54 protein-coding genes (1 of these 54 running past the window's edge) are annotated in these 57,671 nt (G+C 49.7%); 20 read left to right on the top strand and 34 right to left on the bottom strand.

Annotated elements, in window-relative coordinates; translation table 11 throughout:
* The 4 genes from C7R73_RS11535 to C7R73_RS11520 form a co-directional block, all read right to left on the bottom strand.
* Positions 1 to 183, bottom strand: partial view of an ECF transporter S component gene (locus tag C7R73_RS11535; RefSeq protein ID WP_106450647.1) — the 5' portion only. Its footprint begins 426 nt before the window's first position; 183 of the gene's 609 nt are visible here — the first part of the coding sequence; the start codon lies at positions 181 to 183; its stop codon lies off the left edge, out of view.
* A gap of 1 nt (position 184) precedes the next feature.
* Entirely contained in the window at positions 185 to 940 is a 756-nt protein-coding gene (locus tag C7R73_RS11530; protein ID WP_106450646.1) for a nucleoside phosphorylase, read from the bottom strand.
* A gap of 206 nt (positions 941 to 1,146) precedes the next feature.
* Positions 1,147 to 1,845, bottom strand: a complete 699-nt coding sequence (locus tag C7R73_RS11525; protein WP_106450645.1) for an LrgB family protein — start codon at positions 1,843 to 1,845, stop codon at positions 1,147 to 1,149.
* Positions 1,838 to 2,209 (bottom strand): CidA/LrgA family protein, encoded by a 372-nt coding sequence (locus C7R73_RS11520; RefSeq protein ID WP_106450644.1) that lies wholly within the window; start codon positions 2,207 to 2,209, stop codon positions 1,838 to 1,840. The genes C7R73_RS11525 and C7R73_RS11520 overlap by 8 nt, the downstream gene beginning before the upstream one ends.
* Before the next feature lie 206 nt (positions 2,210 to 2,415).
* Between C7R73_RS11520 and C7R73_RS11515 the strand changes: the two genes are divergently transcribed.
* On the top strand, positions 2,416 to 2,673 hold the full coding sequence (locus C7R73_RS11515) for a hypothetical protein (protein ID WP_106450643.1): 258 nt from the start codon (positions 2,416 to 2,418) through the stop codon (positions 2,671 to 2,673).
* Positions 2,674 to 2,739: 66 nt separating this feature from the next.
* Here the strand turns inward: C7R73_RS11515 and C7R73_RS11510 are convergent, their stop codons facing one another.
* From C7R73_RS11510 to C7R73_RS11495, 4 genes are all read right to left on the bottom strand, one after another.
* Positions 2,740 to 4,242 carry a carbon starvation CstA family protein gene (locus tag C7R73_RS11510; RefSeq protein WP_106450642.1) on the bottom strand — a complete coding sequence of 501 codons (1,503 nt, stop codon included), beginning with the start codon at positions 4,240 to 4,242 and terminating at the stop codon, positions 2,740 to 2,742.
* A 157-nt stretch (positions 4,243 to 4,399) separates the two neighbouring features.
* The gene (locus tag C7R73_RS11505; RefSeq protein ID WP_106450663.1) at positions 4,400 to 5,134 is read right to left on the bottom strand and encodes a LytTR family transcriptional regulator DNA-binding domain-containing protein; all 735 of its coding nucleotides are present in this window, start codon (positions 5,132 to 5,134) and stop codon (positions 4,400 to 4,402) included.
* Positions 5,135 to 5,136: 2 nt separating this feature from the next.
* Complete coding sequence (locus tag C7R73_RS11500; RefSeq protein WP_106450641.1) at positions 5,137 to 6,885, bottom strand: sensor histidine kinase; 1,749 nt, start codon at positions 6,883 to 6,885, stop codon at positions 5,137 to 5,139.
* A gap of 116 nt (positions 6,886 to 7,001) precedes the next feature.
* Complete coding sequence (locus tag C7R73_RS11495; protein ID WP_106450662.1) at positions 7,002 to 7,340, bottom strand: thioredoxin family protein; 339 nt, start codon at positions 7,338 to 7,340, stop codon at positions 7,002 to 7,004.
* Between the two features lie 177 nt (positions 7,341 to 7,517).
* Between C7R73_RS11495 and C7R73_RS11490 the strand changes: the two genes are divergently transcribed.
* Positions 7,518 to 8,072: a plasmid pRiA4b ORF-3 family protein gene (locus C7R73_RS11490; protein ID WP_106450640.1), complete on the top strand. Its 555-nt coding sequence runs from the start codon at positions 7,518 to 7,520 to the stop codon at positions 8,070 to 8,072.
* A gap of 77 nt (positions 8,073 to 8,149) precedes the next feature.
* Here C7R73_RS11490 and C7R73_RS11485 read toward each other — a convergent pair whose 3' ends face one another.
* From C7R73_RS11485 to C7R73_RS11475, 3 genes are all read right to left on the bottom strand, one after another.
* Complete coding sequence (locus C7R73_RS11485) at positions 8,150 to 9,382, bottom strand: L-lactate MFS transporter (protein ID WP_106450661.1); 1,233 nt, start codon at positions 9,380 to 9,382, stop codon at positions 8,150 to 8,152.
* 13 nt (positions 9,383 to 9,395) lie between these two features.
* Positions 9,396 to 10,964: an acyl CoA:acetate/3-ketoacid CoA transferase gene (locus tag C7R73_RS11480; RefSeq protein WP_106450639.1), complete on the bottom strand. Its 1,569-nt coding sequence runs from the start codon at positions 10,962 to 10,964 to the stop codon at positions 9,396 to 9,398.
* A gap of 83 nt (positions 10,965 to 11,047) precedes the next feature.
* Positions 11,048 to 12,007: a nitronate monooxygenase gene (locus tag C7R73_RS11475; protein WP_275658099.1), complete on the bottom strand. Its 960-nt coding sequence runs from the start codon at positions 12,005 to 12,007 to the stop codon at positions 11,048 to 11,050.
* Between the two features lie 396 nt (positions 12,008 to 12,403).
* Between C7R73_RS11475 and C7R73_RS11470 the strand changes: the two genes are divergently transcribed.
* Both C7R73_RS11470 and C7R73_RS11465 read left to right on the top strand, forming a co-directional pair.
* Positions 12,404 to 13,333 carry a LysR family transcriptional regulator gene (locus tag C7R73_RS11470; protein ID WP_106450637.1) on the top strand — a complete coding sequence of 310 codons (930 nt, stop codon included), beginning with the start codon at positions 12,404 to 12,406 and terminating at the stop codon, positions 13,331 to 13,333.
* A 156-nt stretch (positions 13,334 to 13,489) separates the two neighbouring features.
* Positions 13,490 to 13,723 carry a hypothetical protein gene (locus tag C7R73_RS11465; RefSeq protein WP_086630189.1) on the top strand — a complete coding sequence of 78 codons (234 nt, stop codon included), beginning with the start codon at positions 13,490 to 13,492 and terminating at the stop codon, positions 13,721 to 13,723.
* 91 nt (positions 13,724 to 13,814) lie between these two features.
* On the opposite strand, the gene C7R73_RS11460 is transcribed toward C7R73_RS11465, so the two are convergent.
* A complete protein-coding gene (locus C7R73_RS11460) occupies positions 13,815 to 14,162 on the bottom strand; it encodes a hypothetical protein (protein WP_106450636.1) in 348 nt (115 codons plus the stop codon).
* Between the two features lie 290 nt (positions 14,163 to 14,452).
* Here C7R73_RS11460 and C7R73_RS11455 point away from each other — a divergent pair, with 290 nt between their 5' ends.
* Positions 14,453 to 14,908, top strand: coding sequence for an OsmC family protein (locus C7R73_RS11455; RefSeq protein WP_106450635.1), 456 nt, complete (start codon positions 14,453 to 14,455; stop codon positions 14,906 to 14,908).
* 56 nt (positions 14,909 to 14,964) lie between these two features.
* Here C7R73_RS11455 and C7R73_RS11450 read toward each other — a convergent pair whose 3' ends face one another.
* Both C7R73_RS11450 and C7R73_RS11445 read right to left on the bottom strand, forming a co-directional pair.
* Positions 14,965 to 15,348 carry a MerR family transcriptional regulator gene (locus tag C7R73_RS11450; RefSeq protein WP_192875266.1) on the bottom strand — a complete coding sequence of 128 codons (384 nt, stop codon included), beginning with the start codon at positions 15,346 to 15,348 and terminating at the stop codon, positions 14,965 to 14,967.
* 130 nt (positions 15,349 to 15,478) lie between these two features.
* Positions 15,479 to 16,282 (bottom strand): Cof-type HAD-IIB family hydrolase, encoded by an 804-nt coding sequence (locus C7R73_RS11445; RefSeq protein WP_106450633.1) that lies wholly within the window; start codon positions 16,280 to 16,282, stop codon positions 15,479 to 15,481.
* A 157-nt stretch (positions 16,283 to 16,439) separates the two neighbouring features.
* Between C7R73_RS11445 and corA the strand changes: the two genes are divergently transcribed.
* The gene (gene corA / locus C7R73_RS11440; protein WP_106450632.1) at positions 16,440 to 17,393 is read left to right on the top strand and encodes a magnesium/cobalt transporter CorA; all 954 of its coding nucleotides are present in this window, start codon (positions 16,440 to 16,442) and stop codon (positions 17,391 to 17,393) included.
* Between the two features lie 3 nt (positions 17,394 to 17,396).
* Here corA and C7R73_RS11435 read toward each other — a convergent pair whose 3' ends face one another.
* Together C7R73_RS11435 and C7R73_RS11430 are read right to left on the bottom strand one after the other, a co-directional pair.
* Positions 17,397 to 17,708: a hypothetical protein gene (locus C7R73_RS11435; RefSeq protein ID WP_161525935.1), complete on the bottom strand. Its 312-nt coding sequence runs from the start codon at positions 17,706 to 17,708 to the stop codon at positions 17,397 to 17,399.
* Positions 17,709 to 17,732: 24 nt separating this feature from the next.
* Positions 17,733 to 17,975 (bottom strand): hypothetical protein, encoded by a 243-nt coding sequence (locus C7R73_RS11430; protein WP_106450630.1) that lies wholly within the window; start codon positions 17,973 to 17,975, stop codon positions 17,733 to 17,735.
* A gap of 201 nt (positions 17,976 to 18,176) precedes the next feature.
* Between C7R73_RS11430 and C7R73_RS11425 the strand changes: the two genes are divergently transcribed.
* Both C7R73_RS11425 and C7R73_RS11420 read left to right on the top strand, forming a co-directional pair.
* Complete coding sequence (locus tag C7R73_RS11425) at positions 18,177 to 18,980, top strand: Cof-type HAD-IIB family hydrolase (RefSeq protein WP_106450629.1); 804 nt, start codon at positions 18,177 to 18,179, stop codon at positions 18,978 to 18,980.
* Positions 18,981 to 19,206: 226 nt separating this feature from the next.
* Complete coding sequence (locus C7R73_RS11420; RefSeq protein ID WP_106450628.1) at positions 19,207 to 20,646, top strand: SulP family inorganic anion transporter; 1,440 nt, start codon at positions 19,207 to 19,209, stop codon at positions 20,644 to 20,646.
* Between the two features lie 66 nt (positions 20,647 to 20,712).
* Here C7R73_RS11420 and C7R73_RS11415 read toward each other — a convergent pair whose 3' ends face one another.
* Positions 20,713 to 21,399, bottom strand: coding sequence for a CBS domain-containing protein (locus C7R73_RS11415; RefSeq protein ID WP_106450627.1), 687 nt, complete (start codon positions 21,397 to 21,399; stop codon positions 20,713 to 20,715).
* A 179-nt stretch (positions 21,400 to 21,578) separates the two neighbouring features.
* On the opposite strand from C7R73_RS11415, the gene C7R73_RS11410 reads away from it, so the two are divergent.
* Positions 21,579 to 21,947 carry a VOC family protein gene (locus C7R73_RS11410; RefSeq protein ID WP_106450626.1) on the top strand — a complete coding sequence of 123 codons (369 nt, stop codon included), beginning with the start codon at positions 21,579 to 21,581 and terminating at the stop codon, positions 21,945 to 21,947.
* Positions 21,948 to 22,051: 104 nt separating this feature from the next.
* Here C7R73_RS11410 and C7R73_RS11405 read toward each other — a convergent pair whose 3' ends face one another.
* Positions 22,052 to 22,774: a dihydrofolate reductase family protein gene (locus C7R73_RS11405; RefSeq protein WP_106450625.1), complete on the bottom strand. Its 723-nt coding sequence runs from the start codon at positions 22,772 to 22,774 to the stop codon at positions 22,052 to 22,054.
* 310 nt (positions 22,775 to 23,084) lie between these two features.
* On the opposite strand from C7R73_RS11405, the gene C7R73_RS11400 reads away from it, so the two are divergent.
* The 3 genes from C7R73_RS11400 to C7R73_RS11390 are packed head-to-tail and all read left to right on the top strand — an operon-like array spanning position 23,085 to position 26,086.
* The gene (locus C7R73_RS11400) at positions 23,085 to 23,912 is read left to right on the top strand and encodes a PRD domain-containing protein (RefSeq protein WP_106450660.1); all 828 of its coding nucleotides are present in this window, start codon (positions 23,085 to 23,087) and stop codon (positions 23,910 to 23,912) included.
* A gap of 13 nt (positions 23,913 to 23,925) precedes the next feature.
* Positions 23,926 to 25,365, top strand: coding sequence for a PTS transporter subunit EIIC (locus C7R73_RS11395; RefSeq protein ID WP_106450624.1), 1,440 nt, complete (start codon positions 23,926 to 23,928; stop codon positions 25,363 to 25,365).
* The gene (locus C7R73_RS11390) at positions 25,340 to 26,086 is read left to right on the top strand and encodes a ChbG/HpnK family deacetylase (protein WP_106450623.1); all 747 of its coding nucleotides are present in this window, start codon (positions 25,340 to 25,342) and stop codon (positions 26,084 to 26,086) included. Before C7R73_RS11395 ends, C7R73_RS11390 begins: the two co-directional genes overlap by 26 nt.
* 60 nt (positions 26,087 to 26,146) lie before the next feature.
* Here the strand turns inward: C7R73_RS11390 and C7R73_RS11385 are convergent, their stop codons facing one another.
* The 4 genes from C7R73_RS11385 to chvE form a co-directional block, all read right to left on the bottom strand.
* A complete protein-coding gene (locus C7R73_RS11385; protein WP_068561529.1) occupies positions 26,147 to 26,470 on the bottom strand; it encodes a PTS sugar transporter subunit IIB in 324 nt (107 codons plus the stop codon).
* Positions 26,471 to 26,483: 13 nt separating this feature from the next.
* On the bottom strand, positions 26,484 to 27,683 hold the full coding sequence (mmsB, locus tag C7R73_RS11380) for a multiple monosaccharide ABC transporter permease (RefSeq protein WP_106450622.1): 1,200 nt from the start codon (positions 27,681 to 27,683) through the stop codon (positions 26,484 to 26,486).
* A complete protein-coding gene (gene mmsA, locus C7R73_RS11375) occupies positions 27,684 to 29,216 on the bottom strand; it encodes a multiple monosaccharide ABC transporter ATP-binding protein (protein WP_106450621.1) in 1,533 nt (510 codons plus the stop codon).
* A gap of 65 nt (positions 29,217 to 29,281) precedes the next feature.
* Positions 29,282 to 30,370 (bottom strand): multiple monosaccharide ABC transporter substrate-binding protein, encoded by a 1,089-nt coding sequence (chvE, locus tag C7R73_RS11370; protein WP_106450620.1) that lies wholly within the window; start codon positions 30,368 to 30,370, stop codon positions 29,282 to 29,284.
* Between the two features lie 230 nt (positions 30,371 to 30,600).
* Here chvE and C7R73_RS11365 point away from each other — a divergent pair, with 230 nt between their 5' ends.
* From C7R73_RS11365 to C7R73_RS11355, 3 genes are read left to right on the top strand one after another with little or no spacing between them, the layout of a single operon-like run.
* Entirely contained in the window at positions 30,601 to 31,569 is a 969-nt protein-coding gene (locus tag C7R73_RS11365) for an ABC transporter substrate-binding protein (protein WP_106450619.1), read from the top strand.
* Positions 31,570 to 31,581: 12 nt separating this feature from the next.
* On the top strand, positions 31,582 to 33,006 hold the full coding sequence (locus tag C7R73_RS11360) for a sensor histidine kinase (RefSeq protein WP_106450618.1): 1,425 nt from the start codon (positions 31,582 to 31,584) through the stop codon (positions 33,004 to 33,006).
* A gap of 15 nt (positions 33,007 to 33,021) precedes the next feature.
* Positions 33,022 to 34,596 (top strand): response regulator transcription factor, encoded by a 1,575-nt coding sequence (locus tag C7R73_RS11355; RefSeq protein ID WP_106450617.1) that lies wholly within the window; start codon positions 33,022 to 33,024, stop codon positions 34,594 to 34,596.
* Between the two features lie 77 nt (positions 34,597 to 34,673).
* Here C7R73_RS11355 and C7R73_RS11350 read toward each other — a convergent pair whose 3' ends face one another.
* Positions 34,674 to 35,513 carry an AraC family transcriptional regulator gene (locus C7R73_RS11350; RefSeq protein WP_106450616.1) on the bottom strand — a complete coding sequence of 280 codons (840 nt, stop codon included), beginning with the start codon at positions 35,511 to 35,513 and terminating at the stop codon, positions 34,674 to 34,676.
* 123 nt (positions 35,514 to 35,636) lie between these two features.
* On the opposite strand from C7R73_RS11350, the gene C7R73_RS11345 reads away from it, so the two are divergent.
* Both C7R73_RS11345 and C7R73_RS11340 read left to right on the top strand, forming a co-directional pair.
* On the top strand, positions 35,637 to 37,394 hold the full coding sequence (locus C7R73_RS11345; protein ID WP_106450615.1) for an ABC transporter ATP-binding protein: 1,758 nt from the start codon (positions 35,637 to 35,639) through the stop codon (positions 37,392 to 37,394).
* Positions 37,375 to 39,156 carry an ABC transporter ATP-binding protein gene (locus C7R73_RS11340; RefSeq protein WP_106450614.1) on the top strand — a complete coding sequence of 594 codons (1,782 nt, stop codon included), beginning with the start codon at positions 37,375 to 37,377 and terminating at the stop codon, positions 39,154 to 39,156. The genes C7R73_RS11345 and C7R73_RS11340 overlap by 20 nt, the downstream gene beginning before the upstream one ends.
* Positions 39,157 to 39,299: 143 nt before the next feature.
* On the opposite strand, the gene C7R73_RS11335 is transcribed toward C7R73_RS11340, so the two are convergent.
* The 8 genes from C7R73_RS11335 to C7R73_RS11300 form a co-directional block, all read right to left on the bottom strand.
* A complete protein-coding gene (locus tag C7R73_RS11335; RefSeq protein ID WP_106450613.1) occupies positions 39,300 to 41,705 on the bottom strand; it encodes a phosphoketolase family protein in 2,406 nt (801 codons plus the stop codon).
* Between the two features lie 108 nt (positions 41,706 to 41,813).
* The gene (gene araA / locus C7R73_RS11330) at positions 41,814 to 43,238 is read right to left on the bottom strand and encodes an L-arabinose isomerase (RefSeq protein ID WP_106450612.1); all 1,425 of its coding nucleotides are present in this window, start codon (positions 43,236 to 43,238) and stop codon (positions 41,814 to 41,816) included.
* Positions 43,239 to 43,251: 13 nt separating this feature from the next.
* The gene (locus tag C7R73_RS11325; protein ID WP_106450611.1) at positions 43,252 to 43,950 is read right to left on the bottom strand and encodes an L-ribulose-5-phosphate 4-epimerase; all 699 of its coding nucleotides are present in this window, start codon (positions 43,948 to 43,950) and stop codon (positions 43,252 to 43,254) included.
* Between the two features lie 16 nt (positions 43,951 to 43,966).
* A complete protein-coding gene (locus C7R73_RS11320; protein ID WP_106450610.1) occupies positions 43,967 to 45,577 on the bottom strand; it encodes a xylulokinase in 1,611 nt (536 codons plus the stop codon).
* A gap of 249 nt (positions 45,578 to 45,826) precedes the next feature.
* The gene (locus C7R73_RS11315; RefSeq protein ID WP_106450609.1) at positions 45,827 to 46,903 is read right to left on the bottom strand and encodes a GntR family transcriptional regulator; all 1,077 of its coding nucleotides are present in this window, start codon (positions 46,901 to 46,903) and stop codon (positions 45,827 to 45,829) included.
* Between the two features lie 131 nt (positions 46,904 to 47,034).
* Positions 47,035 to 48,147: an alanine dehydrogenase gene (gene ald / locus C7R73_RS11310; RefSeq protein ID WP_106450608.1), complete on the bottom strand. Its 1,113-nt coding sequence runs from the start codon at positions 48,145 to 48,147 to the stop codon at positions 47,035 to 47,037.
* A gap of 5 nt (positions 48,148 to 48,152) precedes the next feature.
* Positions 48,153 to 49,241, bottom strand: coding sequence for a glycerol dehydrogenase (locus C7R73_RS11305; protein ID WP_106450607.1), 1,089 nt, complete (start codon positions 49,239 to 49,241; stop codon positions 48,153 to 48,155).
* Between the two features lie 303 nt (positions 49,242 to 49,544).
* Positions 49,545 to 52,205, bottom strand: coding sequence for a lipocalin-like domain-containing protein (locus C7R73_RS11300; protein WP_205076518.1), 2,661 nt, complete (start codon positions 52,203 to 52,205; stop codon positions 49,545 to 49,547).
* 395 nt (positions 52,206 to 52,600) lie between these two features.
* Here C7R73_RS11300 and C7R73_RS11295 point away from each other — a divergent pair, with 395 nt between their 5' ends.
* Positions 52,601 to 53,035, top strand: a complete 435-nt coding sequence (locus C7R73_RS11295) for a VOC family protein (protein WP_106450606.1) — start codon at positions 52,601 to 52,603, stop codon at positions 53,033 to 53,035.
* A 114-nt stretch (positions 53,036 to 53,149) separates the two neighbouring features.
* Here C7R73_RS11295 and C7R73_RS11290 read toward each other — a convergent pair whose 3' ends face one another.
* A complete protein-coding gene (locus C7R73_RS11290) occupies positions 53,150 to 53,488 on the bottom strand; it encodes a winged helix-turn-helix transcriptional regulator (protein ID WP_106450605.1) in 339 nt (112 codons plus the stop codon).
* Positions 53,489 to 53,611: 123 nt separating this feature from the next.
* Between C7R73_RS11290 and C7R73_RS11285 the strand changes: the two genes are divergently transcribed.
* Both C7R73_RS11285 and fghA read left to right on the top strand, forming a co-directional pair.
* Complete coding sequence (locus C7R73_RS11285) at positions 53,612 to 54,727, top strand: S-(hydroxymethyl)glutathione dehydrogenase/class III alcohol dehydrogenase (RefSeq protein WP_106450604.1); 1,116 nt, start codon at positions 53,612 to 53,614, stop codon at positions 54,725 to 54,727.
* A gap of 4 nt (positions 54,728 to 54,731) precedes the next feature.
* Positions 54,732 to 55,562, top strand: coding sequence for an S-formylglutathione hydrolase (gene fghA / locus C7R73_RS11280; protein WP_106450603.1), 831 nt, complete (start codon positions 54,732 to 54,734; stop codon positions 55,560 to 55,562).
* Positions 55,563 to 55,668: 106 nt separating this feature from the next.
* Here fghA and pepT read toward each other — a convergent pair whose 3' ends face one another.
* Together pepT and C7R73_RS11270 are read right to left on the bottom strand one after the other, a co-directional pair.
* Positions 55,669 to 56,952, bottom strand: a complete 1,284-nt coding sequence (gene pepT / locus C7R73_RS11275; protein ID WP_106450602.1) for a peptidase T — start codon at positions 56,950 to 56,952, stop codon at positions 55,669 to 55,671.
* Positions 56,953 to 57,103: 151 nt separating this feature from the next.
* On the bottom strand, positions 57,104 to 57,671 hold a 568-nt coding region (locus C7R73_RS11270), incomplete at its 5' end, for a transposase (protein ID WP_161525934.1).

Below are 57,671 nucleotides of genomic sequence, written 5' to 3'. Positions count from 1 at the left end.
ACCGATTACAGGCCCCGCCAACATACCGGACAATACCGTTCCGATCGAGTCCAACCAAAGCGGCAGACGCAATACGCCCGCGATGTATTTACCGAGATAATTGATCCCGATCGCGATCGGGATCAATACGATGGAAGCCGTAGATAACTTGTAGCTCAGTTTATTTTTTGTTTCTGCATTCATTTTATTCTCCTCCTTTTGCCTGATGCCATGCATGGAAAGCGGATAATGCCAGTTTGATTTGATTCTGTTCCCCTTGCTTGGTGGCCGATTCTCCGGAAACGAATTGACGGACGCCTTCCGCCATCCCTTCTTCCGGACCGACGACGACATTCAGCAGCGAAGCGGTCTTCAACCCCCTCAGCGCCCCAACAACGAACAAAGTGGCTGTTTCCATATCCGATCCGATGATGCCGTTTCCGCTCCAATAAGCAGTAAGTTGCGCTTCACGGGCGGTGTAGAAGCTGTCGTGGCTGCGGACAATCCCCAAACGATGAGGGATCCGCTCCGTTTCCGCAATTGTCCGCAGATGAATCAACAAATCCAAATCAGCCACGGCGGGATATGTGGAATCGACATAGGCCTTGCTGGCGCCATCATCCCGGACCGCTGCCGTCGCGATGATCACATCTCCCAAATGCACTGCTGGATGCAAGGACCCGCAGCTGCCGATGCGGATGATGCCTTCTATTCCGATCTTTGCCAACTCTTCGATGGCTATCGCTGTGGATGGCCCGCCGATTCCGGAGGAAATGACGAGCACCTTCATTCCTTGATAAGTCCCCAGAACACTCTTGTACTCACGGTTGAACGCCAAATCGACAGCGTCCTCCAACAGCAGTTTCGCTCTTTCAACGCGGGCTGGATCACCCGGCAACAGCGCATATTTCACATCCAGATCGGCTGATAACTGAATATGCGCTTGCAGTGTTTGTTCCATTTCTCCACCGTCCTTTTAGCAACGTTCGACTCCGGAATAGCCAGACAAAACTTCAAGATACTGATACCCTATTCTGAACTTAGTATAGCACAGAGCCCATCGTCTGGCATCGGATAACCCTTGATGGAAAAGGACCTTCCCGGTGCAAAAAGAAGCAGTCTCTTATAAAACGAGAGTTGCTTCTGATGCTTTCTTACTTATTAGCCTCACTGGACGAACAGCGCCGCAAGCGGGATCAATCCCACCATCATGACGCCGGAAACGACCATCGCCAGACTGCTCATGGCACCCTGCAGTTCGCTTGTTTTCAACGATTCGGCCGTCCCCATAGCGTGGGAAGCCGCGCCCAAAGCCAAGCCTTTCGCGATCGGTTCTTCGATCTTGAAGATTCTGAAAATCAGGCCGGAAACCACCGTCCCGAAAATACCGGCGAAGATGACCCCGGCCACGATGATCCCTGCGACCCCGCCGATCAATTCGGTCGTATCCAAGGCAATCGCCATCGTGATCGAACGCGCCAAAGTGGAAAGGGTCGTTATTTCGCTCATTTGAAGAATCAGGGCCAAGCCGATGATCGTGACCAGGCCGCTGATCATCCCCACCAGACAACTGATCAATACGACCCAGCTGTTCTCGCGTAAAATTTTGAACTGCCGATAGACCGGAACAGCTAGGCATATCGTGGCCGGCGTCAGGAGATCGGTCAAGACTTGCGCGCTTTTTTGAAAAACGGCAACTTCGACGTCCAGGACAAGGATCAAGACCATCACCAGGATCGTCCCGATCAGCAAAGGATTCATGAATGCATAGGGATATTTTTTGTTAAGCTTCAATCCGATCATGAAGGCGCCCAAGCTGATGAACAGCCCGAGATATTTTGTCGTCTGCAACAGATGATCAACCATTCCCGTCAGCCTCCTTCGCTTTCTTCCTTCTTATCAATCCCTGAGCCAACAGGCCGCTCGTCGCCAAAATCACGATGGTGGATCCGATGTTGACGGCAATCCAGCTGGCGAAATTTTCGGCGATTTGCCCGTAGGAAGTGATGAGTCCAGCCCCGCTCACAACGAACAGAGCAGGCATGATGCCCAACAGCAGATTGGCGGCACTTTCCACTTGCTTGAGCTTCAACACTCCCGTCATCAGCAACAAGAACAGCAGCGACATGCCGTAGATGCTGGCCGGAATAGGCAGCGGAATGAAGATGGCCAGCAATTCGCTTACGGCCGAAATAGCGATGATGACGGTAAATTGTTTTAAATACTGCATAATGGAGCGGCTCCTTCCTTGTCCAAAGCAATCCGGAATTTCTCAGTATCCAGTATACCGACTTCCAAGCCGAAACGATATATCCCGCAAACCAAAATCTTGCTTTCCGGGTCGGTTTAATCCTGTTACACGATACATACGACGGGTTAATGATGTATAATAAGCCGTGGAGTAAATGAACAAGAACAGAAAGAAGGCGAAAATAAATGAACTTAGAAAAATTGATTGAAAAGATTGCAGCTTTCAAAGCAAGCCATCCCGAAGGTACATTTGAATTCTTCGTGCAACCGCAAAGGGATTTGGATGATCTTTATGCCGAACTGCTGATACTTGATGTAACAACAGATGCAGAGGGAAACGCTACAGCCCGCGCTGAAGAAGCCTTGATCACGTTGGAAAACCCGTCAAATGATGAATTGGCAATGCTTGAAGACATCGCTGAGTCCTTAAAACAATATCTATAAAAAAACTCCCCGAAGGACCTGCAAAAATGCAGGGCTCCTTCGGGGAGTTTCTTTATCTTCAATTAATTATTCGGCTACTGCTGCCGGCACTGCGTCAGCGGAAGCAAACGTTCCGATCGGCAGATGATCGTTCAACAGTTCCGATTCCGGATCCAATGCAGCTTTCTGTTTCACTCCGGTTGTCCAGTAAAGTGCCATAATCGCAACGGTCGCAACCAGACCTACTAAGTAAGTGGCTGGCTGCAGCCCCATCCGGAATCCGATCGGCTCGCTCAGGATATAGACGACACAGGCATATAGCATGAATGTTGCAGGCAATAAGGTAACCAAGTAATTTTTATTTTTTAGATACAAGTAACGCGTCGACATCAGCAAGGCGATAACCGCTGTGACTTGGTTCGCCCAGTTGAAGTATCTCCAGATCAGATTGAAATCCACTTTAGTAAGGAAGAACGAGATGACAAACAACGGAAGCGTCATCATCAATATTTTTTTCATCGAATCCTGTTTGATGTTCATGTAGTCAGCCAAGATTGTGCGCAGGCTTCTGAATGCTGAAAGTCCTGATGAGATCGGCAATACGATGACACCGATGATGGCGACCGTACCGAAGACATTCCCCAATAACATAGTGGAAACTTGGTTGACGACGACTGATGGTGTCCCTGCATCGATCATTTGGCTCAACGTTTGGCCGTCGAACAAGGCCATGGAAGCGCCAGCCCAGATCATGGCGATGACGCCTTCGGCAATCATCATGCCGTAGAAAAGGAAGCGGCCTTCCCGCTCGTTAGTGGACGTCCGGGAAACCATCGGCGCTTGGGTCGCATGGAAACCGGAAATGGCGCCACAGGAAATCGTAAAGAAGATTGCCGGGAAAATCGGTGTGCCTTTCGGATGGAAATTTTGCATAGTGCCCATCGTCAATTCAGGCAGGTTATGGCCGCCAGTCAACAAGCTGATTCCGATAGCGATCGTGCTGATGATCAGAATCGCGCCGAACCAAGGATAGACTTTCCCCATCGCCTTGTCGATCGGCAGGATGGTGGAGATGAGATAGTAAGCGAAAATCAGCATGGTAATGATGCCGATCGTCATCCAATCGGGTGTGATGCTGGCGATCAGATTGGCGGGTGACGTGACGAAGACAGTGGCCACCAGCATCAACAGCAGCATGGCGAAGATGTTGACAACGTGCTTGACCGGTTTGCCCAGATATTTGCTGGTCAATTCCGGCAAGTGCGCGCCGTCGTTCCGCAAAGAGATCATTCCGACCATGTAATCATGGACGGCTCCTCCGAAGATGCAGCCGACAATGATCCAGATGTAGGCGACTGGCCCGTAAAGCGCTCCCATAATCGGCCCGAAAATAGGACCTGTTCCGGCAATATTCAATAGTTCAATGATGGCATTTTTTGATTTTGACATCGGGACAAAGTCATATCCGTCCTTCAGCGCTTCAGCAGGGGTCGTTCTTTCCGTATCGATGGAAAAGTTCTTTTCGATGTAGCGCCCATAAGTAAAGTAACCTAGAATCAGTAAGGCGATTCCTCCAAGTAAAGTAAGCATCTTGTTTCCTCCTTCAAAATAAATGTGCGGCCAACACGTTCTTTCTATGCCCTTACTTTACTGGAGAAAAAGAAAATTTTGAGTCATTTGCGCCCGAAACGACAAAACTGCAGGCTGAGTTGCACGCCCGCAGTCCTGAAATTCATTTATTTGTTGATCAGATGCCTACTTTTCCCTTAAATTCCTTCATATAAGAACGGCTGACGGGTATCTTCAAGCCGTTGCTCATCGTAAGTTGGAAAGTATGGTTAAACCATGGTTGGATTTCCTTTATTTCCTTCAGATTGATGAGAAAGGCGCGATGGACCCTCAGGAAAGGATGTCCGCCAATTTTTTTCTCGAGCGCACTGAGCGGCTCGTGGATGATGTACTCCATATTTTTCGTATAGATGGTCGTTTCGCCGTTCTCGATTCCGATGGCGATGATTTCCGGGACCTGCAGCATATAAATCCGCTCGTCCATCTGGATGGGCAGCACCTGCAATCCCGCATCCTGTCGCTTCGCTGGTTCCGGCTCTCCGATCTGTTGCTTGCGATATTGTCCGTAGGCTTTTTTGACCGCTTGCTGGATCCGTTCCAGTTCAAAAGGCTTCAGGACGTAATCGGTCGCATTCAGCTCAAACGCTTTGATGGCATAGTCATCATAGGCCGTCGCAAAAATGATCAGCGGCGGGTTCTTCAGTTTATTGATTTTGCCGGCCAGCGAGAGGCCACTTTCATTCGTCAGGTGGATGTCCAAAAAAATCAGATCCACCGGGTCCGCGAGCATCGCTCCCAGCGCTTCTTCGATCGAATCCGCTTGGGCAATGGCGCTCACGCCTTCGCATTTCCCCAGCAGGTAGGCCAGTTCATCCCTTGCCAATGGTTCATCATCCACAATCAATACCCGCATTCTCATCCCTGCCTTTCTTGATAAGGTACCGTGCAATAGACGGTTGTTCCTGTTGGTGAAGATACGAAATGCAATTTGGCCGATTCGCCGAACAGGCTGATCAGCCGTTTATTCAGATTTTCCAATGCCGAGCCGGTCCCTTCAACCGAAGGCACAGCTTCTTTGCCCAATTTCTCCAAGCGACTGGAGTCGATGCCTTCTCCGTTGTCCCGGACGGAAATGAATACCCCGTCAGGACTGTTCTTCACATCGATCCATACCCGATTATCTGTTTTCCGGCTGCCGAAAGCATGCTTGAACGCGTTCTCCAACAGAATCTGGATCAGGAAAGGCGGCAATAGCACCTCTTCCATGCCTTCCTCTATGGAAATGTCGACTTGGTAGCGGTCCGGGAAACGGGCTTGCTCCAACGAACGGTAAGCTTCCACCTGCGTGAGTTCCTTCATCAACGGAATCAAGTTGGTGCGGGCGCCCTGCAGATTGGCCCGGAAAAAATTGCTGAGTTGGAGCAGCAGCCTGCGCGCCTGTTCGCTGTCGACCCGGATCAGTGCCGAGACGGTGTTGATGGCGTTGAAGAAGAAATGCGGATTCACTTGCGCCTGCAAGGATTTGATTTCCGCATCCTGGAGCAGTTTGCTCTGCAATTCGATTTCGCCCAATTCGATCTGGCTGGAAAAGATATTGCCGAGGCCTTCCGCCAACTGCCTTTCGACAAAGGTCAATTTCGCCGCATCCGTGAAATACAGCTTCAAAGTGCCGATCGTTTTCCCTTGCGCCTTGAGCGGGATGACGAGCGCCGCTTGCAAAGGACAGCCCGGATGGTTGCAGCCGATTTCGTCATGGGAATGGACTTCCCTGATTTCCCCTGTCCGCAGCACTTCTTTTGACAGTTCGGTCAATATTTCGTTCGAGGCGATGTGGTGGTCGCTGGCTGCGCCGACATAGGCCAAAATCCGTTCGGTGTTCGTGATGCTGACGGCGGATACCTTCATCAATTGTTGAATGATTTTGGCCGCCTCCGTGCACGAAGCCTCGTTCATGCCGGAACGGAAAAAAGGCATCGTCTCGTTCGCCAATTGGAGCACATCATGCGTCTGCACCGCTTTCGTCTGTTCGACTTGGCGCAACGTGGAGCCGATGATGGAAAGGAAAATGCCGGTCCCCATGCTGTTGACGAGGATCATCGGAAAGGCAATGAACCTCACCAGATCCCAAGCTGCCTGAAGATTGCGGCTCAACACCAGGATACTGAGCATCTGGACCGCCTCCGTCGCGGCTCCAATCATAAAGCCTTCCTTTATCGTCGGATAGGTATTTTTCCGCATCGTTTTGGTGCCGTACAGACCGGAAATGAGCCCGATCAAGATGGAAGAAATCACATAAATATAGGCCTCTTCCCCGCCTTGGAAGAAACGGATGACGCCCGAGATGATGCCGACGGATGTGCCGACCAACGGCCCGCCGATCAGACCGGCGACGCCGATCGTGAGCACCCGCGTGTTCGCCAAGGACGCTCCCTCCGAAAGTTTCATCAGTACCTGGTCGGATACGATGCGGTCCTGACTGATCTCAACGCCTGTATAGTTCGAGATGACCGCGAATATTCCGAATACGACAATCAGCGCCACTTTGGTGCTCAAGCGTTGACGTTCGCCCAATTTGTCCCTGAAATAGTGGGTATTCATCAAAAGGTAGGCCAATATGATGATCAGCCCGACCCGCTCCAATATCAAAATGAATAGATTAAACATGGCCGCTCCTTTCCGGAAAATGATTATCTTTAGTTTACACCAGAAGTAACTAATTTGTGCACAAAAAACGATAGCCCAAGCTTCGCGCTTCAGGCTATCGTTCCTTTATCAAGCTATCAGAAATTATCCGCAATCCTCTGGAATTGGTGATGCAGCTCGTCCATCACGACGAAGCGGGCTTCCCTCAGCATTTCCTTGCCTTCGACGAACAACAGCAACGCCGGAACGGTGAAGACGGTGAATTCGCCCGCGACTTCCGGGATGTCATCGGCGTTTGCTTGGATCGCTTTGATTGCCGGGAATTCTTCCAGCATCTCTTGCACTTGCGGTTGGACCGCGTGGCAGACGCCGCAGTTCGTCCTGGAAATATAAACAAACGTCAATTTGTTATCAGCGATGAAGTGACGGATTTCTTCTATTGAAGTTGCTTGTTGAAAATTATTTGGATAAAACACAATTTGACCTTCTTCCTCTTTATTTTTGTGGCAATTATAGCACGCGAATCGGAATAAGTCCGTTTTGCGGATTTTGCAGCACTGATGGATGAAGGTCCTTTGTGATTCAGTCACCCTTCCTATTTGAATTCAGGCTATGAAAACGTTATACTGAAAACAAAAAAGGTGGTTTTTCAGATGATGTTCGAACTCAGGGTTACGCTTTTGGATGTCGGCATACCGGTTTGGCGGGATATACAATTGGATGACGACACGACTTTCTCCGATCTGCATTTCATTCTCCAAAGTGCATTCAATTGGTCCGATCTCCACCCGCATACTTTCAAGTTTGCCTCGCCGCATAAAGATGCATTGGCAGAAACCGATCGTCTACGGGACCATATCCAAGGAAAAGACGACAAAATCATTTACACGTACAACATGGAAGAAATCTGGGAGCATGAAATCATCCTGCAAAAAGCCTTTGAGGCGAAGGCGGACGTGCTCTATCCCCGTTGCGTGCGCGCCGAGAATCTGGCGCCTGAGGAAGACCATACCCGCCTGGACATCACGGACGGCACACTGGACCTTGCGTACAAAGATTCCGGGGAAATTGCGAAAGCAATCAATGAGGAATTGGCTTATCTGAACGTCAGCGGCCTAGGCGAAGGCCTGCCGGGGCTCGATGAGGATGAATGGGTAGCTTTGGATGATGACGAAGATGAATGGGAAGATGACGGCGGTCATCTGTGAAAAGCCTGACTGCACTAAAAAACACCTCCTACGCCTGAATTCAGGCGCAGGAGGTGTTTTATATTAATCAGGATTGCTTATTGAGCAGTTTCTGTGATCGATTTAGTTGCTGTTTTTTTCTTGTAAACAAGATCCAGGATCAGACCTGCAGCCGCAACCACGATAGCGACATAGAAAGCTTTGGTGAAGTCACCGTTGTTTGCAGCAGCGATGCCCGCTGTTACTTTAGGTGCAACGAAAGCGGATGTCGAGTAACCGATGAACACGATACCGTAGTTGACGCCTTGGAATTTCGGTCCGAAGTTATCCATGACTAACGACGGGAACACGCCCATCACACCGCCGAAGCATAAGCCCAAACCAACGATTCCTAGTGTAAAACCGAACATGGATTTGACGAAAATAAGGATCAAGAAAGTAAGAATGATGACACTATACATGATGCTGATAGTCGTTGGTTGACCCAATTTATCTGAGACAGCGCCCCAGATAACGCGACCCATTGTATTGCTAAGAGAATACACGCTGACATAAACCGCTGCCGCTGCTGCTGACAGGCCGAACATGGATTGTCCGATCGGTGAAGCGTTTGAAGCGATCATCAAACCTGAGAAAGCACCCATCGCGAACATCAGGATGATCATATAGAATTTTGGATCCTGCAGCATTTCTTTCCAGTTCTTGTTTACGACTGGTTTGTTAGCTGCTGCAGTAGCTGCTGCGTTCATATTTTTCGGCATATAATCTTTCGGAGCAACCTTGATGAAGAGGCTGCAAGTGAAGCTGATGATTGCATAGGCGATACCCATCCGCACGAAAGTGTCGCCAACGCCAATACTTTGGATCAATTGGTTCGCGATTGGAGCTGCGATGATGGCCGCTCCGCCCATACCTGCTGTAATCAATCCGGAAGCCAAACCTTTTTTATCCGGGAAGAAGCGGATCGTGTTGCTTAGGCAGCCTGAGTAAGCGAAGCCTTGTCCGAAACCAGCCATCAAACCATAATACACATACAATTCAGTCAAAGTTGTTGCTGTACCCGCCAAAGCAAAACCGACACCGAACAATACCGCTCCGGCCATCGTGCTCCATTTCGACCACCCTTTGTCGGTCAAAAAGCCGCCCAAGATCATCGGAATCGGTCCTAAAGCCGCGTTGATCGCGAAGGCTACCATGACCTCAGCCATTGTCCAACCTCTTGCAGCAGATAATGGTCCTGCCAATACGCTAAAAGCATAAACCGCACCCGTACACATCAAGATACCCATAGAGCTGACCAAGACAGCCCAACGATTAATTTCCTTTTTCATCAACAACACTCCCTTATTTTCCATTCGCCAAGACGATGTTTTTTAGTTCTCCCCAATTTTCGCGGAACATGCCTTCGTTCATTACTTTCAGATCATCGGCAATCACCGGTTTGAAGCCCATTTGTCCCAAAATATCTTTTTCAAGATCGACGCCAGGCGCGATTTCGATCAGGCGCAATTTGCCTTTTTCAAGATCGAACACCGCACGTTCGGTCACATACAATACTTCCTGTTCCACTTCAGACGCATATTCCCCGCTGAAAGTAACTTGTTCGACTTCAGCTACGAATTTCTTCGCTTTGCCTTCCTGGATGATCGTCAGACGGCCATCTTTGACTTCCTGCTGTAATCCGCCAGCAGTAAAGGTCCCTGCGAACACCAATTTTTTTGCAGCTTGGGAAATATTGATGAATCCGCCGCAACCAGCAACACGGTTGCCGAACTTGGATACATTAACGTTTCCGTATGCATCGGTCTGAGCCAGTCCCAACACAGATAAGTCCAATCCGCCGCCATCGTAGAAGTCGAATTGGGCATGGTGATCCATGATTGCTTCGCTGTTGAAGGCATGACCGAAGTCCTTCATGCCTGCAGGGACGCCGCCGATCGATCCTGCTTCGGTAGTCAACACCAATTGATCGCTGATGCCTTCTTCCGCACCGACTGTCGCGACATTGACAGGGATCCCTACGCCAAGGTTCAGGACAGCGGAAGGAACCAACTCCATCGCTGCACGGCGCGCGATTACTTTACGGGCATCCAACGGAAGTGCCGTTACAGCATCCAATGGTACTTTTGTATCGCCGGAGAAAGCCGGATTGTACTCAGTGTTTTCTGTCTGGAATTGATTGCCTGGTTGTGCCACGACAATGTAGTCGACCATGATACCCGGTACTTTTACGTCTTTAGGATGCAGCGTGCCTGCAGCCGCCAATGTTTCCACCTGAGCGATCACGATACCGCCTGAGTTTTTGACAGCCTGTGCGACCGGCAGCACTTCCATGTGCAAACCTTCTTTTTCAAGCGTCAAGTTGCCTTTTTCATCGGCTACCGTTCCGCGGATCAGGCCGACATTGATCGGGAAAGTCGGGTAGAATAACCATTCTTCATTTTCGATTTCAACCACTTTGACGATATCTTCGGTTGTGCGCGGGGAAATCTTGCCGCCTTCCAGACGCGGATCTACGAAGGTGCGCATGCCGACTTTAGTGAACAAGCCCGGACGTTTTGCGGCGATTTCACGGTACAGTTGGGTGATGACCCCTTGCGGAAGGTTGTAGGCTTCGCATTTGTTTTCGACAATCAGGTCACTGAGTTGCGGAGAAGCACTGACGATGCCGCCGATCCAACGTTTGATCAAGCCTTCGTGGGCAAGATGGCTCATCCCTTTTGTACGGCGATCCCCTACAGCGCTCGCGTGGATGACTGTCAGGTTGTTCGGATGTCCTTCCGATTTAAAGCGATCTTCGATGGAAATGGCCATTTCTTCGTTCACACAGGCCAGACCGAATCCGGTCAATGCCACTGTGCTGTTGTCTTTGATCAATTTTGCCGCTTCCGCAGCTGTGATTACTTTTGTCATAAGTGTACCCTCCTGTTTGCTCGTTCATTCACATAAGTAAGTAAGAAAAAAGCCCAGCCTTGATCTGAGCTTTTCAGTTTTGATTAATAAGCGATCTTCAATGAACCTGCGATTGCTTCAGCATCCTTGAACAATGTTTCGATGATTTCTTTTGCAGGACGGATATCACGGACCATACCGGTGATTTGGCCAGCCATGACCGATCCGTTCTCGACATCGCCTTCGAATACGGCTTTGCTCAATGAACCCAACGCCAACTCTTCCAATTCATCACGGGATGCATTGTTGTTTTCCAGTTCCTGGAATTTCGTAAGCATCTTGTTTTTGATGGAACGGACAGGTGCTCCGTTGCGGCGGCCTGTAACGATTGTAGCTGTATCGTCAGCATCCAATACCGCTTGTTTGAACGTAGCCGGAACCGGGCATTCTTCAGCGGACAAGAACAGTGTTCCTACTTGGATCCCTTGAGCCCCCATCGCGTACATTGCAACGACGCCGCGGCCGTCACCGACTCCGCCGGCTCCCAATACAGGGATGTTGACTGCGCTGACCACTTGCGGCACTAAGCACATGGTCGTTGTTTCGCCAACGTGTCCGCCCGCTTCGGTTCCTTCAGCTACGATTGCATCCGCGCCCAAAGCTTCCATTTTTTGTGCATGTTTCACGGAAGCGACTACCGGAATCACTTTGATGCCCGCTTCTTTGAATTTCGGCATGAATGGTTTCGGTGTGCCCGCGCCAGTCGTCACGACTTTGACGCCTTCTTCGATCACGACATCAACCAATTCCGGGCAATTACGCATCATCAGCATCAAGTTGACGGCGAAAGGCTTGTCCGTCATCGTTTTGCATTTTTGGATCTCTGCACGCAATTGATCTGCTGTCATTCCACCTGAAGCGATGATGCCGAGTCCGCCTGCATTTGAAACGGCAGAAGCGATATCAGCTGTTGCGATCCGTGCCATCGCTCCTTGAAAAATAGGATATTCTATTCCTAGCATTTCGCATAATGTTGTCATTTTGTTTTTCCTTCTTCCTTGAATTGTGAGTGATGAGTCTGCAAGCTCGGCTGAAATTGCCGTTCCGTTTGCTCATCTTTTCTCTTGATAGTTGCATTATAGAATTGATCCGGTTAATTGTGAAATAGTAATCTTCGCCTGTTTATCATAACTGTTTGGTTATACGAAATAATTGGATTCGGAATAGAAAGCTCGTTATTAGTGAGTTTACGAACAAATATAATACACCTCTTTTTCGGGATAGTGTGTTTTGTTCATATCTTTTTTGTTCTGGATAGATATCATTTCCATAACTCTTCTGTTATAATTGTGATTATTTTATCTTTCACAATCGAAAATGCGTTAAAATAACTGCTGTGATACCCTAACGATCACTATTTCAAACAGAAATGAAGCCACCCATCGAAAGGATGACTTAAAATGCTGCAACAAACCACTATCATTGCCTACCTGGATGCCATCGTCAGTGAAGGAACCTTCACGCAGGCGGCAAAGTCTCTATATATTTCCCAACCTTACCTCAGCAAAACCATCACGAAACTGGAAGAGGAACTCCAAACCCAATTGGTCGAGCGCAATCGGACTCCGATGGAATTGACCTATGCCGGCGAAAGATTCCTGACGCATATGAAAAAGATGCAGAACCAGTACGAAGATATGGTCAACGAATTGACCATGATCACAAAACTGAAATACGGCCGGATCCGCATCGGTGTCCATCCGATTATGGGTTCCTTTCTGCTTCCGCTGATCCTGCCGAAGTTTCATGAAAAATATCCCGGCATCGTCCTGAAGATTATGGAACAGGACGCCAAAACGACGGAAATGGACTTGTTGGAAAACAAAGTCGATCTCTACTTGGGCATGATGCCGATCCATAACGAACAACTTTCCTACACCGTGCTTGCGGAAGATAAATGGTGCGTCATCATTCCGGACACAAGCCCGCTTTACCAGCCCGAATTGAAGGAAATCACAAAATTCCCTTATCCTTTGAACCTGTTGAAGAACGAAAAGTATGTGTTGACCACTTCCCAATCCGGTATCCGCAAGCAAGCCAATGAATTCCTGAAGCATCTGGACATCAAAGCGGATGTCGTCATGGAATCGCAGAACATCTCGACAGCGGCAGCCCTTGCCAGAAAAGGGATGGGGCTGACTTTTCTGCCGAAGAGTGCGCTCAACAACAGCGAATTGATGGACAGCTACAATATTTTCTATATCGAAACCAGCATCGTCCGCACCCGTTATTTCATCGCCTACAGCAAAGAAAAGACCCTTTCCTCCGTCGACTTGGCCATGATCGATATGGCGAAAGACCTGATGAAAGCCTACAGCGATTCCATTTAAAAATTAGCGTCTGCATAAAAATAGGGGCTCCGCTTATTCCGTTCGGAACCATATCATTTGGCCTTCGGCAGCAGAAGTTGTATCATCAAAGTGAGCAAAGATGCTCCTTAAACTTTGCGTACAAGAACGGACAATGTACCCATAGGAGGGGTTATGATGGATAAACTACCAAAAGATGAACACGATTCTATCGATGCCACTTGGTTAACGGAAGAACCCTATCTGGATATCATTCCCGAAGATCCCCCTCAAGAAACCGAAATCCTGTACTGCCAATGCAAAAAGCCCTCGAGTGTTTATCAGGAAAGCAACGATCTTGGCCATTGGCTGAAGTGTGGAGACTGCAATCGTGTCATCGAAGGTTCGTTTGAAGCGGCAAAGCCTTATTAATCCCATCGAAAAAAACAAAAAGAGCAAGGGAATGCGGAATGACGCACTCACTTGCTCTGTTTTGATTCCTTCTATAAAAAAACACCAGAGATTAGTCTGGTGTTCCAACGTTTGTTGCTTTCAAGTTCTTGATATCCAAAAACTTTTGGCAGAGTTTATCCAACTCTTGCTCCATCACAGCACTCGTCTCAGGTGAATAACTGAGCATTTTTGCCGGATTGGATACCAGATCCAGAACGGAATCGGGAACCACTTTATCCCCTTCGACATGGACAGCAATCTGTGGGAAGTAGTTCGTTGTCCCGCAGCATGCTGAGACAAGATATGCGATTTCATAATGCTCATTGCCTTTGTCGCGGATACGGAAATAGCCATCGCCGATGAATTCCTTTTCCGGTCCAAAATTAGCCAGTATCAGTTCCAAATCCTTCTTTTCCATTGAGAAAACCCCTTTTCTTCGTGAATCAATCAGACGATCATTTGCCTAAAAAAACGTGAACACAGGCTTGTCCATCAACACTTGCCCGCACTTTTCCTTCAAGGATAGTATACCACTCCCGGACGGTTTTGGACATCCACCGATCAAGAGATGACAGCTACATTTCTGGTTTTTTCCCGAGCCCATTCCTCATTTGGAGGGAGTGCTTCTGTTAAGTCTATCCTGATAAGCTATGATAAAATGAAATTGTAAGCGCTGACTGAAAAAATCATAGAAACGGGGTTATCCAGATGACAGAAATAAAATTATCGAAACTGAGAATCACTGGCCAATCACACCAAGGCATCACCACTACAGTAAAAGTCCGTAATCTGCCTGAATTTTTTGTGGATGAATCGGAGCGGATGGGCGGCGACAACAAAGGGCCGAATCCGCTGGAATACCTTTTGAGTTCGCTGGCAGGCTGCACCTCAATCATTGCCTATTATGTAGCCGAACAACAAGGGCTCGCCTACAGAGGCCTGTCGTTCACCGTCGAAGGCACCTTTGATCCGCGCGGTTTTGCCGGGGAGGATGATATCCGGACCTACTTCCAGGAAGTCACGCTCATCAACCATATCGAGACTGATGAGACCGACGAAGCCATCGAGAAGCTGGCGGCTGAAGTTGAAAGAAGATGTCCCGTCTATAACCTCATGCTGGATGCGGGAGTCGACATGTCGACCCAATGGATCCGGACTAATTAAAAAAAATCCCATCAGCCGACTAAATTAGGCGGCCTGATGGGATTTTTTGCGTTGCATCACTTGAATTCCCTCAGCTTGTTTTCGCTTGGAACCATGTGGCTCGTATAATTTTCGATTTTGAATTTCAACCGATCCATTGCCTGCTGCATGACATCGATCCGCTCCTGAAGTTCACGCTGTTGTTCGACCAACAGATCCATTCTTGCCGGAACGGTCTCTTCTCCGCTGCGGAAAAGCGCGAGATATTCGATCAAGGACTCGATCGATAAACCTGCATTGCGCATCTGGCGGCTGAAGACGATCCACTTCAGATCTTCTTCATCGAACTCACGGACCCCGTTCTCATTTCTTTTTATCGGCGGAATCAGACCGATCCTCTCATAGTAACGGATCGTATCAGCGGATACACCCGTTTGCTCGCTGGCTTTCTTTATGTTTATCATCTCGTCCATCCTTTCGGCATCTAAACCTATCCTGACAGTTAGCTTCAGTTACATCCTACACCTTGGAGTGGACTCTAAGTCAAACGGGAATTTTAGGCAGCAAGGACTAACCATCTTCAATAAACCGCTACCCCTGCAACGCAAGCACCTGGAGGATTGTGTGCGATACCGCGTCTTCATCATTCGTCCTGCCTGTGATGAAGGCCGCCGTGTCCTTGATGATCGGATAAGCATTCCGCACAGCAAAACTGTATCTCCCGCTCTTCATCATTTCGACATCATTCATCCCATCCCCGAACACCATCGTTTCTTCCGGGGTGACCTGCAGCAACTCCTGCAGATGGGCGACCGTACTCCCTTTATGAACATTCAGGTCCGTGATGTCCAGCCATGCCTTCTCCGAAGCGACGATATGCGCCCGGTCGCTATAGTTGGCTAATTTTTCAGCAGTTTGGATGCACCGCTCTTGCATATCGCGCACCGTGATTTTGATGAAATCGTCCTCGATGGCCCCGAAATCAGCCACCGTGATCACTTTTTTGTAGGATTTCCTGACAGCTGCGGATTCTTCGGGTGACAAATCATTTTTGATCATGGCGGCTTCTTTCGTGCAGGCGATCAACGTATGCCCAAGCTGCATCTCTTCCAGTTCGCGCAGGATGGCACGGCCTGTTCGATTCTCCAACAACGATTCGTAGACGACTGCGCCGTTGCGTTTGATCCGCGAAGCACTGTCCCCCAAAATCCAAAAATCAGCCGCATCCTCACCGAATATTTCTTCGACGCGCTCACTCTGCTTGCCGGTGCAGGGCGCGAAAACGACCCCTTTTTCCGTCATCATCTGCTTGACTTGCTTGAAAAGCTCCCTATTGAAATCCCCTTGGCTATTCAAAAAGGTACCGTCCATATCGGTCAAAATCAATTTGATCATCCGAGTTCCTCCATTCCGTGTAATTTCTCCCTCCATTATCGCATACTTTCCGGTTCCTGACAGTCGGTACCTGGAGCAGAAAAATCTTCCGGATGGCGCCGCTTGTGCGATTCCCGTATAATGAACCTTGAAATCAAAATAGAGAAGGTGCAAGCACATGATAACGGCCATCGGCATCACAACTGAAAATCAAATCAAAACGGACCTCGATCTGAATACAGCAGCTCTCTCCGTCTACAAATGGGCGTGGATCGACTTCGAAAATCCAACAACCGAGGAGGTCCAGCATCTCAAGGATACTTTCCACTTCCATCCGCTGGCCATCGAAGACTGCCTCCAGCTGTTGCAGCGTCCAAAATTGGATTATTACGACGGCTATACCTTCTACGTCACCCATCATGTCCATACGGAACAGAAGAAAATCGTCAAGGAAGAACTGGATTTTTTTGTCGCGGAAAATTTCATCGTGACTTTCCACTACGCCTCTTCAAAAGAAGTGCACTACATCCGCGAGCGCTTGATTGCGCAGCAGAATCCTGAAAAATGGGATCCCCACTTTGTGTTTTATCAGATCCTCGACAAAATCGTGGACAACTATTTTCCGTTGCTGCATGACATTGAAGACGAGCTGATCAGCATCGAGGACAGTACCCAAAATAGGCGCCTGACCGATCAGATGCCGCAGCTGATCGATATCCGCCACCTGTTGTTGAGTCTGATGCAGACAGTCAATCCGATGCGGGATCTGCTTTACCGCATGCTGAATTCCCAGCATCTGGAAGGCGTACGCAAAAGAAGGAGTTATTTTTCGGATATCCACGATGACCTGCTGAAAGTATCCGAGATGATCACCTCCAACCGCGAGGTGACAACGGATATGCGCGACAGCTACCTATCGCTGAATTCCCATCAGACCAATAATGTGATGAAGGTCCTCACAATAATCACTTCAATTTTCTCGCCTTTGACGTTGATTGCCGGCATCTATGGGATGAACTTCGAAAACATGCCGGAATTGACTTGGAAATACGGCTATTTTTTGGCTATCGGTCTTATGTTTGGAATTGGTTTGGCAATGTATCGCTGGTTCAAAAAAAGCGGCTGGTTCTGATGATCACCGGCCGTTTTTCTTATAATAAGTGGCGACAGGGTATTTTAATTCCCCTGTTTCCAGATAGATGCGGAAATCATTCACCGCAAAAAGATCACCGGGCTCCAACAAAATAAAATAGAGATGATGCGGATAACGTTTGCTTTTGGCCAAAATATGGTTGTTTCCATCATAAACGTACCACCAGATTTCGAACAGCTCACTCCTGACGGAAAGCTTATCCTCCAATAGCGTAAACTCATAGCAGCCTTTTCGTTCCAACAGATCGGCGACATCCAACTTTTTTCTCCAGATTCCTTTTTGCATCAGCCTCATTTTCCTCATCCCATCCATCAGCCATCATTTTTGATTTACATGATATTTCTGCACCACGACTTGATTGCGCTTGTTCTTCCTGCCATAGATCACGATCGCGTTCCCTTCGGTGACCTGATACAGAAAATCCAATGAATGCGCGCGGATCAGGCAATTCTGATTCTCTTCCTTGTCCACCGTCAGCGTAAAGCGGATCAGCGGCTTTTCCTCCAGTTTGAGGATTTTGATCTTTTCCACTGAACCTTTCAGGCAAATCCCATTTTCCATATCAGTCACATCCTTTAATACCATAATACGAACACACGTTCTTTTTGTCAACCATTTCCTTCTCGGGAAAACCGCTAAAGACATTCTTTTCCTCTTGGGAATAGTAAGGAAACGTGTTAAGATGTTTTAAACATAAGCGGATGCTCAAAACTGGCGGCTCCAGCCGGAAGACTCTTGCATCCGACGAAAGGAAGATTCGCCATGCCCATCAAACTGATCGCCGTCGATATGGACGGGACATTCCTGGACAGCCGCAAAAAATTCAACAAGGAGCGCTTCGCTGCTCTCTACAAACGCATGCTCGAAAAGGATATCCGTTTTGTCGTGGCCAGTGGAAACCAATACTACCAACTGCGTTCTTTTTTTCCTGAAATACGGGATAATATTGCTTTTGTAGCGGAAAATGGCGCTTTCGTCGTGGATTGCAACAAAGAGCTGTCCGTCGGCGAGATGACGCAGGAGACCATCGATAAAGTGCTCCGGATCTTCAAGGAGTTGGATGCCTATTCAAAATTGGTCGTTTGCGGCAAAAACAGTGCCTATGTCGACAGTTCCGTTTCCGATTATTTTTTCCAAAATACGAAACGCTTCTATCATCGCTTGAAACGTGTGGATTCTTTTTCCGAAATAGATGACATCATCTTCAAATTTGCATCAGGTTTCGCTGAAGAGGAAGTCCCGGCCCTCTTGGAGCACTTCACGCGTGAAGTGGGCGATGTCGTCTCTCCCGTACCGACAGGCCACGGCTCAATCGACCTCATCATTCCAGGGATGCATAAGGCTTCCGGCATCCAGCTACTGCAGAAGCTTTGGGGCATCTCCGATGAGGAGACCGCCGCATTCGGCGACAGCGGGAATGATATCGAGATGCTGGAGCATGTGGCTTACAGTTTCGCGATGGCGAACGCAGCTGAAGACGTCAAAAAAGCCGCCAAATACTGTGCCCTTTCGAATAACGAAGAAGGCGTCTTGGCTGCAATCGAACAACTGCTCGAAATGGAATGAACAAAAAAAGGATGATGGATCCTCACTTCGATATGAAGCGGGATCCATCATCCTTTTCTGTTGTCGCTAAGAAATAAAGCCTGCCAAGAAGGCTTAAAGTTGATTATGCTCAAAGACAAATTATTGTTCCTCTGTTTTCAGTTATATGTTACTATGTACTTTTGCGTGCTAATCAAATAATTTTGAACGTCAAATAAACGCTATTTTTTCAAGAAGGAAGGCATCTATGCAACAATACAAAAAAGAATGGTTCAGTAATATCAGAGGGGATATTCTGGCCGGCATCGTCGTCTGTTTAGCTCTATTCCCCGAAGTCATCGGCTTCATGATCGTCGCAGGAGTGCCCCCGATCGTGGGAGTCTACGCCACTTTCTTCATTACAGCCATCGCAGCCTTTTTCGGTTCCAGCAAGGGCATGATTTCAGCCGCGGCAGGTTCCGTGGCCTTGGTGTTGGCCCATCTGGTCGCTGAATACGGAATCCAGTACCTATTTGCCGCCACGATTCTGGCCGGTGTGCTGCAGGTCGTCCTGGGACTCCTTAAAATCGGCACCTTGATGCGTTACATTCCGAAGCCTGTCATGACCGGTTTCGTGAACGGCTTGGGAATCATGATGTTCACTTCGCAATTGGATCATTTCCAAGGCAGCCTGCTTTTGCCGCTTCTGGGGCTTTTGGGGATCGCGATCATCTTCCTGTTCCCTAGAGTCACGAAGAAAATCCCTGCGCCTATCGTTGCGATTCTCGTCATCACCGCGATTGTGCTGGGCTTTGGCTTGGATGTGAGAACGTTGGGAGATATGGGTTCCATCTCTACGGATTTGCCGCGCTTCGGCATCCCAACTGTTCCGATGACATTGGAAACTTTGCGGATCATTTTCCCAACTGCACTTTCGGTTGCTATCGTCGGATTGGTTGAGTCCTTATTGACTGCACAATTGGTCGATGAAATCACTGAAGAGAAGAGCGACAAAAATCAGGAAACGTTGAGCCAAGGTCTTGGGAATGTCGTTTCTGGCTTTTTCGGCGGTATCGCCGGTTGTGGCATGATCGGTCAGACGATCATCAACCTGAATTACGGCGGCCTTGGCCGTCTTGCGACTTTCCTGTCCGGATTCTTCATGTTGTTGTCCGTCGTTCTTTTGAACGATTCTGTCGTGCAGATTCCGGTTGTCGCTTTGGCGGCAGTCATGGTCGTTGTCTCCATCGAAACCATCAATTGGGATTCGATTAAACGCCTGCGTACGAACCCTAAAAACGAAAGCTTCGCAATGATCCTGACCGTCGCCATCGTTATCGGAACGCATAACTTGGCTTATGGTGTCGTAGCCGGCACTTTGGTCAGCGCCGTCTTCGCCGCTTTCAAAATGTCCCATCTCCATGTTGCAGCCGGGACTTCCGATGATGATCACCACTACAAAGTGGATGGCCACCTTTACTTTGCTTCCGCCGAAAAATTCCTGGATTTCTTTGCTGAAGAAATCGAACACGAGGAAGAAGTCGTCATCGACATCAGCGCCATGACTTTATGGGATTCCACAGCTGTCGAAGCTATCGATAAGCTCATCACCCGCAACAAAAAACGGGGTGTTAAAACGACGCTTACCGGTGCTAATCCGCAGAGTTCCGCCCTTTTCAAACGGATATCCATCCATACGAAAAAATAGACAAATACATCCCGCATTCTGCAGTTTCAGAGTGCGGGATGTATTTTTTTGAATCAACGCCGGGTTCTACACTTCCACCAAGTCGAAACGCGTGATGATGCCGAGCAGGTTTTCCGTGTTTTTGCCGCTGTCCGTCACCAACAGCGCATCCATTTTTTGGTTATCGAACTGGGCTTCGGCTTCATAGATGGTCGCATCCTTCTTGATGAAGGCAAAATTATTTTTGTTCTCGTCCAACACAAGGATGTCCCGCGCTAGCGTTCCGCCGATCAACACAGTTGCATCATTCGCATGTTGGGACAGCCAGCGCGTGATGCCGTTCTCCGTCAACAAGCCAATCACTTTGCCGTTTCCGTCCTTGATCGGGAATTGGGTCAGATCGGTGTTCCGGATCGTCTCGAGAACTGCGGACAATGGGGTCGTTTCCTTGAAGAACTTCACATCATCCGATTTGATATCGAAAGCCGTCTTCGGTTTCAACAGCTGTTCGTGGATCGCTTTGATCATATTCAGGGCCGCCTCGTTGACGAGCACCAAATCACTCTGATTCCCGTGGCTCAGGAAGTTGCGCAGATCCCCCAATATCTGGAAGTCATCCCGTATCCTTTTCACGTAGCTGTCGTAACGCGCGGCATTATCCACAAGTTCATAAAAGCTGTAATAGGATTTCCCACGGTCGGGCTTGTATTCCTTGTTGAAGAAACTCTCGATATCATTGAAATAGCTCATAAATGCTTCATTATTGCTCTTCAATTGCCTTCACCTCTCTCAAACTGCTCTCGTTATGCTTATATTCTAACAATTCGCAGCGGGAAATACGAATCCAAAGCCTTTCATCCAAAAAAGCCTGCTGCAAAAGTTCCTCATGTTGGCCTCCGAATAATTCCCGGCGTATAATAAGCCTATGACCGAAAAGAAACGGAGGAAATGAAATGACTACAGCGAATATCATGCTTTATGTAGAGGATGTGGAAGCGAATGCCGATTTTTGGAAACAATATCTTGATTTCAAAGAAGTCGAGCGCTATGACTTTGGGGATTCCATCAGCATTGTGCTTGCAGTGAACCCTGCGTGCAACCTGCAGCTGTTCAATATCGATTTCATCAAAAAGAATTCCCCGGAAGTGGCATCCAACAAGCCTTCTTTATTGTTCGATATCTCTGATTTCGAAGGGCTGTACGCGCGCTTCAAGGAAAACAATGAGACGGTCGGCGAAATCATCGAAATGGGCGGCGCCAGAACCTTCAACTTCCCCGACAGGGACGGCAACTACTATGCAGTCCGGGAACCGGCTGAATAAGCGGACCACGCACTCCGTACCGCATCATCAACATAAAGAACCACCGGATCCGAGGGCAAAACGCCTTGGATCCGGTGGTTCTTTCGTTATTTAGGACTATCGTTTCATTCCGAAAGATAAGTCAGCCGGATGCCGTCCGGATCGATCCGTTCAAATTTATCCAACTTGAACTTCCGGATACGCTGATCCGGACTGCTTCCGAACTCGAACAGCGAAACGGAATCGGAGACGCCTTCGACAAGCGGCGCGATGATAAGGCTGATTTCATCGACCAACCCTTCACTCGCGAACGAGCCGTTCACAAAGCCGCCGCCGACCAGCATAAAAGTCTGGATGCCAAAATGTTTATGCAGTTTATCCAAGGAAACCGTCATGGACAACGGTTTGCTCTTTCCCGCAAAGATGTAGGAAACGCCGATTTTCCTGAGGTGAGCCAGATATCGGTCCGATACCGCCTCGCTCAAGATTGTGACGATGTGGTCGCCTCTTCTTTCCGGATACTCGTCACCGATTGTATTCGTTTGCCAGCCCAGTCTCCCTTGAGGATCGACCGCAATCGCATAGGAACTGAATGTAGTCGGATGAATATAGTCTTCCCTCGGGATAGCTTCATCCGGGTATGCGGACAGGTCCACTTTGTTTCCGAAGGTGATGTGCTGCTCGAACGTGATTCGCCCGCAGATCCAATTGTCCGAACCGTAAGCGGCCAACGTATCCTCATAAGCCTTCCCGTATGGCCCGAACTCTGGCGCACCCAAATAATGCCCCGCCGCACGCCCGTCTATCGACATCGCCATATGACAAATCACTCTGTAAGGTCTGTTCATTTTATTTTCCTCCGTTCCAAATCTTCATTGCTGATTCCATCATAAACCCTTGAAGTAAGGTCAAGTCAAGAAGAAAGCGCAAACTTATATTTTGCCGTTTCCCTCTCATCCGGAAATATTTCTCTTGTAATCGATTTCTTTCCGTGTTATAAATAGTTCAAACATAATAAAAAATGGATTGTAACTCTTTTGGAGGCATTACCATAGAACGCAGTGATTAGTTCTTTGGTTTAGTGCGCCCATAGGAGTTTTTATTTTGGGAAAAAATAAGGAAGGGGAATATGATTGGGAGCTAATCATTACATTTATTATGGATGTCATTAAAAAAATCAACAACAATGTAGCCGTTTGTCGGGATGCAAATGGAAAGGAGTTGGTAGCGTTCGGGAAAGGGATCGGGTTTCCGAAGCTCCCTTACGAACTTACGGATCTGAGTCAGATCACCATGACGTTTTATCAATTGAATAATCATTACTATCAATTATTGGCGGAAATTCCTCAGAATATTCTGGATATCAGCGCAGAAATCGTTAAGATCGCACAAATTCAGTTAAACAACAACCTGAACCCCAATATGGTGTTCAACCTAGCGGATCATATCCAATTTTCCATCACACGCATGCAAAAATACAAAGATATGAAGTTGGTCTTCTCCTATGATATCGAGCAGCTTTATCCAAAAGAAACAGAATTGGCCAAATATGCTGTGAAACTGATCCAGAAGACCATGCATGTCACCCTACCGGAGGCGGAAATAACAAACATCGCTATGCATTTTGTGAACGGTCAGGCGGAGATCGAACAAGCCGAAAATGCGCCGAATATGGACAACTTGATCGAGGCTGTCGCCTCTGTGATCGAAGAAGCCTTTGCGGTCAAACTGGACAAAGCTGAATTCAGCTATAACCGTTTCGTTATGCATCTCCGCTATTATATTAAGCGCATTCAAGAAGAAGAACAATTTATGGATAGTAATGAGAGCCTTTTTCATACGATGAAGGAAAATATGCCAAAAGTATATGAATGCGCAGCAACCATCGCAAGGCTCATCTACCGCGAACTGGGTATAGAAAGTACGGATGATGAGTTGATGTACCTGATGATTCATATCAATCGCATCATCAAGAATACACAATAAGGAGCAATATAAAATGAGCCAAGAAAACAAATACAACGAATTAGCCAGCAAAATTTTAGCTGGAGTAGGTGGCAAAGATAACGTTTCCTATGTGACCCACTGTATGACCCGTTTACGCTTTAACGTAAAAGACGACAGTTTGCCGAAAGATGATGAGCTGAAAGCCATCCCCGGCGTACTTGGCGTGGTCCGATCCGGTGGGCAACTGCAGGTCATCATCGGTCAGACAGTTGACCAAGTCTACAATAACCTGGTGAAAATCGGAAACTTCCAAACGAGCAATCCGCTTTCGGAAAACCTTGATAAACCGAAGGAAAAATTGACTTTGAAAAAAATCGGCAGCAATATAATGGATGCGCTTGCCGGATGCTTGACGCCGCTGATACCGCTTCTGGTTGCCGCGTCCATGTTCAAGATGCTCGTTGCAGTTTTGGGCCCTGGCATGCTGAATGTGCTGGCCGCTGAGTCCGATCTCTACGCCCTATTCACTTTCGTGGGGGACGCTGGCTTTTACTTCTTCCCTATTTTCATCGCCTACACAGCTTCCGTAAAATTCAAAGTGACGAGCGTCATCGCCATGTTTTTGGGCGGTATCATGATCCACCCTACGCTTATCCAGTTTGTCACTGAAGGGCGTCCGTTTACGGTCTATGGCATTCCGGCTCAGATCCAAAATTATTCCAGCACAGTCATTCCGATCATTTTATCGGTGTGGATTATGTCCTATGTGGAACGCTTCTTCAAAAAGTATTTACCGAGTTCCCTAAAAACCATCTTTGCACCAACGCTGACCATCGCGGTAATGATCCCCTTAGCCTTGATCGTCCTTGGACCGCTGGGGAATTTTGTGGGCAACTATATCTCGCAAGGAATTTTGGCATTCGGAAATCTTGGAGGTATTGGTCAAATCTTGGCAATCGGACTTATCGGCGCTTTATGGCAATTCCTTGTAATGACCGGCATGCATATAGTTATGATCACAACTATGATCATGGTCTTCACTACTACCGGTTCAGATAGCCTTGTAATTGTTGGTGCCGCTGCTTCCAGCATGGCTGTTACCGGCATGTGCTTGGGGGCTGCCTTGTCCATCAAAAATAAAGAAGACAAGAGTCTGGCCTGGAGTTATGTCATCGCAGCCTTCATCGGTGGAGTCACCGAGCCCGGTGTGTATGGCATTGCCGTGAAATACAAACGTCCATTCATCGGCTTGATGGCCGGTGGTTTTGCCGGCGGAGTCTATGCTGCCATGACAGGTGTGACTGCCTATGCGATGGTTCCTGTCGCTAACTTTTTGATTTTGACCTCTTATGCAGGTGGCTCTACCAGTAACTTGATCAACGGCATCATCAGTGGCGCGATTGCTGTAGTGGTGTCTGCTGTGGTTACCTATCTTGCAGGAGCAGAAAAGAAAGTGGGTGTACTGAATGAATCTCTTAGTACGAGCAGATGATTTAGGCTATTCAGAGGCGATCAATTATGGCATCGCCAAATCCGTCATCGACGGCATCGTCAAAAATGTCGGCATGATGGTCAACATGCCCGCGACTGAACATGGCTTGGCCTTATTGAAGGATGTTGATGTTTGCTACGGTTGCCACACAAATATTTGCGTCGGCAAACCGTTGACGGATCCGAAGCTGATTCCGAGCATCACTAATCCCGACGGAACCTTCAGATCCTCCAAGGATTACCGCAGTGCCGCGGATGATTTTGTGGTGCTGGAGGAAGTGATGATCGAAATCGAGGCGCAATACCAACGCTTTGTCGAACTGACGGGCCGCCAACCGCAATATTTTGAGGGCCATGCCGTGGCCAGCCCAAATTTCATGAAGGGGTTGGAACTGATCGCTGCTGAACACGGCCTGAAATATTCCGGCATTTCATTCGATGAAAAGCCGATAGTCGTGAACGGTAAAAAGGTGTACATTTCGATGGACAGCATGGGCCCGGATTATGATCCTTTCGAAAGCCTGAAAAAATTGACCGAACACCCGCATGCGGACGGCATCGACATGATGGTACTGCATCCCGGTTATCTGGATGCCTTTATCCTGAATACATCCAGCCTGACGATCCCCCGCACACAGGAAGTCGAGATGGCCATCTCTGCCGAAACCAAGGCTTGGTTGGCGGATCATGATGTGCGCTTGCTCACGTATGACGATATTTAAGACGAATATTTAGACAGAAAAAACAGCCAGCGCCTCGGCGCTGGCTGTTTTTTCGTATACTTATTCCCCGATCAACGCGATGATTTCCTCAAGCACAGCTTCCCCATCCAAAATCTCATAATTTTCCTTCGAGATCAGCTTGTAGGGCACTGCCTTATAAGTCAAGAAATCCTTCAGCCGCGCGATTTCGTATTTGGATTGCGGGCCGATCATCAGAGCATCGATCGATTGGCTTTGGATCGCTTGTTCCGCGATGATCGCCGGCGCAGAGTAGACATGGATATCCAGTCCCCTTTCATCCGCCGCGTTCTGCACATTCTTCACCAGCAAGCCGGTCGTGATGCCTGCCGTACAAATCAATAAGGCTGTCTTTTGTTCGGTCATCTGCTTCAACCCCTTATGCTGCTTTCTTTTTCTTGTTGTAGATATCCAGGACGACGGCCAGCAACAAAATCAGACCTTTAATCGCTTGCTGCCAGTCGACACCGACACCGAGAATGGACATGCCGTTATTCAAGACACCCATAACCAAACCGCCGACGATTGTTCCCACGATGGTACCGATCCCGCCTGAAGTGGAAGCTCCGCCGAAGTAGACGGCTGCCATCGCATCCAATTCCATGGAAGTACCTGCTTGCGGTGTGGCCGCATTCAGACGCGCTGCCAAGATTAAACCGGCCAATGCAGCCATCGCGCCCATGTTCACGAATACCCAGAAAGTGATTTTTTTCGTTTTGATACCGGACAATTCTGCCGCTTTACGGTTTCCGCCGGTTGCGTAGATTTGGCGTCCCGCAACTGTCTTGTTCGTCAAGAAAGCATAGGCTGCTACGATAACTCCCAAGATGACCAAAATGACCGGATAGCCTTGGTAAGATGCGAATATATAAGTCACACCGATCATTACTACTGCTGTCATGACTGCTTTCAGCGTGAAAGCGTTCATCGATTCCACTTCGAACAGATTATTTTTGCGTTTTTCGCGTGTGCGCCATTGGCCGAAAACGAGCGCTGCGGCGATGAGGACGCCCAGGATCATCGTCAATAGATGGATACTGCTGTCAGTCAAATCAGGTAGGTAGCCTGTAGAGATTTTTTGGAATATTTCCGGGAAAGGCGCCAATGATTGCCCGCCCAGCACGACCTGCGTCAGGCCACGGAACATCAACAGTCCCGCCAACGTCACGATGAAGGCCGGGATACCGAAGTAGGCTACCCAGTACCCTTGCCAAGCGCCGATGATCGCTCCGATCGCGATGCAGATCGGCACCGCCAACCAAGGGCTGACGTTCCAATTCACCATCAAGATTCCGGAGATGGCACCTACGAAAGCCATCACAGAACCAACAGACAGGTCGACATGTCCCAAAAGGACCACCAACAACATACCCGCGGCCAGAACCAGAATATGACTATTCTGCAGCACGATGTTCGTTATGTTCAGCGGCCGCCAGAAGATGCCGTCCGTCATGAGCTGAAAAGCGATCAGCAGGCCGATCAGAATGATGACCATACTGTATTTGCTGAAAATATCAAGCGCCTTTGTTTTTAGATTCATTGTTTGCTTTTCTTTTTTTATACCGTTCGTCGTTTCCATCTATAGCACACCTTCTTCTTCCCTAGTCATTAGATTCATCAGCGATTCTTGGTTTGCGTTCTCACGTAAAACCTCACCTGTGAATTTACCGTCATTCATCGTGTAAATGCGATCGCACATCCCCAAGATTTCAGGCAATTCGGACGAGATGATGCAGACGCATTTACCGGCAGCCGCCATCTCCTCGATGATCGTGTAGATCTCGTACTTGGCGCCGACGTCGATCCCGCGCGTCGGTTCATCCAGGAACAGCACATCCGGCTCCGTCATCAGCCATTTGGCAAGGACGACCTTCTGTTGGTTCCCCCCGCTGAGGCTGCTGACTTTTTGATAAATCGAGCTCGTCTTCGTCCGCATTTTTTTGCGGTATTCCTCGGCTATCTGGACTTCTTTTTCTTTGTCCAGGACGCCTTTTTTGCTAATTTTCCCTAAGCTTGCGATTGTCGTGTTCTCGCGGATATCCATCAAAAGATTCAAGCCCAGCGCTTTCCGGTCCTCAGATACATAAGCAAGCCCGTTTTCGATGGCAGCCGGCACATCCTTGACCGAAATCTCCTGACCTTCCTTAAAGACTTTACCGGAAATGTTGCTGCCGTAGGAACGCCCAAAGACACTCATCGCGAATTCGGTCCGGCCTGCCCCCATCAATCCGGCAATCCCGACGATTTCGCCTTTGCGGATCTTGAAATTGATCTTGTCGTTCATGACGCGGTGCGCATCAATCGGATGATGGACCGTCCAATCCTTCACTTCAAAGTAAACGTCGCCGAGGTTCGGATGGCGTTCGGGATAACGGTTGGTCAAGTCCCTTCCGACCATACCGCGGATGATGCGGTCCTCGTTGATGGCTGCTTTTTCCAGCGTTTCGATCGTTTTTCCGTCGCGCAAAATGGTGATGCGGTCAGCCACATTGACGATTTCATTCAACTTATGGGAAATGATGATGGAAGTGATGCCTTGCCTTCTGAATTCCTTGATCAGCTCCAACAGATTGGCGCTCTCTTCCTCATTCAGTGCGGCTGTCGGCTCATCCAATATCAATAGGCGTACCGATTTTGAGAAAGCTTTCGCGATTTCGACCAATTGCTGCTGCCCGACCCCAATCTGGGAAACGAGCGTATTGGGATTCACTTTCAATCCGACTGTCTTCAGCAGATTGGTTGTCTTCTTTTCCGTCAAATCCCAGTCGATGATGCCGTGCTTCGCCTGTTCATTACCGAGAAAAATATTTTCACTTACGGACAGATACGGGCTGAGCGCCAACTCCTGGTGGATGATGACGATGCCTTCATTTTCGCTGTCCTTCAGATTCTTGAATTTGCAGGGCTCGCCGTTGTAGACAATATCCCCCTCATAGCTGCCGTACGGATACAACCCGCTTAACACATTCATCAGCGTGGATTTCCCCGCACCATTTTCGCCGCATAGCGCATGGATTTCCCCGCGCTCGATTTTCAGATTCACATCACTCAATGCTCGGATGCCAGAAAATTCTTTGACGATATTCCGCATCTCCAATATATAATCCGCCATGGTACCCCTCCTCTATGGAAGAGACTTCCTCGGCGTCGCAAAGGAAGTCTCCATTATTCACATTTTTATAGGCCTAAATCTTCTTTAGAATAGTAGTCTGTATCGATCAATTCCGCCTGATAATTCTCTTTATCGACTGAGATCGGATTAGCCAGATAAGTCGGCACGATTTTCACGCCGTTATCATACGTTTCTGTATCGTTTACAGGAACTTCTTCCTCATTGAAGATCGCTTCGATCATTTCGATTGTGTTTTGAGCCAAGATACGCGTATCTTTGAAGATAGTTTGTGTCTGTTCGCCGGCAATGATCGATTTCACGCCTGCTTGGGTTCCATCTTGACCTGTGATGACCGGCAATGGTTTTTCGTCTGAGCCGTAACCTACGCCTTTCAAGGAAGAAATGATCCCCAAGCTGATTGGATCATAAGGAGACAAGACAGCATCCAATGTTTTATCCGTATAGTTTGCGCTCAACAAGTTGTCCATCCGGGCTTGTGCAGTCGATCCATCCCAACGCAGGGTTGCGATCTGGTTGAATTTCGTTTGTTCGGAAGGGATGACCAATTGGCCGCTGTCGACGTATTGTTGGAAGACGGACATCACGCCGTTGTAATTGATCAGGGCATTGTTGTCATCAGGGGAGCCGCCGAACAGTTCGATATTGTATGGGCCTTCGCCTTCACTCAAGTTCAATGCGTCTTCAATATAGGAAGCCTGCAGCACACCCACTCCGAAATTATCGAAAGTTGCATAGTAGTCGACGTGTTCGGAATTCATCAACAGACGGTCGTAAGCGATGACTTCGATGCCTTCATTGGCTGCTTTTTCAAGTACGTCCGTCAAGGCGGATCCATCGATGGAAGCGACGACCAGAAGATCCACGCCTTTTGTGATCATGTTTTCGATTTGGGCTACTTGGTTTTCTACTTTGTCTTCGCCGTATTGAAGGTCCGTTTTATAGCCCAGCTTCTCCAACTCGGTAACCATGTTATTGCCGTCCGCAATCCATCTCTCGGCTGACTTTGTCGGCATCGCGATTCCTACATAGCCGGCATCCCCTGTAGATGCTTCGCCATCCCCGCAAGCACCTAGCGCTACTGCGGATACTAACGTTGCTGCTGTAAGAAAACTTTTCTTCCAATTGAATTTCATCCCTGATTCCTCCACTGCTGTTTTATTTGATATACACATTGTATCGCTAACAGACACCGCTTACATTCACTATCTTTTCCAGTTTCTTGATATTCTTCCTGTTTTGTATCCGTTTCCATATGAATTTTTTCCGATTTTCTTTGTTTTTTTTCGAAGGCCCCATAAACTGTGCTAAACTATTCGATGGTAGCGTTTCATTTTGGTTATATATAGGAAGGAAGTTTCCCGCTATGAAGTATCTATTGCATCTGCTCCTGTTGCTCTTCATTGTCGGCGGCTGCGCGAACAGCCCTGATGCGGAAGAAGAGCCAGGCAACATCGTCATCGGATTCTCGCAGTCCGGAACGGAGAGCAATTGGCGCAAGCGCCACACAGAAACAATAAGAGAAGAATTGGATAAAGAAGGCTACGAAGTGCTGTACCGGAACGGCTTCATGAAACAAGACCGCCAGATCCAGGACATGCGCACATTCATCGCCTATAAAGTAGATATGATTGTCTTCACCCCGATTGTGGAAGATGGTTGGGATGCGGTTCTGTTGGAAGCAAAAGATGCGGGCATTCCCGTTATCGTTGTCGACCGCCACATCCGCACAGCGGAAGAAAAACTTTATTTGACGCACATCGGTTCCAGCTTCAAGGCTGAAGGAAACCGAGCGGGACTCTACATCACCAACCATTTCCAGACTAGCTCCCAGTCCTCCGTGAAGATTTTGGAAATGAAAGGGCTTGCGAATACTTCGCCGACCAATTTCCGCAGTGAAGGGTTCATGGAAGTGATCAGCCGCGATTCGCGGATATCCATCGCAGCCTCCTTGGAAGGGGACTTTATCCGTTCCAAGGCGAAGGATGTCTTCCGGAAATACATCCAGGAGAATGGCTGGGAAGACATCGATGTCCTCTACAGCCATAACGATGAGATGACACTGGGCATGCTGGAGGTCATGGAAGAAAACGGCATCGTCCCCGGCCAGGACATCCTCATCGTCACGATCGACGGCCAAGCGGAGATGATCGAAAATCTGCGCGCCGGCAAAGTCAATTGCGTCGTCGAATGCAATCCGAACGCCGGCTGGTATGTCCGCAACACGATCAAGCGCTATTTGAACGGCAATACCATCCCGGATGAAATCTATATGCCCGAAACGGTCTTCTCCGATAAAGGGAATCTCGACAGCATTCCGCCAAGGGAATATTAGGGGGGTAATGTGATGGAAAAAATAGCCAGCATCAAAGATATTTTCCAGCAGACCAATCGGCTGCTCTTCAGCATCACCCTGATTCCCTTGCTGGTAATCAGCATCTTTTACACGCGCAATATCCTGATCTACCGCAGCGCACTGGCGAACGTCGAGGAAGCGAATGCCGTTTCGACCATTGTCCAGGAAAATGTTTTGGAGGAACTGTGGGATCTGGTCTTCGGACTCATCAGCGTCACCGATTACGAGTCCGGCAATGAGTTGGAAAAGGTGCGGCTGGCCATCGAAGAAATTCAGGCCAACACCACCACAGCCAAGGAAGGCGCCACACTGGATGTCGCTTTGCGGACCTTGGATACGTTGGACAATTACATTTCCGAGATGGAAAGCAATATCGCCAACGGACGGCCGTTTGCTGAAAATGAAGCCATCATGGTCCAAGTCGACGCCGTCACGGTCCTGCTTTATGCTATCCTGCAGGACTTTGTGCGCGTCGAAATCGAACTTGCGGGACAAACCAGCGACGATATGCTTGTTTCGCTCTATTATCTGATCCTGTTTGAGCTCGTCATCGTCCTGATAATCGTCTACTATGCCCGGAAGAACAACCGCTTTTTGACGCAGCAGATCCAGGAACCGTTGAACGACCTGATCGTCCTTTCTGAGGAACTGTCGCAAGGCCATCTCGATTACCGCGCAGAAGAGCCGGAAGTCGCGGAGCTGCGCGTCGTAACGGAAAGCATGAATGACATGGCGCGGAATCTGCATGTGCTGATCGAAGAAAATGCCGTGAAGCAATTCGATCTGGCCCAAAGCGAGTTGCGTGTCCTGCAGGCGCAGATTACGCCCCACTTCATCTACAATACGCTGGATGCCATCCTGTCATTGGCTGAACAAGGCAACAGCGAGCAGGTGAAGACGATGACCTACGCCCTCTCCGATTTCCTGCGCATTTCCTTAAGCAAAGGTCAGGACTGGATCACGATCGAGAAAGAAATCCGCCACGTCGAAGATTACCTGACGATTCTGCAGATCCGCTACGGGGCCATGTTGACGTTCGCCATCGACATCCCGGATGCCATCCTCCAGACGGAAGTGCTGAAGATGATCCTGCAGCCGTTGGTGGAAAATGCGGTCTACCACGGAACCAAGCATGTCCGCCGAGCCGGGAAAGTGACCGTCGGGGCGACCTATACGAATGACACGATCCAATTCTTCGTGACCGACAACGGCATCGGCATGGAGGCGGAGCGGCTCCTTGAAATCCAAGAACGCCTTGCTCAAGCCACCGTTGATGACACCGGTGAAGGCGGGTATGGCCTTTACAACGTCCGGAAGCGACTGCTGTTGTATTACGGCAACACCGCTTCCCTCGCTATCGACAGCACCTACAGAAAAGGCACGACCGTCACAGTGACAGTACCGAAGATTACCTAAAAGGAGCGATCAAGCATGTATAAAGTCTTTATAGTCGAGGATGAACACCTGATCCGGGACAGCCTGCGGAACCAACTGCTGTCCCTCGCCGAAACACACCCGCTGATTTTTTCGGGGGAAGCCTCAGACGGGGAAATGGCATTGGCCTCGATCATGGATGTCAAGCCGGATATCCTGCTGACCGATATCCGGATGCCCTTCATGGATGGCCTGAGTTTGGCAAAGGAAGTACGGAAGATCTTTCCTTGGATCCGCATCATCTTCATCAGCGGCTTCGATGATTTCGAATATGCGCGCACCGCCATCCAAGTGCAGGCGGACGCCTATCTTCTGAAGCCGATTAAAGACACCGAACTGATCCAAACGCTGGAGGCTGTCATCGCGGTATTGGACAAACAAAAAGAACCCGTCACGGAACGGGATACGCATGCGGATAATTTCATCTTTGAGCTGAAAAAAAATCATTTCCTGAACGGCATCTTCCGCGGTGACTTATCGGTTCCGGAAGTGCTGCAGGAATCCGCCGCCTTGAAGCGTTCGGTAGTCGGGAAAAAGACCTGCGTCGTGTTGGCAACCAATCATTACGACAAGAACTTCGATGATTATTTCCGCTTCAGCAATTATCTGCATTTTCTTTTCGGAGCGGATGAGAGCATCATTTTCTCCAGCATCTCGTCGCGCTTCATCAAGTTTCTGTTGATGGATAGCGATACGGACAGGTTGTTGGAAAAGAGTTACCAACTGGCTCAGACGCTCGTTCATGAACTGAAGGACGAAGAGGCGGAGGACCTGATCGTTTCGATCGGACCGATCGTCGAACGGCTCAGCGAAATTCCGCAGGCTTACCGCTACACGCAGAATATGCTCCAGACGTATGGCGTGCTGCGGACTGAACGGATCATCAGCTACGAGGATGACATCAAGGACGGCGAAGTTTCCCCGACGAATCCTTTCAAACTCGATCTGGCCCAGAAAATTGCCCAGACCGAAGCGGATGAACTGGAGGAACTGGTGCTGGAGCTTCAGGGAACGCCCGGTGATACCGAAGAACGCAACCGCCTCTTCCGCTTTTTCGTGCTTACCGAATTGGGCCATCTGGTGCAAAAAAAGAAGCCCGGTTCGGAGCAGCCTTTGCTGGAAAAAATGAACGACCTTGACCAGTTGGCGGCGGTGGCGGCCGATGCCGCGGAATATACCCAGATCATCGAAAAGCTGCTGGCTTTCCTGATGGCGGCCCACATTAACCCTTCGATGGTGAAGTATCAGAGCGTTATCCAAAAAGCGTTGGGGTTCATCAAGGAGAATTTTACCGATCCGGACATCTCCCTGAACGTCGTGGCTGATGCCGTGAACCTGAGTCCGTCGCATTTCAGCACCATCTTCTCGCAATCTTTGGGTCAGACTTTCATCGACTTCCTGACCGAATGCCGGCTGCAGCATGCCAAGGAGTTGTTGGTCGGGACGGATGACAAACTGTCCGCCATCGCGATGGACATCGGCTACAACGATCCCAATTATTTCAGCTACCTCTTCAAAAAACGGGAAGGCCAGACCCCAAAAGAATTCCGCCGCACGCATACAAGAGTGTGACAAATCTCGTTTAATCCATATAGAAAAGGAGCCACCCATTATTTCGGGGTGGCTCCTTTTCTTTACAACAATACGCCCTACACCGTTCGCTTTTCCTTGGAAATTTGCGAAGGCGCGGTTCCGTAGTATTTTTTGAACAGTTTGCTGAAGTGGTACGCGTCCTGATAGCCGACAGCTTGTGCGACTTCTTTGATGGTCCATTCTTCCTGCTTCAGCAGTTCCTTCGCATGCTTCAGGCGCACGTGGATCAGATAATGGATCGGGCTCAATCCGGTCGCTTCCTTGAATATTTTTGAAAGATGGGCCGGGCTGACGAAGAGTTGCTGCGCCAATTGTTCCAGCGTGATTTCTTCGGAATGGTGGTTTTCCAGATAATAGACGGCATGGTTCACCAGATGCTGTTGGCGCACGGCCGTTTGGGAAAGCGCCGGGGGAAGCGTATTGTCGGATCCGTCCTCCAGACTCCGCAGCAATAACCCCAGCATCTCCAATATCAGCCCTTTGCCCATCAGCTGATATTCACTCCGTTGCTCGTTGAACTCTTTCGTCACCCGCCAAGCCTTCTCCATGAAGGCATCCGCATAACAGCCCAAGTCCAGCAAAGCGCGTTTGTTCGGGAAATGATTGCGCGGAAGCCCGTTCAGCGAAAGATTCGTCAGGCCGATATGCAGTTGATGGGAAAATGTGCCCTCTTTTTGACTTTCCGCATGTTTGACGCCCGGATTGAAGAGCATGACGGTGCCAGTTCCCAGGTCCTGCCGTTCTCCGTCCACCAGGTAATCGGCTTCCCCTTCCAGAAGGATGCTGATTTCCAGAAAGTTATGGCTGTGCGTTTTGGAATAGTTTCCGGCTTCGTTCAAAGGATCGAAAGCGTACAGAATTTCAGGATTAAATGTTTGTACGTGTGTATAGGCCATCGCAAAAGTCCTTTCTGTTGAATACCCTTATATTGTACAGGAATCTGACGAAGAAAAGCCATTCTCATTCCTCGAAAAAGCAGTAACCTGTTAACATACACTTTTTTTGAGGAGGACTGTCTTATGAATCATTATCAATGGATTTGGCGCTATGCACGGGCATACAAATCCAAAGGCTTACTGGCTTTATTTTTTGTTTTTCTGAATGCCATCCTGATCATCGTCAATCCTATCTTGGCGGGAGAATTGGTCGATAAAGTCATCGATGGTGGGCAGGATGACTTATTGGTGCCGATTTTAACACTTATGATCGGCATCACGCTCTTTCGGACGACCATCCGCTATTGCTATCAGATGCTGTTCGAGCGGATCGGCCAAAATTCCCTATTCGTGCTGCGCCAGGACATGTACCGGAAACTGCAGGAGCTGGATTTCGACTTCTTCAACCACACCCGGGTCGGGGACATCATGGCCCGGATGACCGGCGATACCGACGCCATTCGCCATTTTGTCTCCTGGGTCACCTACAATATTCTGGAGAGCATTCTCTGGTTCGTGATGGCCGTCGCGGTCATGGGCACGATCCACCTTCCGCTGATGCTGTCATTGGTGGCAGTCACGCCGATCATCTTCATCCTGACGCAAAAGATGTCCCGAAAAGCCTTCCCGCTGTTTTTCCAGATCAGGGAAAGCTTCTCCCGGCTGAATTCGATGGTGGAAGAAAACATCGGCGGCAACCGCATCGTCAAGGCTTTCGCAAGGGAAGACCATGAAATCGAGAAATTCACGAAGCACAACGAAGACTTCAAGCGCCGCAACCTGGATTCCGCAGCCGTATCCCGTACGTATCTCCCCTGGCTCGACGGTTTCGCCGGAACACTGAATGCAATCGCCTTGGTGCTCGGCGGCCTGTATGTCATCCGCGGTGAAATGTCCATGGGGGATCTGGTCGCCTTCAACGGGTTCCTCTGGATGCTGAACATGCCGATGCGCATGAGCGGTTGGCTCATCAATGATGTGCAGCGCTTCTCCGCTGCTTGCGTCAAGATCCGTGACATGCTGGATACACAAGCGCAAATCCCGGTTACGGCTGACGAGGAACAGCTTCGGATCAAGGGAACCGTCACGTTCAACGATGTCTCCTTCGCCTTCTCGGATGACCCCGAAACGGATATCCTGTCGCACGTCTCCTTTACAGTCCGTCCCGGACAGACGTTGGGAATTTTGGGCGAAACCGGCTCAGGCAAGACGACACTCGTCAATTTAGTCGGAAGATTCTACGATCCGACTTCGGGAACCGTCCTTATCGACGGCAAAAACGCCAAGGAGTACCCGGTCCGCCAATTGCGGGAAAACATCGCCATGGTCATGCAAGACGTCTTTCTGTTTTCGGATACGATTGAAGACAACATTGCTTTCGGAAATCCCATGGTGGATCGCTCCTATATCCAGCAGATGGCCCGGATTGCCGATGCGGACGGCTTCATCACCAGCATGCCCCAAGGATACGCCACTATCATCGGCGAACGAGGAGTAGGCTTATCGGGAGGGCAAAAGCAACGCATTTCCTTAGCCCGAGCGTTGGCGAAGGATACAGCCATCTTGATTTTGGATGACACCACTTCCGCTGTCGACATGGAAACCGAATCGAAGATCCAGCAGGAGTTGCTCGGCTTGACGGAAAACAAAACGACCTTCATCATCGCCCACCGGATTTCGTCGGTGCGGGATGCGGATCTGATCCTGATGATGGAAAAAGGCCAAGGCGTCGAACAAGGAACCCATGCGGAACTTTTGGCCAAGCGAGGCAAATACTATGACGTTTACTGCAAACAACTCGGATTGACGGGAGGGGAAGCCAATGGCACGCAATACGTATGATGTCGATGAAAGCTTAGAGCAAGAATTCAATTGGGGGCACTACCGGCGCTTGGCCGGCTACATCAAGCCCTACAAAAAACCAATTTCAAAGATATTGGCTGTCATCATTCTGGCGAACATTGCCGGAATGGCAGGCCCTTATTTCACAAAAATCGCAATCGATGACCTGATACCAGCAGGTAATGTGCAACAACTGCTAGGACTGGGCGGCATCTTCATCCTTTCCCTGGTCCTGATCGGCGGGTGCATGCGCTACCGGATTTACGCCATCACCGAAGTCGGCCAAGATATTCTGAAGGACATGCGCTACGATATTTTTGCGCATCTGCAGCGCTTGCCGTTCGCCTACTTCGACAACCGGCCCCACGGCAAAATCCTGATCCGCGTAGTCAATTACATCAATACGCTGAGCGACCTGCTGAGCAACGGTCTCATCAATCTGATATCGGACCTTTTCAACGTAGTGATCACATTAGGCTTCATGCTCCTCATCGATGTGCGCTTGACTTTATACAGTATGGCCTTGCTGCCGGTTCTGTTCGGATTGGTGCTGTTCATCAAAAAGCGTCAGCGGATAGCTTTTCAGATATTGAGCAACAAACAGTCCAATCTTAACGCCTATATTCACGAAAGCATTTCGGGAATCAAAATAACCCAATCCTTTGCCCGCGAACAGGTCAATTATGACATCTTCAATGAAGTGAGCGAGGAATACCGGACGGCGTGGATGAAAGCCGTCAAAATTCAATTCTTGATGTGGCCGGGTGTTCTGAATATTTCAGTCATAACGACCTGTTTGATTTATTTTGTAGGCATCCGCCAGCTCGGCGTATCCGTAACGACAGGAACATTGATCGCCTTCATCGGCTACATCAATAATTTTTGGAATCCCGTCATCAACATCGGCAACTTCTATAATTCCTTGATCACAGCGACAGCCTACTTGGAACGCATCTTCGAAACACTCGACGAGGTGCCTTCGATCCAGGATGCGCCGAATGCTTACGAACTGCCCTCGGTCTCCGGAGCAGTGGACTTCGAGGATGTCACCTTCCGCTATGAGGATGGCAAAGATATTCTGCATAAGGTCAACTTCCATATCGAACCGGGCCAGAGCATCGCCTTGGTCGGGCCGACGGGAGCAGGCAAGACGACGATCATCAACCTGCTGACCCGCTTCTACGACATCAACGAAGGCAGCGTCAAAATCGATGGCCACGACGTACGCGATGTCACGCTCCATTCCTTGCGCAGCCAGATGGGCGTCATGCTGCAGGATACTTTCATCTTTTCCGGCACAATCCTGGAAAATATCCGCTACGGAAAGCTGGATGCCACCGAAGAGGAAGTGATCGCGGCGGCGAAGGTTGTGCGCGCACATGACTTCATCAAACACCTGAAGGACGGCTACCATACTGTCGTTGAGGAGCGCGGCAGCACCCTTTCGGCTGGCCAACGGCAGTTGCTTTCCTTTGCGCGGGCCTTGCTTGCCGATCCGAAGATCCTGATTCTCGATGAAGCGACCGCCAGCATCGACACTCGGACCGAGGAGCTGCTGCAGGAAGGTCTCCAGAAACTTCTGAAGGATCGGACTTCCTTCATCATCGCCCACCGGCTGTCGACGATCAAAAACAGCTCCCAGATCTTCTACGTGGCAGGCGGCAACATCGCTGAAGCAGGCACCCACGAAGAGCTGATGGCCCAAAAAGGCTTGTATCACCATCTCTACCAATCCCAATACGACCTCCTGCAGGCCGTGTGAATAACTGAAGCTGTCCCGTTTTGGGGCAGCTTATTTATTTATCAAAGTCAGGATATATCCGAAAAAGATGCGTTCCTGCCCTTAAGAGCAACTGCTCCAAGGCCGGGAACGCATCTTTTGATTATTAAACGGGATCTCTTACGTTAGTCCGCTTTGTTTGCGATCAGCTCTTTGGCTGCCGCCGCACCTTCCAAATCTTCCCATTTCCATTCCATCACTTCCGGAATGTCATCGCCGTTCTCGCGGATGAAGCGGTGATGGAAGTCCACCGTTTCCGTCATCCTTTGCGAAAAGACTGCCGCTTCTTCGCCATAGACGGCGTTGGCTGCATCCTGCGCCAAGTGGAACCGGTCCATCTCAGACAACACGCGCATGTCGAACGGTGTCGTGATGTCCCCGTTCTCACGGTAGCCGTGGATGTGCAGGTTATGGTTGTGACGATCAAAGAAGATGTCACGGATCAAGCCTTCAAAGCCGTGGAAGGCAAAGACGATCGGTTTGTCCGCCGTGAAATAGGCGTCGAAGGCTTCGTCGCTCAACCCGCGCGGATCCACGTCCGGATGGCGCAGTTTCAACAGGTCCACGATGTTGATGAAACGGATCTTCAATGTCGGGAACTGCTTGTGCAGAATTGTGACTGCGGCAAGCGCCTCCAAGTTCGGTTCCGTTCCCGCTGCCGCAATCACGACATCCGGTTCTTCGTCTCCGCAAGTCGAAGCCCAATCGATGACTTTCAGGCCATCTTTGACCAATACCTCGGCTTCTTCAGCAGAGTAGAATTGTGGACGCGGGTGTTTCGAAGACACGATCAGATTGATCTGTTCCTCAGAGGCCATCGTTTCCGCCATCACGGCCATCAAGGAGTTCGCATCCGCCGGCAAGTATTCGCGGATGAATTCCGGTTTCTTCTCAGCCAAGTGCGTCAACAAACCCGGATCTTGATGGGTGTAGCCATTGTGGTCCTGTTGGAAAACCGTCGAAGTCGCGATCAGATTCAATGACGGATAGTGTTTGCGCCACGTCTGTTCTTTGGCTTTGCGCAACCATTTGAAATGTTGGGTGATCATCGAATCGACCACGCGCAGGAAGGCTTCGTAACTTGCGAAGAATCCATGGCGCCCGGTCAGGACATAGCCTTCCAGGAAACCTTCCGCTTGGTGCTCAGACAACTGCGAATCGATGACACGGCCTGATGGGGATAGCCATTCATCGTAAGCAGGATCGATCGCTTCCATCCAGACGCGGTTCGTCACTTCGAAGACTTTGTTCAGGCGGTTGGATTTGGTTTCATCCGGTCCGAAGATGCGGAAATTATCCGGATTTTCCACGATCAGGTCGCGCGCAAAGTTGCCGAATTCGATCATGTCCTGGGCGATGACTGCGCCTGGAACGGTCGTGTCGACGGCATACTGCTTCCAATCCGGGATGACGAGCGGTTTCGGATCGATGCCGCCATTCGTGATCGGATTCATAGCCATCCGTCGGTCGCCTTTTGGTGCCATTTCTTTCAATTCAGCCACCAGTTGGCCATCCGCCGTGAACAGCTCTTCGGGACGGTAGGACTGCATCCAATCCACCAGCGCATCGATGTGTTCCATATGGTGGGCATCCACCGGAATCGGCACTTGGTGGGCACGGAAGCCGCCTTCGATCGGTTCGCCGTCCCAAGTTTTAGGGCCCGTCCAGCCTTTCGGTGTGCGGAAAATGATGACCGGCCAAGCCGGCATCTTCGCTTCGGCAGCGGAGCCTTTGCGGGCTTCGGTTTGGATCGCTTTGATCTTTTCGACAGCCGTATCCAACACTTGCGCCATGATCGGATGCACCGCTTCCGGTTCGGTCCCTTCCACGAACAACGGCTCCCAGCCCATGCCGCCAAAGTACTGCGTCAATTCTGCGTTCGATTTGCGGTCGAGGATCGTCGGGTTGGATATCTTGCCGCCGTTCAAATACAGGATCGGCAAAACCGCACCATCCGTGACCGGATTGATGAACACATTGGAGAACCAACCAGCCGCCAACGGACCGGTTTCAGCTTCCCCGTCACCGACGACAGTCGCTGCGATCACTTCCGGGTTGTCGAAGATGGCTCCTGTTGCATGGGAAAGCGAATAGCCGAGTTCCCCGCCTTCATGGATCGATCCGGGTGTTTCCGGTGCCGCATGGGAAGCGACCCCGCCTGGGAAGGAGAATTGTTTGTAGAGTTTCGTCAAACCTTCCAGATCCTCGGTGATTTCCGGATAGATTTCCGTATAGGAGCCGTCCAGATAGGAGTTCGAAACCATGACTTGGCCGCCATGTCCCGGGCCTTCGACGTAGAACATGTTCAGGTCATATTTGTTGATGACGCGGTTCAAGTGGGCATAGATGAAATTCTGTCCGGAGATCGTCCCCCAGTGGCCGATCGGATGAAGCTTCACATCGGTTTCCTCGATCGGGCGTTGCAGCAAGGGATTGTCCTTCAGGTACAATTGTCCCACGGAGATGAAATTAGCGGCGCGCCAGAAGGCATCCACCTTGTCCAGATACTCTTTTGAATCAAATGCAGTCATTTTTGTTGCTCCTTTTCATTTTTATTATTGAAAACGCTTGCGAAAACTTTCACAAATGTCATCCAAAAAATCGGTTTGACGATTTTCTGTCAAACCGATCGAAAAAAACTATTTGATTAAGGCCACTTCAAGACCGACCAGTTTTGCCCAAGCCAAAATCTGATCTGTGCTCAAACTCAATGAAACGACAGTGTGGTGACCGCCGCCAGCTTCGATCCAAGCGCGGATTCCGTCATGGAAATTAGGTTTCACTTCCCATAGGACGCGTGCGACTGGAAGGTTCGGAGCTGCCTCAGTCGGTTCAAAAGCAACAACTTCATTCACCAACAATTTGTAGTGAGTTCCGAAGTCAGCCATTGAAACGACAACGCCGTCCCCTGCTTTGCCGTCGAAGACAAGGCGGGCAGGCTCTTCACGGTTCCCCATCGATAATGGCGCAATCAAGATTTTTGGTTTGTTGGACGCCAGTCCCGGATCGACTTCCAGCATATGCGATTGCAGGATCGCTTCTCTGCCTTCAGCCATTTCATACGTGTAGTCTTCCATGAAGCCGGTGTCGATGTTGTGGGACATGATCTTCATCAAACGGTCGATTGCTGCTGTTTTCCAGTCGCCTTCGCCTGCGAAGCCGTAGCCTTCTGCCATCAAGCGTTGTACTGCAAGACCCGGTAATTGTTGCAGGCCATGCAAATCTTCAAAGTTTGAGGTAAAGGCAGTGTAGCCGCCCGCTTCCAAGAAACGACGGATGCCGATTTCTTGACGTGCCTGCACTTTGACATGCGCTTCCCATTTACCTTGCTCATAATCGCCGTAGTCGAAATCATACAAATCTTTGTATTCATTGAACAATGTATCGACTTCTGCATCTGCGACCGCATCGACATAGTCCACTAAATCACGGATACCGTAGTAATCGACCGTCCAGCCGAATTGGATCTGCGCTTCCACTTTATCGCCTTCGGTCACGGCAACGTTACGCATGTTATCGCCGAAACGCGCCACTTTGATGGAGAAGCTTTCATTGTAAGCTACCGCAACGTCCATCCATTCCGCGATTTGGGTTTGAACATTTTCACGTTCCCAATAGCCGACAACGACTTTGTTGTTCTTTTTCAGGCGCGCATTGATGAAGCCGTACTCGCGATCGCCATGTGCCGCTTGGTTCAAGTTCATAAAATCCATATCGATTGTTGCCCATGGAATGCTTTCGTTGAATTGAGTTGCCAGATGCAATAACGGTTTTTGTAGCAATTTCGTGCCGCGGATCCACATTTTCGCTGGCGAGAAAGTATGCATCCAAGTGATGACACCTGCCACTTCATCACGGTAATTCACTTCTTTCATGATCTTCGTAATCGTATCAGGCGTTACCGCCAATTCCTGCAGCACAAGCGGATAAGGCAGTTTGCCGCTGTTGTTCAGGCTTTCCACGATGACCGCCGCATTGTTTTTTACTGTCTGCAAAGCTTCTTCACCATATAAATGTTGTGAACCGACTACGAACCAAAATTCTTTTTTCACTACTTCTAACATATTTTCAGCTCCCCTATTTTTTTTGCCCGTAATAGGCGTTTTCTCCGTGTTTTCGCAAATAATGTTTATCCAGAATGCGTTGCGGCAGTTCCTCCGCGAAGGCATTCAATTGACGGGCGAACAGATTGGTTTTGCAGACTTCATCCAATACGACGGCATTCAGTACTGCCCCTTTGGCGTCCTTGGCCCAAGTAAAGGGGCCATGCCCATGAAGCAATACGCCGGGAACTTCCATCGGTTTGATGCCGCGTTCGCGGAACGTTTCCACAATGGTGTTTCCCGTTTCTTCCTCGTAACCCCGGTCGATTTCCGCCTGCGTCAGGAAACGTGCGCAGGGAACCGTGCCGTAAAAGGTATCGGCATGTGTCGTACCCATGGCCGGCACATCCAATCCGGCTTGCGCCCAAATCGTGGCCCAAGTCGAATGCGTGTGCACAACCGCCCCGATTTCCGGGAATTCTTTGTACAGGACGGCATGCGTCGGCATGTCGGATGACGGGTTCAGATCCCCTTCGATGACGTTGCCTTCAAAGTCGCAGACGACCATATCGCTCGCCTTCATGTCGGCATAGCCGACACCGCTGGGCTTGATGACGAACAAGCCTTTTTCGCGGTCGACCGCACTGACGTTTCCCCACGTGTATTTGATCAATCCCCGTTCCGGCAATTCCAGATTGGCTTGAAAAACTTCTTCTTTTAATTGTTCCAGCAAGATGTTTCCTTCCCTTCTATCTCAAACTCAAATGCTCGACTGCAGCTTGTTCGATCGCTAGCCCTTTTTGGTAACGTTCGATGAAAGTTCCGAAACCTTCTACATCGCGCACATCGGGAGCGATCGTGACGCCTTCATCGGCACCGAATACTTTCTTGTCCAAAAATGCATCCAAACTCTCTGACATTTCTTTGCGATCAGTGTAGGCAGCCAGCAATGCAATGCCCCATGCGCCGCCTTCTCCGGCCGTCTCCATGACGGTAACCGGTGCGTCCATGACAGCAGCCAACACTTTCTGTCCGACTTCAGGGGTTTTGAAGATGCCGCCGTGGCCGACGATTTTGTCGATTGCGACATGTTCCTGCTTCAGGATGTTCATGCCGATTTTCATTGCCCCGAAAGCGGTGAAAAGGTGCACGCGCATGAAGTTGGCTAAGTTGAAGTTGCTTTCCGGTGTGCGGACAAACAACGGCCGTCCTTCTGCCAAATGGGTGATGTTCTCGCCCGAGTAGTAACCGTACGAGAGCAATCCGCCGCAATCGGCATCGCCTTCAAGCGCTTTGTTGAATAACGTGGCGAACAATTTGTCCGTATCGATTGCAAAACCGGCTGCCTCGCTGAATTCCCGGAAAAGCTTTACCCAAGCGTTGATGTCGGATGAACAGTTATTGGTATGGACCATCGCAACCAGACTGCCTGCCGGTGTCGTCACGAGATCGATTTCCGGATGCACTTCGTTCAGGTCCTGCTCCAAGACGATCATAGCAAATGCCGAAGTACCGGCGGATACGTTCCCGGTGCGCTCCGCCACGCTGTTCGTGGCGACCATGCCGGTTCCGGCGTCCCCTTCCGGCGCACACAACGGGATGCCCGCTTCGAGCGTGCCAGTCGGATCTAGCAGTTTGGCTCCCGCTTCCGTCAGATTCCCAGCCGCGTCCCCTGCCAACAATACTTCCGGCAGCAGATCCGCCAATTTCCAAGTCGCGCCTTTTTCTGCGGCTAATGCATCAAACTGATCAATCATCCGTTCGTCATAATTCTTCTTCTCGACATCGATCGGGAACATCCCGGATGCATCACCGATTCCCAAAACTTTCTTGCCTGTCAATTGCCAATGGATGTAGCCTGCCAAAGTCGTAAAGAAAGCGACTTCATTTGTATGCTCTTCCTTATTCAAAACCGCTTGATACAGGTGGGCAATGCTCCAGCGTTGCGGGATATTGTATTTGAACAGTGCGGTCAATTCCTTTTCGGCATCAGCCGTAGTGGCGTTGCGCCAAGTCCGGAACGGCACCAATAACTCATTTTCCTGATTGAACGCCATGTAGCCGTGCATCATCGCGCTGAAACCGATCGATCCGACTGCGGTCAAGGTCACGCCGTATTTTTCTTTAACCTCACGCATCAGTTCTGCGTAGCTTGTTTGAAGGCCCTCCCAAATCTGGTCCAATGAATACGTCCAGATGCCGTCCACCAATTGATTTTCCCATTCGTAGCTGCCGGATGCGACCGGAGCGAAGCGGGAGTCGATCAGCACCGCCTTGATGCGGGTGGAGCCGAATTCGATTCCGATGCTCGTCTGCCGCGATTCGATATCAGTGACTATCGCTTGTAACTTCTCAGTCAAAATATTTCCTCCTCTTTGCGGTGCACCCTTTCCGGATGCTGTCCGTTCTTCTTAGGCATATTATATTCTATATGTCCGTACATGTAAAGAGATAAATTGGATATTTGTCCGAACACAAAAAAAATGCACAAGCGACTGCCTGTCGCTTGTGCATCGCTCCCTTCCGCAACGCAGCCCTAAAATCAGCCGAAAACCTGATGCAGCAACAAAAAGAAGCCATCCCGATTCAGGGATAGCTCCGTTCTTCAGTTATTGGATCCGTTTGACCGAATCGCGGATGATCAGTTCCGGCTCGAATATTTTGTTGCCAGTCACTTCTTGCTGTACGGCCAGCATGATCCACTCGGCGGCGGCTTCGCCCAATTCTTCTTTGGGATGGGAAAGGGTCGTCAGCTTGACGCTGCCTGCCGTGCTCAAGAACGAGTCATCATTGCCGACCACCGAATAATCCTCTGGAACCCGTTTGCCCATGTCAGCAAGCGCTTGGATCAAGCCCTGCGCCACTTCATCGTTGTAGCAGACGATGCCGGTGACCTCTTGATCGCTCGCCAGCTTCTCCCGAATCGTCTGGAACACTTGCCCTTTGGTTTCGGTCGTGTAGGTGTACACGTTTTTCGGATCGAAATTTGTACGCATCTCTTCGTGGGCTTTGATGAAGCCTTTCATCCTATACTTCCCTTGCAGGTCGTCAATCTTCGTGATCAGCGCCAAATGCTGATGTCCTTGCTCGAATAGATGTTTCGTTGCAAGATAGCCCGCTTTCGTGTCATTGACGCAAATGAAAGGGACCGACAGTTCTTCATAGTAGGCATTGATCATGACAACCGGTATGCCACGTTCCTTGAAGGAAAGGTAATAAGCCAAATTCGGATTGTATTGGTTACTTTTTGTCGGTTCCACGATCAGTCCCGAAACGCCTTGGCTGAGCATCTGTTCCAGACACTCCCGCTCCTGATCGACGTCGTTGTTCGTGCTCGCCAACAACAAAGAGTAGCCATTCTCCCGCAACTTCTGCTCGATGCCGCGGATGATCGATGGAAAAATATAGTCCGACAGATAAGTCGTGATGACTCCGATCGTCTTGCTGGAAGACACACCATCACCACGCCTCTGATATGTATCGTCGACATAGGTCCCGGAACCTTTCTCCTTGCGCAGAAAACCTTCATTCACCAGCAAGGCGATCGCTTCCCGGACGGTATGGCGGCTGACCCCATAATCCTTCTGCAGCTGCAGTTCGGGCGGAATGACTTTGCCTACCACAAATTCGTTCGAAAGTATTTTTGAGCGTATCTCATCGGCAATCACCTGGTATTTTGTTTTCATCGCGTGCTCTCCCTCTGTATATGTCCGTACAAATAGTATAGTAAACCAACCGGAAAAATACAAGTGCGCGTTGACGAATTCTATGCAAAAACCGGACTTCCTGTTTGATATCTCAGGAAATCCGGTGCCTTTTACAACAAAGTTTCGATTGGAGTATAGACTGCGCCGATCGATTCGGCGACATCTTTGTTCGTCAACTTGCCGCTGTGCACGTTGAATCCGGTCAGTATGGTCGGATTGTTAGCCGCCGCTTGTCGCGCACCTTGATTCGCGATCTCCACTGCATAAGGCAAAGTAACATTCGTCAACGCGATCGTAGCAGTGCGTGGAACGGCGCCTGGCATGTTCGGCACCGCATAATGCAGGACGCCATGCCGTTCATAAACCGGATCATCGTGTGTGGTCGTGCGGTCTTCGGTTTCAAAGATGCCGCCCTGATCCACGGCGATGTCGACGATCACGGAACCAGGCTGCATGCTTTTCACCATTTCCTCGGTCACTAAGGTCGGCGCTTTCCGGCCGGGAATCAGGACAGCCCCGATGACGACGTCGGCATCCTTGATGGCATGGGCAATGTTCCACTCGTTCGACAGCAAGGTGATGACTGCGTTCCCGTACAAATTCTCGATTTCCGTCAAAATCTCCGGTCTTACGTCCAGGATCGTGCAATGGGCGCCGAGTCCCAATGCGATCTGCAACGCGTTGCGCCCGGCCACACCGCCGCCGATGATGACGACTTTCCCGTTCGCTACACCCGGAACGCCGCTCAACAGAACGCCTTTGCCGCCATATGGTTTTTCCAGGAACTGCGCGCCGATCTGGACGGAAAGACGGCCCGCGATGACGCTCATCGGTGTCAAAAGCGGCAAGTCGCCTTTTTTTCCGACCATCGTTTCGTAGCCGATTGCGGTCATGCCCGCTTGCAGCATCGCCTTCGTCAATTCCGGTGCAGCCGCCAAGTGCAGGTAGGTAAACAGAATCAGGTCCTCGCGGAAGTATGCGTACTCCGATTCCAAAGGCTCTTTCACTTTGATGACCAGTTCGGCGTCCCACACTTTGGCTGCGTCTTCCAACACTGTCGCCCCTGCCTTTTCGTACTGTCTGTCTTCGAATCCCGATCCGACACCGCAGCCGGATTGGACCCAGACTTGATGGCCGTTCTGGACCAGCAACTGCACACCTGCAGGCACCACCCCCACCCGGTTTTCGTTATTTTTGATTTCTTTCGGCACTCCGATGATCATCCCGATCATTCCTTTCCGACAAGTCCGTCCACCGCCAAAATAGCGTCGGCGACTTGTTCAGCCGTTATGTTTTTGTTTAGATTTTTCATGGTGTTGCTCTGTGCCACTGCAAGTTTTCCGACTTTAACGAGCTCTTCACGCGTGGCTCCGGTAAGATGCATCTCGGCCAGAGTCGTCGGCATGCCGATCTCCGCCAGGAAATGGCTGTATTTTTTGAATTCTTCGTGAGGGCGCTCTTCAAGTACGAGTTGGACCAATAGGCAAAAGCCGACTATTTCCCCGTGCGTCAAGCGATGGACCTCGCCTTTGATGGCGGTGAAGCCATTATGGATGGCATGTGCGGCCGCCAAGCCGCTATTTTCAAAGCCCAGTCCCGACAGCAGCGTATTCGCCTCAACAATCGCCTCGACAGCCGGCGTCACCAATCCTTTTTGGACATCAGCGAACGCGCTAAGGCCGTCACGGAACAAGGTTTCTTCGCAGGCCTTCGCAATGGCAGTGCCGGCGATCGTTGGCAATCCTCCGGCTAACGCATTCTCCCCGGAGGCTTTCGTTGCCAACGCTTCCGCACAGGTCGCCAAGGCATCCGCCATCCCGCTTGCAAAAAAACGGATCGGTGCTTGGATAACGATTTGCGTATCAACAAGCACCAGATCAGGGTTCTTCGCATAGAAACGGTAATGGTCGAACAGCCCATCCTGCGTATAGAGCACCGAGATGGCGCTGGTCGGTGCATCCGTGGAAACGGTGGTGGGAACAATCACGATCGGCAATTCGCATGCAGCTGCGATGCCTTTCGCAACATCGATGATTTTGCCGCCTCCGAGTCCGATGATGACGTCCGCCGTTGCATCGGCGACCTCGTCAGCCAAACGGACCATTGCTTCCAGCGAGGCTTCGCCAGTGAATGCTTCATAATGATAGGGAAAACCCTCCAGAGCCCGTTCCACTTTTTCCTGGAGCAAGCCCCAAACGAAATCGTCCGTAAGCAGGAATGCCTTCTTTCCGTAGACAGCCGCTTCCTTCCCTAATGCGTCAATAGCACCTACTCCTTGAATATACCGGCTAGGCGACCGAAAAACATGATAAGCCATATGTGCGCCCCTTTTCCATTTGTGATTTATTTATTATGGCTTTATTTTACCACAGCTGGCTCAATCAAAATCAAAAAATCCTTTGGGAGCCCCATCTCCGGTGAGCCAGGTGCTGGCCGGAGTTCCGGACCACATTTTAGTTGTTACTCCGACGACCGTCGCGTTCGTCGGATTTCCGGTCCGCATTTTTATCGTTCTCCTCCGAACGTCACCCTCACCGGAGCTAAGCGCAGTTATGCGCACAAAAAAAATCAGGGACCAGCTCGTTAAGAGCCAGCCCCTGATTTTTACCCTTGGTACAGGCTATTTGCCTGATTTTTTTCGGTTGGACATCGGTACCCTTGCAATTGCCACAGCTCCGAATGCGAGTGCGCCATACAACAAAGTAGATTGACTGATGGCTTCTTCGGCGACGAGCGCATCCGGATTTTCTGCGGCAGCCTCATCGTACAACGCTTTGATTTCATCCGCCGGAAGGACGATGCCGTCTTGGATATACAGTTCATCAATCAGCCCTTTGAATGGTTGATCCCAGTAGTTGACGCCCAGACTGAACGATGCTGCTGCGCCTTCGAAGATGTTCGGGAAATTCTCCCCTATGAACTTCGCCTCGCCATTGACATAGACAGAGATCTTGCCGGCATCCACAGTAAAGGCCAAATGCGTCCACGCGTCAGCAGGGATGGTGGAACCGATCGGCGCATCGTACCATTGCTGGCCGGACCAAAGCATCGTCTGATTGGCCGGCCCGACAGGCGTCAGGCTGATCCAACTTTGCTCTGTGGCAGCGCCGAAGAAAGCGGTCGTGAACTGATTCAGCTCGGCTGGATTGATCCAGAAAGCTACGGTATAGGCATTCTGAGTGATCAAGCCCTTTCCAATCGACAGTCCGGATTTGCCGTCGAACGAAGCGGCCTGCCCTTTGATACCTTCAACGAACGGCACAGTTCCGCCCGTGTTGTTGATCCGGTCTCCGGTCACTTGTGCATCGCTCTGATCGCCTGCCGCATTCTGATAAGTCTCATCGAAGGAATAATAAGCCGAAAGCTTGCCGGCTTCCTTCGGTTCGACTTGGATCTCGAAGCTGAGTTGCTCCGATTGCAACTCGTTTTGGATAAGTGCTGTCAGCGTCACGAGCGCTGCCGGTTGGCTCGCTTCGGGACGAGTGACGATACCCGTTTCCGAGATGACAGCAGGATCGGAGGAAGTCCATTCGATGGTGCTGCCGCCCGCAGCGGTTGTCGGTAGTACGATGTCCTTCATGACGGATTCAGGCATGGACGCCGTAAGCTCGGCTTTGATTTTCTCCATCTGTTCCGAGTCCGTTGCCGTGCTCGTTTGGCTTCCCCAAATGACCTGCCCGGTCTCGGACATGCCGCTGAAAGTCATGACCCACGCTTCTGTCGTCGGATCCCATTGGCTGATGAAGACCCCATCATAGGTGCCGTCCGCCAGTTTCAGCTCGGCCCGGTAGCCATCGTAAAGCCGCCATGTGCCTTCCTGCGCACCCGCAACCGTACCGTCAGCCTGCAACTGAATTAGTGTGGACTCGGTCAGTTGGCCTGTGATTTGGTTGCCGTGGTTGATGAACTTATAAGTGCCGGTGACCTCTTCCTGCGCCACTTCCGTTATCGTCTCGCCAGCATAGCGATACGGTGTCGGAACCGGCCAGTCATTGCTGTTCTTGAATGTCTGATGGACACGCACTTCATGCGTCTCGCCTTTATTCGGGAAGCGGGTATGGAACACGAGAAATTCCTTATCGGCTTTTGCATCGATGTAATAGGAGTTGTGTCCCGCCGACAGATAACCGACGCCGTCCCCGGTTCCGTCCTCACCCAATTCTCGAATGAAGAGGAAGTTTCCGATCAGTTTGTTGCCGATATCCTGATGATCATTGACCCCAGGGAAATTGCCTACACCTTTGTCGAAGGACTCAGGATACACAGCTTCATTGCCGGCCGCATCCACATAAGGCCCTGTGATCGACTCCGAACGGAACTGACGCATTTGATAACCACCATCCGAAGCCAACCCGCCATAAGTCAAATAAAGATAATAATAGCCAGCCTTTTTGTCGTAGACGGCATAAGTCCCTTCTGAAGAACGCCCATACCCAGCGGCAATCTTGGTACCGAAATAGCGGTCGATCATCCGGCCGTCCTCAGTCACTCCGTCTTCGCCCGGATAAAGCGGAATGCCTGTTTTTTCGTCCAGCTCAAGGATGAAGGTTCCGCCTGACCACGAACCGTATGTCATCCACAGTTTTCCTTGCTTGTCATACAAGATATTGGCATCGATTGCATTCGTGTATTCTGCATTGTTGTAGGCGCCGTTTTCCGTGAACCACTCGGGATTAGGCTCTTCCAGCACGCCATCTTCGATCAGTTCATCGATATTCGTGCTCTCCCATTGCTTGTTGACGTCACTGTTCGCATCATACGCTTCTTCCTCCGCGAATCCGGAGTAGATGATCGTATCGACATACGCGTACGGTCCTTCGATATTCTTGGACACAGCCAGACCGATTGCCGAGCGGATATAGGTGGAGGAGACGCTGTAGTACAGCATGTAGGCGCCTTTGCTGCCGTCTACATTTCGATAGTCCTTATTCCAGATGACATCCGGCGCCCAGACCGCGTATCCGCCTGTGCTGTCTGCATCATCTTCCCCTGCCCAGGCGAAGGATTCGGAAAGATTTTCGCTCAAATCCCCGTAAATCGTGTTGTCCGTACTTGTGTAGCCGTTGGTGAAATTCTGCCAATTGATCAAATCCGACGATTTCGCGGCTGCGATATGCGATCCGAATACATAGTACATCCCGGATTTCTGATCTTGAATGATGGACGGATCGTGGACCGATGCATTTGAGAAAGTTACGGCTTCATCCGTTTCCGACGCGTGCACCTGTGACTTGGACTGGACCGCGGCAGCCATGCTGATGGCCATACCGCAAAGCAACAACTTGGATATTCTTGATCTGGTAATGATAAAAAACGCCTCCTTTATAATTGCAACCGCTAACATTTACGTCCGCACAAAATAGTTGTACTTACAAATTAAGATATCACATTTAATTTGTTCGTACAACTATTACGGTGTTCGGCGGCTACTTTTTTATTTTGAGGAGGCTGGCAGGTTATTCATCAAGAACATTTCGGTCGCTAAAATTTGTAAAGCGATTTCGCAATGACTATACTTGACTTGTAAGCCAGAGATCATGATGACCGTACGCTTTGTCAAACCAACTTGTTCCAGCACATCCCCATTCTTTCCTGTCATGACGAAAATACTTTAGCCCAAAGATAACTTATTACTGCAAATGGCTGATTCGATTTGAAAAATAAGGAGTGGTTGACATGATTTATCCGTTCATCAATTTTGACGGGGACTGCAGAGAAGCTGTGGAATACTATGCAGAAGTTTTTGGCACTGAGAAACCGAAATTCCAGACGTATGGCGATGTACCATCGAATCCGAACATCCCACCACAATCCATGGAAGCCAATAATCGCGTTATCTATACGACTTTGAAGATAGCAGAAAGCATCATCATGTTTGCGGACCTCCCTTTAGGGGGAAAATTTGTTCCCGGAAATAATCTCAGCCTGTCGATGATAATCAAGGATCCTTTGTTGGTGCAAACTTATTTTGATGCACTCAAAGAAGGTGGAATCGTTTTGTTGCCGCTTCAAGAAACATTCTACACGAAAAAATTCGGCATCGTGACGGACAAATATGGGGTCACCTGGCAGATCGGAATTGGGACAGAAGAGGAAATATTAAATCCATAACAGGATAAAGCGGATACTGCATACAAATATATGCTGAAGAAAACCGCATCAAAATGGCGTTTCAATTCCATTTTGATGCGGTTTTACTATTTGTTCCCCTATCTATGCAACAGTCTATTCTTCCGTTATCACTTTCAGATATTGGTCTCCCCAGTCGCAAATGGATTGGACGACCGGCGCCAATTCCTTGCCGATGTCGGTCAGATGATACTCGACTTTCGGCGGAACAACGGGATAAACCGTCCTTGCGATGATCAGGTCACGCTCCAGCTCCCGCAACTGCCGGATCAGCATCCGTTGGTTGATGTCAGGGAGGATTTTGTTGAACTCGCTCAGCCGCAGCGTGCCGTTGTGGATCAAGGACCAGATGATCGCAATCTTCCATCTTCCACCCACAACAGACAAGGCTAAATCTTTTGTATTGTAAAATTCTTTCTCTTGGTATTGGATCATCGGGCAGCCTCTTTTCATAAAATTAACCATAGTGACAATTATGTCAGTATTCACACAAGAGTCATTATATAGTATTCTGAAATGGAAAGAAATACCAGTTTGAAGAAAGAAGGAAATTAAATTATGAAAAGTAGAGCAGCTGTCGCTTTTGGACCAGGCAAACCGTTGGAGATCGTTGAAATAGATGTGGCAGAGCCAAAAGCCAAAGAAGTATTGGTGAAAATCCTTTACACTTCCGTCTGCCATACCGATGCCTTCACTTTGTCGGGTGACGATCCGGAAGGTGTCTTCCCTGCCGTTTTAGGGCATGAAGGTGCCGGCGTTGTCGTCTCTGTAGGCGATGAAGTCACTTCCGTTAAGCCCGGGGACCATGTCATTCCTCTTTACACGCCGGAATGCGGAGAATGCGAATTCTGTCTTTCCGGGAAGACAAATCTGTGTTCAGCCGTGCGCGAAACCCAAGGCAAAGGTTTGATGCCGGATGGAACGACCCGTTTCTCTTATAATGGTGAGCCTATTTATCACTATATGGGGACAAGCACTTTCAGCGAATACACCGTTGTCAACGAAATCAACCTGGTCAACATCGATAAGGAAGCTCCGCTGGATAAAGTCGCGTTGTTCGGCTGCGGAGTGACTACCGGCCTCGGTGCTGTCGAAAACACGGCAAAAGTTGAAGAAGGCGCGGTGACGGCAGTATTCGGCTTAGGCGCAATCGGTCTGGCAGTTATCCAAGGCTTGAAAAAAGCCAAAGCTAAACGCATCATCGCGGTCGATATGAATCCCGCCAAATGGGAATTAGCCCAAAAAATGGGTGCCACTGATTTCGTCAACCCAAGCGATCACGAGCGTCCGATCCAGGAAGTCTTGATCGAAATGACGAACGGCGGCGTGGATTACAGTTTTGAATGCATCGGAAATGTCGAAGTCATGAAAGCCGCTTTGGAAGCCTGCCACAAAGGCTGGGGCGAAAGCATCATCATCGGTGTCGCCGGTGCCGGCAAAGAAATCCACACCCGACCGTTCCAATTGGTGACAGGACGCGTGTGGAGAGGTTCCGCATTCGGTGGTGTCAAAGGCCGCACAGAACTGCCCGGAATGGTGGAAGATTTCATGAATGGCGAAATCGATCTGGACAGTTTCATCACGCATCACCTGAATTTCACCGACATCAACGAAGCCTTCGATCTGTTGCACAAAGGGGAATCCATCCGTACCATCTTGACCTATGGAGAATAAAGATATGACAACAACCTTAATCGAAACGCATAAAGTATTTGAGGGCGAACAAAGAAAATACCGTCACTATTCTGAAACGCTGGATTGCGACATGGTTTTCAGCCTTTTCCTGCCGAAACAGACAGACAACAAGCCGACAGCTTTGGTTTGGTGGCTTTCAGGATTGACGTGCACCGACGACAATTTCAGCCAAAAAGGCGCCTTCCAAAAATACGCAAGCCAACACCAACTGGCCGTCGCCATGCCGGATACTTCTCCGCGCGGAACGGATGTGGCGGATGACGAAAATTGGGATCTGGGTCAAGGCGCCGGTTTCTATCTGAATGCGACCCAGGAACCGTGGGCAAAAAATTATCGGATGTATGACTATTTGACGAAAGAATTGCCTCAGCTTGTCTACACTCTGATCCCGAATTTTTCAGGAAAAGAGAGCATCATGGGCCATTCAATGGGAGGACACGGCGCGTTGGTCATCGGATTGAAAAATCCGGAGCGCTACCAGTCCATTTCTGCCTTCGCCCCTATCCTGAATCCGTCACAGGTTCCCTGGGGCCAAAAAGCCTTCACCGCCTACTTGGGGCCGGATGAAAAAGATTGGGCAGCCTGGGACGCGACCAGCTTGATCGCGGAAAATCCTACAGCTCCTCCCATCCATATTTCGCAAGGCACCTCTGACAATTTTTATGCTGTCCAGCTGAACGAAGAAGCCTTCCTGCAGGCCGCTACAGGAAAGAATGTGACGTACGAAAAATTGGACGGTTACGACCATAGTTACTTTACGATCGCTTCCTATATAGAAGAGCATCTGCAATTCCATAAAGACTGTTTGAAGTAGAAAGCAGCGCTGGCCGGAAAGTTTTCCGATAAACCAAGCCATATATTCAAAAAAACGGATTCCGCTCAGGAATCCGTTTTTTTTTTTGCATCAAATCCGTTTATAGTTACCCGATTTCCCCATTGTACTCGGTAACAGCAGCATCAACTGTAGCATCGGAAACCGCAGCATTCTTTTCGACGATCGCCATGATGACATCAACGGATTTCCCCATCGTCTCAAGCGTCACGAATTCGTATTTCCCATGGCTGTTTTCGGTGCCGGAGAACAGGTTCGGGGTCGGCAATCCTTTATGCGAGATGATGCAGCCGTCCGTTCCGCCGCGCATCGGCTTGAATACCGGCGTGATGCCGCAGGATTCATAGGCCTGCACAGCCAGATCGACGACGACCGGATGCTGCTCGATGATGTCGCGCATATTGTAGTATTGGTCGAACAACGTCAAGGAAATCCTAGGTTCGGTGAATTGGTCATTGAATGCGTCCACCAGTTCGGTGAAGAATCGCTTGCGGGCAGCGAAGCCTTCCCGGTCATGATCGCGGATATAGTAGGTCTGTTTGACTTCATCGACGGTCCCGCTCTGGCAAGTCAGGAAGTAGTAGCCTTCGTAGCCGCTGGTGCGCTCAGGCGTTTCATGCTGTGGCAAAGCCGTCGCAAATTGACTGGCGACCAGCAAAGCGTTGACCATCGTATCCTTTGCGGAACCGGGATGGACGCTCGTGCCGCGGATGGTGAGTTCCGCTTGGGCTGCATTGAAATTGTCGTAGGTCAGATTTCCGATCGGCCCGCCATCGATCGTGTAGGCGAAGTCGGCCGCGAAATGTTCCACATCAAACAGTTTCGCCCCGCGAGCCCCAAGTTCTTCATCGGGTCCGAAAGCAAGACGGATCTTCCCGTGCTTCCGTTCCGGATGCGCGATGAATTGCTCGCAGGCGGTCACAATCGAAGCAATGCCAGCTTTGTCGTCGGCGCCCAACAAGGTCGTGCCATCTGTAGTGATGACCGTTTCCCCGATATAGTTGCGCAGGCGCGGGAACTCCTTCGGCGAAAGGATGATTTGTTCGGTCTCGTTCAGGACGATATCGCCGCCAGCATAAGCATAGTGGACTTGGGGACGGATGTTGACTGAGTTGAAATCGGCCGTGTCCAGATGCGCGATGAAACCGATGACTGGAACTTCTTCTTCCGTATTGCTCGGCAGGGTCGCCGTCAGGAAGCCGTTCGTTTCATTGTATTCGACTTCCTCCAAACCGATCGCAATCAATTCCTTCGCCAGTTCCAGGGCGAATGTCACTTGGCTGTGCGTGGACGGAACCGTGTAGCTGCTGTCGTCCGAACGCGTGTCGACCTTTGCGTATGCGATGAATCTTTCCAATAGTTTTTCGTTCATATTCCTCATCCGCCTTTCTTTGACGCTTTTCGTATCGATATAAGGAAATATCGGCTCTCTGTCAAATGGTGTTGATGAGACATTCTATCTGTTGAAATAAGGGAGCCACATTCACAAACTCCAGAAGAGAATTTTTCTCTTTTGGAGTTTTTTATATTGCCTGAAGAAGATTGAATTGGATAAAAATCCGATTTCGGAAATGAATGAAGTTCCTGTAGCCGTAGGATACTCTCTTGATGACCTTTATTTTGTTGTTTATCCCTTCGATTACTCCGTTGGAGTAGGTATAGGAGAGACTGTTAAGAATGTATTCTTCGGCGCCCTTGAGTGACTTAATAGCTTTTGTCATGTTGGGCGAAAGGAATTTCTGGGGTTCATTCAGAAAATTTTTAAATAGCTCTTTTTCTTTATGATTCACCGCATATTTGATAGTCTGGTAGGCGTCATAATTTGCTTTTAAAGTGGGATCGATTCCCAACAGATAATCCACAATATCCTTGTCAAACATACCTTTTTTAAAGAGTCTGTGGTAGCGGTAATTGGTAAAATCCAGCTTGTCTTGGTCCATAAGCAATAATTTCCAGTAGTTCTTCAATTTTGTATAATCCCGCCGATCCTTTGGTTCGGATGACTTCCGGAGACCATTCATCACTTGAATACGGGTTTGGTTTAACGCGCGATTCACCTGCAGAATAATGTGGAACCGATCGATGATAATC

This window comes from Trichococcus alkaliphilus (assembly GCF_003008695.1).
Lineage (GTDB): Bacteria > Bacillota > Bacilli > Lactobacillales > Aerococcaceae > Trichococcus > Trichococcus alkaliphilus.
Note: the sequence above shows the minus strand (reverse complement) of the source record. Positions and strands in the feature narration are given on the sequence as shown.

What these genes read in the sequence shown, in the direction of transcription:
- C7R73_RS11530 (WP_106450646.1), bottom strand. Translation starts at nt 940, where the DNA reads ATGGAACAAACACTGCAAGCGCATATTCAGTTATCAGCCGATCTGGAT.
- C7R73_RS11525 (WP_106450645.1), bottom strand. Translation starts at nt 1,845, where the DNA reads ATGGTTGATCATCTGTTGCAGACGACAAAATATCTCGGGCTGTTCATC.
- C7R73_RS11520 (WP_106450644.1), bottom strand. Translation starts at nt 2,209, where the DNA reads ATGCAGTATTTAAAACAATTTACCGTCATCATCGCTATTTCGGCCGTA.
- C7R73_RS11515 (WP_106450643.1), top strand. Translation starts at nt 2,416, where the DNA reads ATGAACTTAGAAAAATTGATTGAAAAGATTGCAGCTTTCAAAGCAAGC.
- C7R73_RS11510 (WP_106450642.1), bottom strand. Translation starts at nt 4,242, where the DNA reads ATGCTTACTTTACTTGGAGGAATCGCCTTACTGATTCTAGGTTACTTT.
- C7R73_RS11505 (WP_106450663.1), bottom strand. Translation starts at nt 5,134, where the DNA reads ATGCGGGTATTGATTGTGGATGATGAACCATTGGCAAGGGATGAACTG.
- C7R73_RS11500 (WP_106450641.1), bottom strand. Translation starts at nt 6,885, where the DNA reads ATGTTTAATCTATTCATTTTGATATTGGAGCGGGTCGGGCTGATCATC.
- C7R73_RS11490 (WP_106450640.1), top strand. Translation starts at nt 7,518, where the DNA reads ATGATGTTCGAACTCAGGGTTACGCTTTTGGATGTCGGCATACCGGTT.
- C7R73_RS11485 (WP_106450661.1), bottom strand. Translation starts at nt 9,382, where the DNA reads ATGAAAAAGGAAATTAATCGTTGGGCTGTCTTGGTCAGCTCTATGGGT.
- C7R73_RS11480 (WP_106450639.1), bottom strand. Translation starts at nt 10,964, where the DNA reads ATGACAAAAGTAATCACAGCTGCGGAAGCGGCAAAATTGATCAAAGAC.
- C7R73_RS11470 (WP_106450637.1), top strand. Translation starts at nt 12,404, where the DNA reads ATGCTGCAACAAACCACTATCATTGCCTACCTGGATGCCATCGTCAGT.
- C7R73_RS11465 (WP_086630189.1), top strand. Translation starts at nt 13,490, where the DNA reads ATGGATAAACTACCAAAAGATGAACACGATTCTATCGATGCCACTTGG.
- C7R73_RS11460 (WP_106450636.1), bottom strand. Translation starts at nt 14,162, where the DNA reads ATGGAAAAGAAGGATTTGGAACTGATACTGGCTAATTTTGGACCGGAA.
- C7R73_RS11455 (WP_106450635.1), top strand. Translation starts at nt 14,453, where the DNA reads ATGACAGAAATAAAATTATCGAAACTGAGAATCACTGGCCAATCACAC.
- C7R73_RS11445 (WP_106450633.1), bottom strand. Translation starts at nt 16,282, where the DNA reads ATGATCAAATTGATTTTGACCGATATGGACGGTACCTTTTTGAATAGC.
- corA (WP_106450632.1), top strand. Translation starts at nt 16,440, where the DNA reads ATGATAACGGCCATCGGCATCACAACTGAAAATCAAATCAAAACGGAC.
- C7R73_RS11435 (WP_161525935.1), bottom strand. Translation starts at nt 17,708, where the DNA reads ATGAGGCTGATGCAAAAAGGAATCTGGAGAAAAAAGTTGGATGTCGCC.
- C7R73_RS11430 (WP_106450630.1), bottom strand. Translation starts at nt 17,975, where the DNA reads ATGGAAAATGGGATTTGCCTGAAAGGTTCAGTGGAAAAGATCAAAATC.
- C7R73_RS11425 (WP_106450629.1), top strand. Translation starts at nt 18,177, where the DNA reads ATGCCCATCAAACTGATCGCCGTCGATATGGACGGGACATTCCTGGAC.
- C7R73_RS11420 (WP_106450628.1), top strand. Translation starts at nt 19,207, where the DNA reads ATGCAACAATACAAAAAAGAATGGTTCAGTAATATCAGAGGGGATATT.
- C7R73_RS11410 (WP_106450626.1), top strand. Translation starts at nt 21,579, where the DNA reads ATGACTACAGCGAATATCATGCTTTATGTAGAGGATGTGGAAGCGAAT.
- C7R73_RS11405 (WP_106450625.1), bottom strand. Translation starts at nt 22,774, where the DNA reads ATGAACAGACCTTACAGAGTGATTTGTCATATGGCGATGTCGATAGAC.
- C7R73_RS11400 (WP_106450660.1), top strand. Translation starts at nt 23,085, where the DNA reads ATGGATGTCATTAAAAAAATCAACAACAATGTAGCCGTTTGTCGGGAT.
- C7R73_RS11395 (WP_106450624.1), top strand. Translation starts at nt 23,926, where the DNA reads ATGAGCCAAGAAAACAAATACAACGAATTAGCCAGCAAAATTTTAGCT.
- C7R73_RS11390 (WP_106450623.1), top strand. Translation starts at nt 25,340, where the DNA reads ATGAATCTCTTAGTACGAGCAGATGATTTAGGCTATTCAGAGGCGATC.
- C7R73_RS11385 (WP_068561529.1), bottom strand. Translation starts at nt 26,470, where the DNA reads ATGACCGAACAAAAGACAGCCTTATTGATTTGTACGGCAGGCATCACG.
- mmsB (WP_106450622.1), bottom strand. Translation starts at nt 27,683, where the DNA reads ATGGAAACGACGAACGGTATAAAAAAAGAAAAGCAAACAATGAATCTA.
- mmsA (WP_106450621.1), bottom strand. Translation starts at nt 29,216, where the DNA reads ATGGCGGATTATATATTGGAGATGCGGAATATCGTCAAAGAATTTTCT.
- chvE (WP_106450620.1), bottom strand. Translation starts at nt 30,370, where the DNA reads ATGAAATTCAATTGGAAGAAAAGTTTTCTTACAGCAGCAACGTTAGTA.
- C7R73_RS11365 (WP_106450619.1), top strand. Translation starts at nt 30,601, where the DNA reads ATGAAGTATCTATTGCATCTGCTCCTGTTGCTCTTCATTGTCGGCGGC.
- C7R73_RS11360 (WP_106450618.1), top strand. Translation starts at nt 31,582, where the DNA reads ATGGAAAAAATAGCCAGCATCAAAGATATTTTCCAGCAGACCAATCGG.
- C7R73_RS11355 (WP_106450617.1), top strand. Translation starts at nt 33,022, where the DNA reads ATGTATAAAGTCTTTATAGTCGAGGATGAACACCTGATCCGGGACAGC.
- C7R73_RS11350 (WP_106450616.1), bottom strand. Translation starts at nt 35,513, where the DNA reads ATGGCCTATACACACGTACAAACATTTAATCCTGAAATTCTGTACGCT.
- C7R73_RS11345 (WP_106450615.1), top strand. Translation starts at nt 35,637, where the DNA reads ATGAATCATTATCAATGGATTTGGCGCTATGCACGGGCATACAAATCC.
- C7R73_RS11340 (WP_106450614.1), top strand. Translation starts at nt 37,375, where the DNA reads ATGGCACGCAATACGTATGATGTCGATGAAAGCTTAGAGCAAGAATTC.
- C7R73_RS11335 (WP_106450613.1), bottom strand. Translation starts at nt 41,705, where the DNA reads ATGACTGCATTTGATTCAAAAGAGTATCTGGACAAGGTGGATGCCTTC.
- araA (WP_106450612.1), bottom strand. Translation starts at nt 43,238, where the DNA reads ATGTTAGAAGTAGTGAAAAAAGAATTTTGGTTCGTAGTCGGTTCACAA.
- C7R73_RS11315 (WP_106450609.1), bottom strand. Translation starts at nt 46,903, where the DNA reads ATGAAAACAAAATACCAGGTGATTGCCGATGAGATACGCTCAAAAATA.
- ald (WP_106450608.1), bottom strand. Translation starts at nt 48,147, where the DNA reads ATGATCATCGGAGTGCCGAAAGAAATCAAAAATAACGAAAACCGGGTG.
- C7R73_RS11305 (WP_106450607.1), bottom strand. Translation starts at nt 49,241, where the DNA reads ATGGCTTATCATGTTTTTCGGTCGCCTAGCCGGTATATTCAAGGAGTA.
- C7R73_RS11295 (WP_106450606.1), top strand. Translation starts at nt 52,601, where the DNA reads ATGATTTATCCGTTCATCAATTTTGACGGGGACTGCAGAGAAGCTGTG.
- C7R73_RS11290 (WP_106450605.1), bottom strand. Translation starts at nt 53,488, where the DNA reads ATGATCCAATACCAAGAGAAAGAATTTTACAATACAAAAGATTTAGCC.
- C7R73_RS11285 (WP_106450604.1), top strand. Translation starts at nt 53,612, where the DNA reads ATGAAAAGTAGAGCAGCTGTCGCTTTTGGACCAGGCAAACCGTTGGAG.
- fghA (WP_106450603.1), top strand. Translation starts at nt 54,732, where the DNA reads ATGACAACAACCTTAATCGAAACGCATAAAGTATTTGAGGGCGAACAA.
- pepT (WP_106450602.1), bottom strand. Translation starts at nt 56,952, where the DNA reads ATGAACGAAAAACTATTGGAAAGATTCATCGCATACGCAAAGGTCGAC.